The sequence below is a fragment of the Natrinema salifodinae genome (assembly GCF_900110455.1).
Lineage (GTDB): Archaea > Halobacteriota > Halobacteria > Halobacteriales > Natrialbaceae > Natrinema > Natrinema salifodinae.
Map to the genome: position 1 here is coordinate 342,626 of NZ_FOIS01000001.1, position 57,671 is coordinate 400,296.

Here is a 57,671-nt window from a genome sequence, read left to right on the forward strand (position 1 = left end):
ACCCGGTGTGGGGACAGTAGCAGAACAGAGCGTCACGAACAGAATTCGGCTCGCGAGACGTTGTGGCCCGTCTGGTCGACCGGTACTCGGTCTCGACTCCCGTCGAGACTTAGAACCTCGATTTACCCAATGGACTGTACTCACATTTACTACTAATATATTCCTATAGAGATGAAGTATGTGGAGTGTCGCCATGGTCGATTCGAGCGGGTGCCGGTCGATCGAGTGTGCTCCCGTCATCCTTCCCGATCAGGAGTTGGTCTTTCGAAACTTCACCGGAAATCCGGTGTGTGGCTCGGTAGTTCGACCGCTCCTTTTCCGCGATCTGTCCTCTTTCACCGGAAACCCGGTGTGGGTGTTCTCGAATCCCACACCGAACCGTAGTTCGACGGCCGATCACATCCCCGATCGGTACGCTACCGGCCGCCGGCTGGTCGGAATCGTCCGTGTCGTTCACCGGAAACACGGTGTGTCTGCACGTCGTCCCTCGCTGAGCCCGATCCGTGACGAATATCCCCTGTCGAGTTCTCCGATCGCCATTCGCGATACACTGGAAATTCGGTGTTTGCGGGCGGAATTCTTTCGGTGGTCTCGGTCGTCGCATCGTTCACCGGAAACGTGGTGTGTCCGCCGGCGGTTCCCGCACAACCGTTCTCCGACGCGCGATATCCGAGGAATCCCATCGATCGGATTTCACCGGAAACCCGGTGTGGCTCCGTCGCACCCGGTCGGTCCGTCGCTCGTCGGCCCGCCTGGCGACGAGAGTGGCGACCGTGACCGGAGTAGTGAGCAAGAATGGGCGATGGAGAACCGCTCTCGGGTGGCATCTGGGCGACCCTCGAGATCACGGTTGCTCCCAACTCAGTAGTAGTAGAGTTCGAGTTCGTGTCCGCAGTTCCGGCACTCGGTTTCCGTGCCAAGGAGACGGTTCGAATCGCTCTCGGCGTGGATTCCGGGGCCCGGCGGGACGGAGGCGTCGATCGTTGCGTCGCACTCGGGACAGCCGATGTCCATATCTGCCTGACCTGTACGAGACATACACCCTGCGTAGTTGATGATCCCCGATAGTTATCGGAGGCGTACGAGAACGGTTGCAGCCGGTTTCGATCGTTCGATCTGTACAGAACGGAATTTACACGCTCTCTAACCGGCTGTGTAGCGCCGTGTATCGGTCGCTCGCCGACGGCCGACCGGAAAGGTTCGATTTTTGAACTGGACGACCCCGGCGCGTGTCGGGTGTTCGACACGCCGTTCAGCTCGGTCGGTTGCTATCCCTCGCCTGGCGCGGGAGCCGATATGGAACGTATCCGGTGTGACAAGTCGCAGTGTGACGAATCAGACCGCGTACGTGACCTCGTCGAACTCGAAGAACGCCGTCTCGTAGCCGTCGTGCCGGGAGACCTGCGGCGGGGAATCGACGGTGACCGTCACGCGGTCGTCGTCCGCGAGGTCCTCAACGACGAGTCCGTAGTGGTGGCCGAACTCGCCGTCGAGCGTCTCCGCGAGCGTTTCCTCTCGGACGATCGAGCCGTCGCGCTCGACGGTGGCGGACAGGGACGTAAACGGGAGGATGATCTCGTTGTAGGGCGTTCTGGGACAGACCGCCAGGTACGACCCGTCGGTATCGGCGTCGGTAAACCGATTCGCGTCCGCGACGAACGTCGCGAATTTCGCGTCGCCGCTGCGGTCGGTGCCGAGGTGTTCGCCGGGGAGGTCCTCGATCGCGGGCTCTCGTCCCATCGGCCGCTGCCCGTGCTCGTCGCCATGTCCGTCACCGCCGTGTCCGGAGCCGTTGTCGTGACCGCCGTCGCCGCCGTCGCCGTGTTCCATCAGCGGGAGCGCATCGCGGCTGCCCCGCCGCTCCTTGTCGATCGTTTCGAACGAGAGGTCGTGGACGGCCGATCGCTCGTACTCGAAGTCGACCTCGAGCGTTCCCATCGACTCCAGGCGTCCCTCGAACGCGCCGGTCCGGTCGACCCGCGAGACGGGGCCGACCTGCACGCGGGCCGTGTACTCGCCCTCGCCGGGGAGGCGGACGTTGTCGCCGTAGTGAAAGCCCATCCGCTGGGAGAGCATCGGCCACGGCGAGGAGATACCGGTGTCGACCATCGATCCGTCCTGTAGAATATCGAGGCGCATGTCCACCGGAAGGACGGTGTGGGTCTCCCGGTCCCAGACGGTGAGCATGAGGTGGAGGCTGTCGTCGGCGTCGACCTCGACGAGTTCCTTGCCCTCGTCGACGGCTTCCACGATCCAGAACCGGTGAGGGAACGTGTACGAGAGCGCGACGCCGTAGTCGCCGTCGGTCGCCGTGCCGTAGGTCCCCATCTCCTCGCGGGAGGCCGGGAGGTAGACGGCGTCGGGGCGGTTCTCAACGAGCGGCGGGTTCGCCCAGGCCGATTCTTCTTCGAAGCCGAGTCGCTCGAGACAGCCGGCGGTGCCGACCGTTCCGGCGGCTCCGACTGCGGCCGTGCCACGGAGGAAACCCCGGCGATTCATCGGTCCGTCCTTGGAACCCGCCGACAAAACGCCTGTTGGTTCACCGATCGAAGGCCGGGCCGCTCTCCGGCGACTCTCCCGTCGAATCGGCCCGCTCCGTCGGTAATCGATCGACGGCTGAACGGCGTCTTCGGTGCTCGAACCAATGAACCTTTGATTGCGGGTTCCTACGAGTTAGACATGGACCGGCGGACCTATCTCGGCTCACTCGGGGCGACAGGACTCGCGAGCGTCGCCGGCTGTCTCGGCGATACCCTCGGCGGCTCTGGCGGGGACGACGGTGACGGAGACACCGATACCGACGATCGCGTCGACGACTCCGATACCGTCCTCGGATTTGCGGACGAGCGCCGCGGCGATCCGTCGTACCCGATCCACGGCGAGGAGTTCCCGTCGTTTTCGATTCAGAACCCGCTCGCGGGCGAATCGGTCTCGCTGGACGATTTCGTCGGCGAGCGCTCGTTCCTGATAACGTACTTCTTCACATCTTGCCCCGACGGCGTGTGTCCGATGTTGCTCCAACACTTCAACCGGGTACAGAAAGACGCCGCCGAGAGCGGGTACGAGGACGATATCGCCCTGCTCGCGGTGACGTTCGACCCCGAGCGTGACACGCCCGACGCTCTCGAAACGTACGGCGCCCAACAGGGGATCGACTACGAGGCCGACAACTGGCACTTCCTCCGGCCGGAGAACAACGACGACGCCCTGACGCTCGTCAACGACACCTTCGGCGTCCCGGTCAAGCAAGTCGAGGACGGCGAGCACGCTGACCACGACTCGTCGGACCACGACCACGGCGAGTACACGTTCACCCACTCGGCCCTCGTCGAACTCGTCAACGACCGCGGGATCGTCGAGCGCGCGTACCCGAGTGCGGCGACCCAGCGCGAGGCGGTTAACACCGAAGTGATCGTCGAGGACACGCGAACGGTCGTGGGGGTGGACGAGTAGCGATGCGCCGACGCGACGTCCTCGCCGGCCTGGGCAGCGCGGGCGTGCTCGCCGGCGCCGGCGCCGTCGCGGCCTTCGGTATTCCCTCCGGGAACGATACGAACCCCAAAGAGGGCGAGGCGGCGAACGAATCCGACGAGTCCGACGACGGCTCCGGCGGTCTCATCGGTCGCCGACACGAGCCCTACGAGATCGAGACGGTCGACGCGCCCGGAAGCGAGGCCGGCACGATACAAGTACCGCCCCCGAACGAGCCGCTGTTCATCGACTTCTTCGGGACCTGGTGCGATCCCTGTATTAAACAGATGGACGCGCTCGGCGCGGCCCACGAGCGAGTCGGCGACCAGATTACCTTCCTCTCCGTGACCCACGAACGGGTCGGCCAGTCGCTCACCGAGGACGAACTCGTCGCCTGGTGGGACGAACACGACGGGCACTGGACGCTCGGCCTCGATCCGACCGTAGAGCTTGGCGCCCGATACTGGGGGACGAGCTATCCGACCGCCGTGGCCATCGACGCGAGCGGCCGCGTCCGGTGGCACGAAACCGGACCGAAGACGGCGGACGAGCTCGTCGCTGGGATTGAACGGGCGCTCGACGGCGAGGACGAGGGCGAGGGAGACGAATCCAACGCGACCGAGGCCGAATAAGAATGGTCGACGCGGTGGAAACTACCTCGATCGTCTTCGCGCTGACCTCCGGCATCGCTACCTTCTTCTCCCCGTGTGCGTACCCGCTCCTGCCCGGCTACGTCGGCTTCTACGTGAGCCAGACCGACGGCGAGCGGGCGTCGCTGGGCGGCGCGCTGAGCCGCGGGCTGTTCGCCGGACTGGGCGTCCTGGTCACGTTCGCCGCCCTGCTCGGCGCCACCTTCATGCTCAGCTACTCGACGCTGTCGACCGTCAAGTGGTTCGAGGTGCTCGCCGGCCTGATCCTGATCGCGTTCGGCCTGGTGACCGCTGCCGGCCGCGCGCCGTCGCTCTCGATCACGCTCCCGAAGCGGCGCTCGAGCGTGCTCGGCTTCGCGATCTTCGGCGTCGGCTACGCGCTGGCCGCGGCCGGCTGCGTCGCGCCGGTGTTCTTCGGCATCGTCACCCGCGCACTGTCGCTGCCGACCGGCGAGGCGACGGTCCTCCTCGGGACGTACGTCGGGAGCATCGTCGCCCTCATGGTCTCGTTGACCGTCGCGACCGGCATGGGCCTGGTCGCCGGTGCCGGCCGGTTCGCGGCCTACTCCGACCCGCTGAAGCGGGTCGCAGGCGCGGTGATGATCGTCGCCGGGATCGGCCAGCTGTACCTCGCGATCGTCGTGCTCGACGCGATCTGACTCGGCGCTGACCCGGAACTGACCCGGCACTGACCCGGGCTCGTCTGCCCGGCAGGCAACGGCAGGTCAGGGATGTATCCCGCCGCCTGTCGAACTCATAGGCGAGCAATGTACCAGGACTTGGTGCTCGCGACGGACGGGAGCGACGCCGCCCGTCGAGCGACCGATCACGCGGTCGAGCTCGCGGCGCAACTCGACGCGACGCTGCACGTGGTGTCGGTCTCGGAGGACGGTCCGCAGGCCGAAGGGCAACAGGACCGCTTACGGAACGATCCGGAAGAGCAAGCGGCCGCGGCCGCCGAGGAGGCCGAAGAGATGGCGGCGGGAGCGGGCGTCGAGACGACGTCGTCGATCCGCCACGGCGTCCCGCAGGAACAGATCGTCGACTTCGCGGAGACGAACCCGGTCGACATGATCGTCGTCGGGACGGCCGGCCGATCCGGCCTCGATCACCTGATCTCGGGCAGCGTCGCCGAGGAGATCGTCCGGAACGCGCCGGTTCCCGTCGTTACGGTCCGGTCGGATACCTGAGCCCGACCCTGAACCCGGCGCGTCCCGCGGCTCGTACTCTCGCGCTACGTGCGGATACGAGTTCGAGACATGCTTCGAGAGCGCGGTGCAGGTGCTATCGTGACCACAACTCGCACTTGTGCCCGAGCGGACCGACGATCAGATCGGCCCGTGAGAGCGAACTGGTCCGTGTAACTGACTGATGAGCGACAGCACCGCAACCGTCGTCGGCGACGCGCTGTGCGTGCTTGTCGTCGGCGACTCGGAATCCGCCGACGACGCGACGGACGCGCTCGCCGCGGGACTCGGCGGCGCCGCAGTGCTCCGGGAGCGAACGGTCGCGGACGCCCTCGATCGACTCGCCGATCGTCGGGTCCACTGTCTCGTCTGTCCGTTCGCGGCCGATCGAACTGCCCCATCCGACGCGACGCTCGAGCGGCTCGCGGCCCGCACCGACGAGCGTCCGATCGTCGCCGTCACCGCCGGCGTCGACGCCGACCGGGCGCTCGAGATCGGCGCGACCGACGTCGTCGATCGCGACGCGTCCCCCGCGGTCGTGGCCGCCCGCGTCAGGAACGCCGCCGAGCGCGAGCACTACCGAACCGCCGCGTCGCGGGCGGACCGTAGCCACCGCTCGATCCTTGAGCACGCCGCGGCGGTCGTCTGGGTCCTCGACGCGGACGGCGAGATCGAGTACGCCAGCCCGGCGGTCGAAGCACAATTCGGGTACACGCCGGCCGAACTCGAGCGAACGTCGCTCCCCGGGCTCGTCCATCCGGACGATCGCGAGACGGCCCGCGACGTCCTCGCGTCCGTCGCCGCGGCCCCGCTCGGGACGAGCGAGCGGGCCACCCTGCGGCTCGGCCGCTCCGACGGCACCTGGCGCGTCGCGGCGCTGACCTGCACGAACCGGCTCGCTGACCCGACGGTCGAAGGGATCGTCGTCACCGTCACCGCCGAGTCGGACGCAGCGTCGACGGCACCAGGCGAATCGGACGGCGTCCGCGCGGCCGCGGATCGGCTCGGAAATCCCTTTTTTGCGCTCGGACAGCGCGACGAGATTCGATACGCCAATCCGGCGGCGATGCGGTTGTTCGCCGGCCCGGGACCCGACGACGATGGAGGATCGAGTACCGTCGACGCGCCCGACGGCCCGGCCGATTTGACCGGTACCGTCGTCTGGGCCCTCCTCCCCGACAGCGTCGCCGAGACGGTCTACGAGCGGGTCCGCGAGGCCCAGACGACCGGCTCCGTCGTCGAGTTCGAGGTGCCGGACCCCGCCGACGGGCGTGCGTCGCCCCTCGCCGTTTCCGTTCATCCTGCCCGCGACGGTGACGACGGTGTGTCCGTCTACGCGCGCGAGCAGCCCACCGACGCGACCTCGCCGGTCCGGGACCGCCTCGATCTCCTCGAATCGGTTGTCGACGCGCTCGACGACGGGGTCGCCGTTCTCGAGGACGACGGGGAGGGCGAAAGCGAGAACGGGGGCGAGACGATCCGCCTGGCCAACCCGGCGCTGCTGGAACTCGCCGACGCGGACGCGCTCGTCGGTCGCGGCCTCGACGCGGTCTTCGACGACGACCTGGCGGCGGCGATCCGCGAGCGCGCCCGATCGCCGGTCGTCCGGTGGATGGACCCTGTCACCGGCGACCTCGTGACCGACGGGGATGCGGGAACCGACGGCGCCGCGCGGATCCCGGTCGACGTCTTCGTGGCTCCGCTGTCCGATCCCGATCGAACGCTCTGCGTGGTCCGCGACAGGCGCGACTCCGCGGCCGCGGCGCTGTCGATCCTCAGCCGGGCCGTCACCGCCCTCCGCGGCGTTGAGACGCCGGCCGCCGTCCGCGAGACCGTCGTCGATGCCGTTCGCGACTACGTCGCTGCGGACGTCGCCGCCTGGTACGTCGCCGACGACCGGCTCCGGCCGGCGGCGGTCACGGTGGCGGACCGAATCGCGGACGGCGAGTCGGGGATCGACCTCCCGTCGATCGATCCCGAGGGCACGCCGCTGGTCGACCCGACGGAGCGCAGCGAGCGCGCAGAACGCGGCGAGCCGACCGTCTACGACGGGGCGGCGCTCGCCGGCGCGCTCGTTCGCGCCGGGCTCCGCGCCGAGCGGGTCCTGGCCGTCCCGATCGGCGAGCGCGGCGTCGTCCTCGCGACCAGCACGGAGCCGATGGCCTTCGAGGGGGTCGATCTCGAGCCGGTCGCGGCGCTGTCGGACGCCGCGACCGGCGCGCTCGACGGCCTCGAGCGCGCCGCCGACCTCCGATCGTGTCGCCGCGATCGATCCCGACTCGCGACCGTCGCCGACCGGACGACCCGACTGTGGGCCGCCGAGCGGTCGTTTTTCGACGCCGACACGCGCGACGCGGTCGAACGACGGCTCTGCGAAGCGGTGCTCTCGTTGTCGCCCCTCGAGTCGGACGCCGAACTCGAACTCGCCTGGTGCGGTCGCGTCGACGACGGCCGCGAGACGATCACCCCGGCCGCGTGGGCCGGCCGCGACGGCGAGTTCCTCGAGTCGCTGTCGGTCCCGCTCGGGGAGACCGACGCGCCGACGGGGATCGCCGCGGCGACCAGTGAGTCTGTCGATATCGCGGATCTCGATGATCTTGCATTCGACGAGCCGGGCCGGCCGGCCGAGGACGACCGAGCCTGGCGCCGGCGCGCGCTCGAGCGCGGGTTCCGCTCCGTCCTGTGCGTCCCGATCGCGTCCGGCGGCGTTCGCCACGGGACGCTCACCGTCTACGCCGACCGGCCGTCGGCGTTCGACGACCGCACCGAGCGCGCCTGCGAGCACCTCGCGGGGATCGCCGGCGCCGCGATCGGGACGATCGAGACGACCCGCGCGCTGCTCGCCGATGGAATCACCGAACTCGAGGTCGCCCTCCGGGACGAGACGGAGCCGCTGTCGGCGATCGCCCGCCGGCTCGGTCGGCGGATCGACGTGCGATCCGTGATCCCCCGGTCGTCCGGCGGCTCGACGGTATTCTGTACGGTCTCCGAGACCGATTCGGACGCGGTTCGCGACGCGATCGAGTCGCTGTCGGCGGTCGAATCGATCGCGAGCGTCAGTCCGACGAACGGCGAGACGGCCCTCGAACTCGTCCTGACCGACGACACCGTCGCGCGGGCGGTCGCGGACGCCGGCGGCGTCCTCCGCTCGCTCGCTCCCGTCGACGATCGGGCCAGGCTCACGATCGAACTCGGAACCCCCGTCGCCGTTCGGTCGTTCGTCCGCGCGCTCGAACGGACGTACCCCGGCACGGAACTGGTTGCGCGCCGGGAACGCGATCGGCCGCTGCGGTCGACCCGCCCGAAACCGTTCGACGACCTGGCGGCTCACCTCTCGGAGCGACAGCGGCGGACGCTCGAGGCGGCCTACTACGGCGGCTTCTTCGAGTGGCCCCGCGAGCGCACCGGCGAGGAAGTCGCTGAGTCGCTGGGTGTCTCCCAGCCGACGTTCAGTCGTCACCTCCGCCTGGCCCAGCGAAAGCTGTTCGCGCTGTTGTTCGATGAGACCCAGGACTGAGTTCGCCCCTCGATCGGTAGCAAGATATTACCGCGAATTACCGCGAGTTTAGCGGGTGATCCGCCGGGTAATTTCGTTTTTCCGCCAGGCGTTTGCGGAACGCAAATTGGACAGCGAATTGATGGATGAATAGGTATTGAGGTGCTTAGCTGAACCGTTTCCGTGTATAGCGCTCACGTCCATGTACTCGGGTCCTAATGTGGCATTCAATGAGTGCGTTCGAGGTAACAGCTACTTACAACGGTCATCGTTCCGGATGGCGGATGGATTCGTGAGCATCGAGATCACCGACACCGAGGAGTCGACGGACGCCGAAACGATCACCGACGTTTCCCGCGCTACCGACGCGGCCGGCGCGGTCGACACGGCCGATGCGGACGCGGACGGCCGCTCCGAACTCCGGTCGGAAGCCGAGGGTGGGATCGTCGCCCAGCTCCGGCTCGATCACCCGGATCTGGTTCTGCGCCCGACCCTCCGGCGCGTCCCGAACGTCACCGTCGAACCGGACTACTGGACCACCGTCGAACCGGGCCGGACGCTCCTGTTTCTCACCGTCTACGGGAGCGCGTTCGACGAGTTCGAGTCCGCCCTAGAGACGGACCCGACCGTCACCGAACCGGTGCTGGCGGATCGGTACCCCGATCGACGAGTCTACCGGGTCACCCTCACCGACCGCGCGGTGACCGTCACGTCCGCGACCGCCGCGGTCGGCGGCCGCCTGCTCGATCTCTCGAGTTCCCGCGACGGCTGGCTGCTCCAGCTTCGGTTCCCCGACCGAGACCGGCTCGTCGAGTTCAACGACTTCTGTCGCGAGCGGGACATCTCGGTTACGGTCGACCACCTCCGAGTGTCCGACGACGAGGGCGACGGCGTCGTCGCCCTGACCGACAAGCAACAGGAACTGCTCACCGTCGCCTACGAGGAGGGATACTTCGACGTGCCGCGGGGTATCTCTCAGGACGAACTCGCCGATCAGCTCGGCGTTTCGAAGTCGGCCGTCTCCCAGCGACTGCGGCGGGCGATCGGGGAACTCTGTTCGGCGACGCTCTCCTGACTCGCGGCGTACTATCGACTGTCTCGGTGAGGACGCGAGAAAACTGAGCAAATATCGAGCCGCTGGTCCGCCGTCCGCTGGCGTCCGGTGGGGGTCGACGGTCGGCCCCCGTTCCTGCTTCTGTTTTGACCGCCGAACCGATCCGAACGCGGTCGGGACTTAGTCCTCGGACTCCTCGTCTTTCATCGAGCCGAGCTGGGAGACCAGCTCGTCCGTCGAGAGGTCGGACTCGAAGGACAGCTTGCCCTCGTGGTCGTTTTCGTGGACGTTGACGGCCTCGACGTCCTCGTCGGAAGTCGTCTGCTCTTGCTGCTCGGATTCGTCGTAGCTACCAAAACCCATATTCCTACCACCCGGCCCACACCAAAAGGTGTGGCGATTCCCCTCGTTTCGTGTCCCGCTGCCGATGACCGTGCGCCGGCGATTCGATTCGATCGCGGCCGCCAGGCGAGCCGTCAGACGCGGTCCGTCGCTGTCAGCGCTGCGAGACTTCACCGCGGAGGCGGCTGTTTCCCGACCCTACCGGCCGTTGGGCGGTTGCTACTGGCGTTCGACGGAGCATACTCGAACGCCGGTCTGCTGTTCGTTCGGCGTACTTTTTCGGTCGGCGCTGCGGTTTCAAACGGATCGGTCCGTGAACCGCGGGAACCGACAGTTCGTCGTCGCCGTCGAACCACCGTTTTTCCGTTCGCCCGCGCGAGAGCAACCGTCCTGCGGTCGGCCGTCAGCGCTCCAGTACCGACAGGCTACGGCGCTCAGTAGTCCGTCTATAGTAATGGGTGCCGGAGGTTTGAATTCCGCTCATGGTTGCGTACCGTCCGCCGTCTCGAACAGTCCTCGCGGAACAGCAGTTCGCGCCGACGCGGCCCTCGTCTCTCGCCGCGAAGCGCCGCACCGACGCGTCGGCAGCGGGAACCGATATCGTGTCCGGGCCACACCGATCCGAACGGCCCGCCGGGCGGTGATCAGTCGATGTGTGGAATCATCGGCCGTGTCGGCGACGGCAACGCCCTGGAACCGTTGCTGACGGGATTGGAGAACCTCGAGTATCGCGGCTACGACTCGGCCGGCGTCGCCGTCCAGAACGGCTCCGGCATCAACGTCGAGAAACGCTCCGGGAAGGTCGAGGAGTTGAAGGACTCGATCGGCGAACCTCTCAGCGGTAAAGTCGGGATCGGCCACACCCGCTGGAGCACCCACGGCCCGCCGACCGACGAGAACGCCCATCCGCACACCGACGAGAGCGAGGACGTCGCGGTCGTCCACAACGGCATCATCGAGAACTACGTCGAACTCCGGGAACGCCTCGCTGAGAACGGCTACGAGTTCACCAGCGACACCGACACCGAGGTCATTCCGCACCTCATCCAGTACTACCTCGACGAGGGCCTCGATAGCGAACTGGCGTTTCGCCGGGCGATCGACGAACTCGAGGGTAGCTACGCCGTCACTGCGATGGTCTCGGGCGAACACGTCCTCTACGCGGCCCGCCAGGGCTCCCCGCTGGTGGTCGGCATGGAGGACGGCGAGTACTTCCTCGCGAGCGACGTCCCGGCCTTCCTCGAGTACACGGACAGCGTCATCTACCTCGAGGACGGGGACGTCGTCATCGTCGACGAGGACGGCGTCGAGTTCACCGACCTCGACGGGGACCCGATCGTGCGCGAGCCCGAGACGGTCGAATGGGACCCCGAACAGGCTGGCAAGGGCGAGTACGATCACTTCATGCTCAAGGAGATCAACGAGCAGCCCGTCTCCCTGGCCCAGGCGATCGAGGGACGGATCGACCCCATCAACGGCCGGATCGCGCTGTCGGACTTCGAGCCCGGCAGCTTCGCCGACGTCGATAGCGTCCAGTTCGTCGCCTGTGGTACCTCCTACCACGCCGCGCTCTACGGCTCGCTCACGCTGAACCAGGCGGGCGTGCAGTCGACCGCGCTGCTGGCCAACGAGTACAGCGTCTCGGCGCCGCCGATCGACGACGACACGCTGGTGGTCGCGGTCACCCAGAGCGGGGAGACGGCTGACACGCTCAACGCGCTCCGGCGGGCCAACGCCGAAGGGGCGCACACGTTAACGGTGACAAACGTTGTCGGTTCGACGGCCGCTCGCGAGGCCGACGACGCGCTGTTCATCCGCGCCGGGCCGGAGATCGGCGTCGCCGCGACGAAGACGTTCTCCTCGCAGGCCGTCATGCTCACGCTGCTGGCTCAGCGCATCACCGACGACCTGCGGGGCGAACCGCCAACGGACCTCGAATCGCTCCTGTCGGCGCTCGATGCAATGCCCGGTGCCATCGACAACCTGCTCGACGACTCGGACGCCGCAGAGATCGCCAGGCGATACCGGGACAGCGAGTCGTACTTCTTCATCGGGCGCGGCCTGGGCTATCCGGTCGCGCTCGAAGGAGCCCTGAAGTTCAAGGAGATCACCTACGAGCACGCCGAGGGCTTCGCTTCCGGCGAGCTCAAACACGGCCCGCTGGCGCTGGTCACCCCCGACACGCCGGTGTTCGCCATCTTCACCGGTCAGGAGGACGAGAAGACGCTGAAAAACGCCGAGGAGGCCCAGACTCGTGGTGCGCCCGTGATCGCGGTCTGCCCCGAGGATCATCCGGCCGTCGCGATCGCCGACGACCATCTCGAGATTCCCGAGACCGATCCCGACCTGGCGGGACTGCACGCGAACGTCCAGCTCCAGTTGGTCTCGTACTACGCCGCGGACCTCCTCGATCGGCCGATCGACAAGCCGCGGAACTTGGCCAAGAGCGTCACGGTCGAGTGATCGGCGTCGCGATGGGGCGCCGTGGTGTCGTCGGTGTCTCGGTTCGGTCGCCGCTGGTCGGCGGTCACGGACGCGCCGCTGGTCGGCGTCGTCGCGACGAACGAGGACCGCTGTCGGATTCGAGTACACTGCCGGCGTAACTGGTCGGGTGATTCGTCCCGAACGGGTCGACGAATCGTGACACGGACTCCGGCCGGCAGCGGACGCGGCCTCGAGGCCACGGGACGCGAAACCACCCCCGTAGTTCCCGTCCGCGCGGCGTCGATCCGCGACCCGTACTCGAACGACCTCGGAATCGTTCGCGGAGGGTACTGCGGCGATCGAGCGTCCGGCGACGGCGGCACCGATTGTCGCCGGTCCCGTCGGTATCGATCGATACCCTCCAGTTCGACTAGGTGTTCGACTAGGATATAAAGGACGTACCTGATAGCTACGGGTGGCTCGCCTGGCCGCCGACCTCGACCGACGGCGATCGGGCAGCGAGATCGAGAGTCGCAGTGGGTCGATCGACCTATCGGTCCCGGTCGACGGTTTCGCCGGGACGCGTGGTCGCACCGGTGTCGAGTTTCAGCCCGGGGGTTAGACTCGTGTTAATCCCGGTTTTGACCCCGTCGCCGGCGACGACGCCGAACTTCCGCCGGTCGGTCGAGACGCGCTCGCCCTTGACGGTAAAGCGAATATCGTCGTCGTCGTGCCGGAGGTTCGCCACGTTCGTCCCCGCCCCGAAGTTCACGTCCCGGCCGAGCACGCTGTCGCCGACGTACGAGAGGTGACTGACTGACGCGTCCCGCATGAGCACGCTGTTTTTCACCTCGACCCCGTTCCCGACGGAGACGTCCGCCCCGAGCAGCGTCGCCCCGCGGACGTAGGCGTTGGGTCCGACGGTCGCACCCTCGCGGATCAGCGCCGGACCCTCGATCACGGCGCCCGGTTTCACCGTCGCGCCCGCCTCGACGACCACGTCGCCCTCGACGTGGGCGGCGTCGCTGACGTCGCCGTCGATCCGGCGGTCGAGCTCGGCGAGCTTCCACTCGTTGGCCTCGAGCAGTTCCCAGGGTCGACCGACGTCTAGCCACCGGTCGAGGGTCACCGGCGTGACCGCGTACCGGTCGATGACGCGGGCGAGCACGTCCGTGATCTCGTGTTCGCCGCGCTCGCTGGCGGGGACTTCGAGCCACTCGCGGGCCTCGGCGGGGAAGGCGTAGGCACCGGCGTTGGCGAGGTTCGTCGGCGGATCCGCGGGCTTTTCGACGATGTCAGTAATCGTTCCGTCGGTCGTGCTCAGCACGCCGTAGTTCCGCGGGTGGGCGACCTCGGCGGCGCAGACCGCCGGACACTCCGTGAACAGGCGGTCGATTGCGGCCGGATCGTAGAGATTGTCGCCGTTCAGAACGGCAAACGGCCCCTCGATGTGTTCCCGAGCGGTGTTGACGGCGTGGGCCGTCCCGGCCTGTTCCTCCTGGACGGCGTAGGAGACGGGGACGCCCCGGTATTCCTCGCCGAAGTACCCCCGGACGGTCTCGGCTTCGTACCCGACGACGAGCACGATTTCGTCGGCGCCGGCGTCGACGGCGGCGTCGACGGTATGGGCCGCGAGCGGTCGATCGGCGACCGGCAGCATCGGTTTCGGTCGAGATGCGGAAAGCGGTCTGATCCGTGTGCCCTCACCTGCCGTGAGAACGATGGCTTTCATCACGCCGACGTACCTCGATCCGGGGGATAATTATAGGGTTTCTACACCGGTCGGGATCGGGATCTCTCGATTCGGCCGGCGGTTCGTCTGACCGCCGACTCGGTCCGGCCCCTCGAGACTTAGGATCGCCGCGGTACCGACCGTGCTCAACCAGGCCGCTCGCTCGGACCGTCGTTCGCGTTCCGGTGTGACGATCGCGATCTCGTCCGCCGAGCCACCGATCTCCCAACTGCAACACATGTAATATACCGTGAAAGACCGTATTACCCCAACGTAATATCTAATTTCTTACGAATGAGCCGCTAATACGTTCGTTATGCGGACTCTCTTCGGGACCGATTACTCGCCGAAGAAAGCAATGACTAACTGCGACGATATTGATTATGCGGTCTATATTAAATACCGTTCTGTGGCTACGGGCTGTTGATGTCGACGGATCCATCCGCGAAGTGGACGCCCATGTCGTCCCGTCAGCAAACGAGCGCACCCCGTTGTGTTAACTGTGGCAACCAGGTGACCCGCCAGTTCGCCCGCGTCTTCGGCGACAACCGCGACGTCGTCCACGCCTGCCCCGACTGCGCCACCTATCGCGAGATGAAGACGTCGGATTTCATCCCTGAAGAAGCCAGATAATCGGTTCGTCGAGCCCGGTTCATCTCGAGTCCGTGTGAGCGTCTGTCGTCGCGTGCCAGTTCTCCCGCCAGGCGACTGGTGCTCGCCGACCGAGACAAGGGCCGTCCCGTCCTCCGTTCGATCTCATCGGAATCAGCGTCCAACCGCACCCAGCGCCGCCCGGATCGGCGCGTTCAGGCGTTCGCCGGGAGCGCGTCGGTAACCAGCGTCTGTGCCGTCTCGAACAGCGCCTCGGCGTCGTCCGCCGACCGCGCCTCCGCGGTGACCCGAATCAGGGGCTGCGTTCCGCTCGCCCGCAGCAAGAACCACCCGTCCTCGGTCTCGACGCGCACCCCGTCGAGCGCGTCGACCTCGTCGTAGCGTTCGGTCACCAGACCCTCGACCTCGGTCATCACCGCCGCCTTGTCCTCGACCTCGATCGACGTGCGCCGGATCGGATACTGACTGATGCTGTCGACGAGCGCCGACATCGGTCCGCGTTCGGCGACCAACTCGACCAGTTTGCAGGCCGCAAGCGGGCCGTCCGGACAGCGCGTCTCTCCGGGCCAGATCCAGGCGCCGCTGGGTTCGCCGCCGAAGACGACGTCGTCCTCGGTTGTCCGCTCCGCGACGTAGACGTCCCCGACCTGCGTGCGGGTCAGCGACGCACCGACGCCCGCCAGAGCGTCGTCGACGGCCAGGCTGGTGTCGACGGGGGCGGCGACTCGATCGCCCTCGCCGGCGGCCTCGCGAGCGAACACGGCGAGCAGGGCGTCTTTCGGGACGAACGTGCCGGTCTCGTCGACCGCCAGCATCCGGTCGGCGTCGCCGTCGTGACCGATTCCGAGGGCGGCGTCCGTCTCCGCGACGAGCGTCGACAGCGTCTCGAGGGTCTCCGCGGTCGGCTCGCTCGGCCGGCCGGGGAACGAGCCGTCCGCCTGGCCGTTCAGCGTGCGGACCCGACATCCCAGATCGTCGAGCACCGCCGCCGTCACGCCGCCGGCGCCGTTCCCCACGTCGACGACGACGCTCGGCGGATCGTCGAGGTCGACCGCCTCTTTGAGCGCCGCGGCGTGGTGTTGCCGGACGCCGTCGCGGTGGCGGCGGTCGCCGACCCCGTCCCACGCGGCGAGGTCGTAGTCGTCCCTGCGGAGCCGTCGCTCGATCGCGTCGCGCTGATCGGGGCCGAAGGCCTTCCCGGACGGGTTCCAGAGCTTGATCCCGTTGTCCGTCGCCGGGTTGTGCGAGGCCGTCACGACGACCCCCGCGTCGGCGTCGAGGTGCTCGATCGCGCGGGCGACCGTCGGCGTCGCCTGGACGCCCACTTCGAGGACGTCCGCGCCGCACTCCCGCAGCCCCGCGCCGACCGCGTCGACGAGCATCGAACCGCTCTCGCGGACGTCGCGACCGACGACGACGCGTTCGTATCCCTCGGAGGCGACCGCACGGCCGACCGACAGCGCCAGGTCGGCCGTCACCTCGCTTCCGACCCGTCCGCGAATACCACTGGTTCCGAACATACCCGTTCCTGAATCGGGCCTCTGCCTTACTATGCATGGGCTAAACCGGCAAGCCATCCGCCGAAATTCGCCGCTCGGTCACGCGTGACGCGGGTTCGCGAACCCCGTCGATCGATACCGATCCGCGCCGTCCGCCCGGAATCCGAACGTCGCTATACAATTGTTAGTTCCTCCCTGTCGATTTGAACTGTCAGTACCGTATATGTGAGTCAGGCCGGTACGACCGCGTGAGAATGCTAGCGGCACTGCACGGATTCAGCCGATGCTCTTCGATCGCCGACGGACTTCGCTTCCTCCCGACCGGCACACGTTGCGGCGGTGAATCGCCGTCTCAGCCACCGCGAACGCTGCGGTTCGACCGCTCGTCCGCCGTCCGCGCGGGTCGATACGCATGAGCGCGACCGAGCCCGATACCGACACCGAAGCCGAGGAAAACGGCGAGGCAACCGACCCGACGACGTCCGACGAGCGCGACGCGCTCGCCGAGCTCCCGCCCAGCTCGAAACTGGTCTACAAGGTTCTCGAGTACGAGGGCCCGCTGACCCAGGAGGGAATCGCCGCCGAGTCCCGGCTCTGTCCCCGGACCGTCCGCTACGCGCTGGGGAAACTGGAGGATCAGGATCTCGTGAGCAGCCGCGTCTGTCTCGAGGACGCCAGGCAGTCGAAGTATCGGATCGGCGAGCCCGACGATCGGACGATCCGGACGTGATCGTGAGAATCGGGACGACGAGCCGACGCGAGGACTGATAACCGCGATATCAGGACGTTACGGGGCGTTACAGGACGTTACAGGACGTTACAGGACGTTACCGGTGTTTCTGATACTGGTCGACCAGGAGATCGATTCCGAACACCCCGGACGTGATCTCGTAGTGGGTCTCGAGCCGGGGGTTGAACTTCGCCTTGTAGCGGTTGATGCTCGGCACGCCGGCGCCGACCAGATCGTACTCGTCGATTCCATCGCGTAGCCCGTCGCGCATGACGTGCCAGTCGAGCAGGTCGTTGATCGCGATGTCGACGTCCGCGTCGGGTTTGACGCCGCCCTGCCACCGGTAGCGCGTCCGGTCGGACTCGAGGACTAAGATGCCGCCGAGGAACTCGCCGTCGACGCGGCAGACGTAGGGCCGAACCGCACCGTCGGGCAACTGTTCGTACAGCGACCGCGCAAACGCGGGACGCATGTGAAACGCCTGTCCCTGGTTCTCGTAGCGCTTCCGGACCTGGTCGACGATGCGTTCGACGTCGTCGGCGTCGCCCTCCTCGATCACGTAGCTGTCTGCGTCGGCGTTGCGGACGTTGCTTCGCGCGTCGCTGCTGAACCGCTTCAGCAGTTCTTCTTCGGTGCCGTCGAGGTCGACGATGTAGGTGTGGCCCGGTTCGACGTCGTACTCGTTCCAGGCGAACGGGCGGATATCGTCGAACTCGGCGCCGGCGACGAATTTGCAGTACAGCGGCGAGAGCTCGTCTTCGATCCACTCGTGACAGCCCTCGAGAAACCGCTTGATCCGGCGGTCGGCCTTGCGCTGTTTGAGCTTGTCGACGTTCAGCAGGGCGGGACCGAGATACGCCGTCCACGACTGCGGTGCCGGGGAGAACGCACCGGTGATCGGCCCCTTGCTGTACTCGAAGAGGGGGAAGATCCCGACCGGTTCCTGTCCCTTGAATCCGGCGAGCAAGTGGGGGGTCGTGTCGGTCTCCGCAGCCTGCAATCGGATCGATTCGACCCGGAAGAACGGGTTCGCTCCGTCGGCGCGGTCGGCGTAGCGGTTCCACTCGTCGGCGTCGTGCTGCGGATCCAGGGTGCGGATGTCGATGCTCATAGGTAGCCGAGGTCGGAGAGTCGATCTTCGACGGTGCTGTCGTCGGTCGCCGTGATCGGCGACGGCTCGTAGTCGGGGTACTCGCGTTCCGTTTCCGTTCCTCGGTCGACGACCGGGAGCGGCGTCCCGTCCATCGCGACGTCGATCGGCACGTCGAACAGCGAGCAGATCGTCGGCGCGACGTCGAAGATCGTCGCGTCCCCGATCGCGGCCGACTCGTCGAACGCCGAACCGGCGGCCGCGATGACGCCGGTTCGCTTGTGGTTCCACGGTTCCATCGGCTCGCCGAACCGCTCCCTCCCGAGGTCGGCGGCGATCGCGTTGTCGAACGCCGCCGGAACCGTCACGATGTCGGGCGCTCGATCGACGTGTGGCCCCTCGAAGAACGTTTCCCGCGGCTCGACGGCGTCGAACATCGGCTCGCCGTCGGGCGTGCGAACGGCCGACAGCTCCTCGATGAGCGCCTCGCGGACGGCCTCGTACTCCGATTCGGGCACCTGGCCGTTCGGTTCGCGACCCTCGAGGTTGATCCGAACGCCGAGTTCGCTCTTCGAGCGGACGTACGCTCGCGAATTCGGGAAGTCGACCTGTTCGCTCGCCGCCCGGATCATATCGTTTGGCACCCGTTTACCGATCGGTTCTTTCAGCCCCACGTAGTCGAGCGCGCTCGCGACGCGCTGGGTGGTGAGCCCGACTTTCGCGGCCAGGTTCATCGCCCGCTCGAGCGGACTCGGCTCGTGGTCGCCGGCCTCGGCCCCCTCGAGCAGGTCGTTCTCCCAGCTTTTCGACCAATCGGGCATCCCTTCGCCGCCGCTGCGGGCGCTCACGTCGCCTCGATCCCGGAGGAACTCGTTGACCCGGAACTCGTCGCCGCTTACCTTCCCCATTCCGTGGTCGCTGACGACCAGGACGTTCTCGGGATCGGTTCGCTCGATCGTTTCCGCGACCTGGCGATCGACCTCGCGGTAGACCGCCTCGATCGCGCGCTTGTCTCCCGGCCGTTCGTGGAACACCGAGTCGGTCTGCTGGAACTGGACGAAGCCGAACTCTGGCGAGAACCGCCGGCAGAGATACCGGAATGCCTGCCCTCGAAGCTCCACGGTCCGTTCGTACCCCTCGATCGAACGGTCCGGATGCGGACTGCTCTGGGGGTAGATCCAGTACTCGCCGCCGCAAGCCAGCTTCACGTCCTCGAGGATCCCCTCGGGGTGACAGCCCGGCTCCTCGGGCGCGGTCAGGCCCGGAATCAACGCGCCGTCGAACTCCCGCGCCGGATGGGTCACCGGCACGTTGACGACGACGCTCGAGTGGCCGTGATCGCTCAACAGTTCCCAGACCGGCCGTTCGCGGACGTGACTCGCGTTGACGACGTCCCAGTCGTAGCCGTCGAACGAGAGGAAATCGTAGACGCCGTGCTTTCCCGGGTTCTTCCCGGTGTACAGCGATGGCCAGGCGCTCGCGGTCCAGGGTGGTATTTGAGACTCGAGCGGCCCTGCGGTCCCGCCGTCGAACAGTCGTCGTAAAGTAGGGAGGTCGCCCGACTCGAACATCGGCTCGAGCACCGGCCGGCAGCCGGCGTCCAGCCCCACGACGAGCAGACGAAGGTCTCCGCCGTCGGTCGAACCTGCCATGGGCGCGTTGTCCCTTCCCCTATGCTTTGTTATTCAATGGGATTCTCGATCGTAGGGACGGTATAGCGCGGCCGGCGGTCCGATCCGCGGCGGCCGTAAGTACCGGTTGCGGATGATTGGCTGCCGGTAACGTCCGAATCACTAATATGACGGTCATCATCCTCTCGTGTCGTGTTCCGTTGCGCCGCAATCGCACCGGGTTCTCACGTATGATTAATGCCACTCCGTCTGTGTTCGATGCGTCGCTCTCCCGGTCGGGGTCGACCGGAATCGATTCGTTCGTCGATCGCTACGCTCCGGACGTCGAATACACCTACTACGGTGCCGGCAAGATCGCACTCCGGGACGGCCTGGCGGGGCTCGTCGAGCCCGGCGGAAACGTCCTTGTTCCGGCCTACCTCTCGCCGGCGGTGGTCGAACCGTTTCGCGACCTCGGGCTGGAGCCGCGGTTCTACGCCGTCGAGGAAACGCTCGCACCGGACTTCGCCGATCTCGAAGACCGTATCGACGACGACACCGTCGCCATCACGTCGGTCAACTACTTCGGCTTTCCCCAGCCCGGCCTCCGCCGGCTCGCGTCGCTAGCCGACGACCACGACTGCTATCACATCGACGACAACGCCCACGCGCCGCTCAGCGTCGCCGACGACAGGTTGCTCGGGACCCACGGCGACCTCGGAATTGCGACGCTCCGGAAGCTGCTCCCCGTCCCCGACGGGGCCGTCCTCTACCGCCGCGACGACGAGGTCCGCGAGGCGTTCGACCCGTCGTCGCTGGCCGGCACGGCCGACCGCGTCGCCGCCACCGACTACCGGTTCGTCGCCACGTCGGTTGCCGAGCGCGTCAGCCCGACGTTGTTGCGCTCGATCGAGTCCGTCCTCGACGACGGGCCCGACGACTCGTCGTCGGTCGATCCCGAGGCCAGATACGAGGCCGCGAAAATCCCCATGTCGAAGTTCTCCGCTCGAGTCGCCGCGGCCGCCAACCCGGAGGCGATCCGCGACGCCCGACGCGAGAACTTCCGCGCCTGGCGGGACGTCCTCGAGGCCCGCGACGACGTCCGACTCCTCTACGAGGAGCTCTCGGCGGGCCTTTCCCCCTACGAGTTCCCCGTCCGCGCGGACGATCAAGCGGCGCTGCTCGACGAACTCGCGGACGCGGGCGTTGCGGGCGCACACACTTGGCCGATCCTCCGCGAGTCCGTCCACGAGAACGCGGCCTACGAGACCGCGAACCGGCTCGCAAACGAGATCGTCGTCCTGCCCGTTCACCAGGGGATCGAGCCGGCGGCGATCGAGGCGGTCGGCGATCGCCTCCGGCGCTGAGCCACTCCCGGTTTCTATCGCTCACCGGACCTACGCAACGGAGTCGCCGCTCGCGCCCGCGTTCACTCCGCGGTCGCTGACGGAGACGCGGTCAGGTCCGTCCGAACGTCCTCGTGGAGCGCGTACGTCCGCTCGGCCGTCCGCTCGAGGATCGATTCCGTCCGCAGCTCCGAGAGGAGACTCTGGACCGCGACCGTCGACCGATCGACGCGCCTGGCCACGGCCGGCGTCTCGAGCGGTCCGTCTCGGGCGAACTCGGCCAGGACGTCGTGGGCCGTCTCGACCGAACACCGCGACCCGTCGCACGCGCGCTGGACTCGGTCGTCGAGCCACGAGATCTCGAGCAGATCCGCCAGCTCGCGCTCCTCGTTCGCGACGACGAAGCCGGGTTCGTCGGCCGCGTTCGATCGTCCGCTCGCGTCGTCGTTCGCACTGCCACCGTCGTCGGCCTCGACGGGCGTGTACCCGTACTCGACGTCGTCGCCGCCGGCCTGGACGATCGCCGATTCGCCGTCACCGTCGTCCGCCTCGGCCTCGTCGGCTTCGTCGGCCTGGTCGCCCCGATCGTCCCCGGCGATCGATTCCCGCTCGAGGTCGCGGACGACCCGCCGTAACTGCTCGTTTTCCCGCCGGAGTCGGTCCAGTTCGTCCTCGCGGGCCGCGAGGTCGTCTTCGAGGGCGTCGATCCGCTCGTCGCGCTCGCCGAGTTGCTCCCGGAGGTCGTCCCGTTCGGCCTCGAGTTCGGCGATCTCCTCGTGGAGCCGGCGCGCGTCCCCGCCGCCCCCTGGCAACTGTGACTGGACCGGCTCCGCGTTCTGGAGGGCGTCGGCCATCTGCCTGGCCGCGCTCGAGACGTCCCGCGCGGAGGAGAGCTCGTCCTCTAAGGTCTCGATCCGCGTTTCTTTCTTCTCGAGTTCGTTCTCGAGTTCGTTGATCCGGTCCTGCTCGCGGTCCTTGCGCTCGGAAATCTCCTGGAGGTCGCCGACCAGCGCGTCCGAGACCGACTTGAGTTCGGGGCGCTCGAAGTCGTCGAGCCCCGGCGTCGCGCCCGCGTCGAAGGTCCGCTTCCGGCGGAACTGGATCTTCCGGACGTCGACCTCGGTCCAGTCGGTCTGGACGAACGCCTGGCCGTCGTTGAGATCGGAGACGAGTTCCGAGTACTCGGTGTCGATGATCCGGCCGACGACCTTGGTGTCGTTGTCCCAGGTCAGTCGGTGCCAGACGAGCCAGTTGGCCTGCGTGATGAAATCCTTCTTGACGTCGGCCGGCCGCTGGCTGATCCCGAGGATACCGAGGCCGTGTTTGCGCCCGCGCTTGCTGATCTTGATCAGGAGGTTGCCGGTCTCGCCGACGCCGCCGCCCTCGGGGATGTACTCGTGGACCTCCTCGACGACCAGCAGGAACGGCTTCTTCAACTTCTTCTCCTTGACGAACAGCTGCCTGGCGACCTCCCGGAGGAGTTCGTCGGCCACGTCCTCGTCGAGGTAGCCGGAGACATCGAGGATGACGGGGACGTTCTCCTCGAGCGCGATGGTGGCCATCTGCTCGGCGTGTTCCGGCCCGATCTGGATGTCGCACTCCTCGTCGGCGCCGGCGTGGAGCATCTCGTACTCCTCCTTCAGGCCGTAGTACTCCCCGTCGGTGTCGACGATCAGGAGCGGGTAGCCGGCCTCGAGTAACTCCTCGGCGATGACCGATGCGGTGTTTGACTTCCCCGACCCGGACTTGCCGGTGACGAACCCGCGTCCGGTGAGCAGTTCGACCACGGGTAGCTTCAGGTTGGTTCCGTCGGCGGTCTCGCCGACGTGAATTTGTCGCTGCTTGGACTCCTCGTCGCTCACTGACCGATCACCTCACTCTCGATTGCGATCGCGATCGCGCGCGGTTCGTTCATGTTATCCGTACAGTCCGAACACGCGACCTTGAATATTGGCCTCGTCCCGGCGATCCCAGCAGCGGTCTTTGCGACCGCCCGCTGCACTCGAACCGAGTACTCCAGTGAGAGTTGTGAACACACCGCGGAAAGAGTTATGTCACTGCTACTGTACGATACAGTTATCCGCCGACCGATGATTCCGACCACATCACCGATCCGCTTTGCCGGCCAGTATCTCGCCGGAGAGCGGCTCGTCGCGTCCGACGCCGCACCCGCCGACGGGAGCGGGGCCGGGCTCGGCGTTCGCGGCCTTCGTGGACGGAATCCCCGCCGTTCCTCCTATCCGTCGTGGCCAGGCGCGGTCGGCATCGGCTCCGTCCGCGCCGCGTAGGTCGCCGCCGGCCGGACGGCCGCTCGGACTGGTTTTCGGGACCGAATTCCGCCGTCTCCGTACCGGGCGACGCTGTCGATCGGCCAGCACGACCGCTGCGACGCGTCGGTGTCCGTCCTCGTACCCCCGTGGTGTACCGGCCAACACGCGGGCTCCGGCCCGAGCGTCGAGTTCGAGTCTCGACGGGGGCGTATGAATCGCCAGTGCGAACCAGTCGCGGCAACGCTCACCGTGCGCGTTCCTCTCGGTGCGACCGGGAGCCTCGCGGACGGCGCAGTGCGGATCGTCGAACGAACCGATGCCGTCGGAACGATCGCGACCGCCGACGTGCGCCGAGTGTCGCCCGGCCTCAACGACACGACCGTCGAACTCCGCGTTCGCGTCGCCCTCGAACTGCCCCGCGGCGGCGAGGACGTCGACGCGCTCGCCAGGCGCGCACTCGCGGTCGGGGTCGGCGTCGAATCGGTCGCCGACGTCGAGCGCGTGGAGTCGGTCGAACCGGAGGCGCCGCCGCCAGCGGAGGTCGGGTAGTTCTAGTCTTCGCGCTCGACCGCCCGTTCGCGGACGGTCATTCCCTTGCGACCCAGGTGCTGGAGCTGTTTGCGGGCGAAGTCCTCCTCGCGGGTGCCCCGCGTCGCGAGGACGTAGACGAGCGCGCCGCCGGCGGGGCGCATCGTCCGGCCGGCGCGCTGGGTGCCCTGACGGCGGGAGCCGCCGAGCCCGGAGGCGACGATTGCCAGGTCGGCCGTCGGCAGGTCGATCCCCTCGTCGCCGACCCGCGAGATGAGAAGCAGGTCGCGCTCGTTCCGGCGGAACTCGCCTAACAGCCGCCGGCGCTCGTGGTGTGGCGTCTCGCCGCTGAGGAAGGGAACGTCCAGCGCCTCGGCGAGCTCCCGGCCCTGCTCGAGGTAGTCGACGAAGACGATAGCCTTCGAGTCAGGGTGGGCCGACAGCAGGTACCGGACCTCGTCGATCTTCCCCCGATTGCGGGCGGCGATGCGGTACTTCTCCCGGCCGTCGGCCGAGCCGTAGGCGTTGCGCTGCTCCTCGTCACCCCACGGCACGTAGCGAATCTCGAGTTCGGGTTCGGCGACGAAGCCGGCCTCGAACAGCGCCTCCCAGTCGGTGCCGATCGGCGGGCCGACCAGGGTGAAGATCTCCTTCTGGCGGTCGTCCTCCCGGATGGGACTGGCCGACAGCCCTAGCCGGTGTTTGGACTGCAGGTGCGTGCTCCGCCGGTAGACGTCCGAGGGGACGTGCTGACACTCGTCGAAGACCACCAGGCCCCACTCGCGGTCGTCGAACAGCGAGCGGTGGCGATCCATCCCCGCGATCTGGTAGGTGGCGATCGTTACCGGCCGAACCTCCTTTCGGCCGCCGTGGTACTGGCCGATCTGGTGGGGTTCCAGCGAGGTGTACTCGACGATCGCGTCGGCCCACTGCTGGGCCAGGTCGCGGCTCGGCACCAACACCAGGGTCTCGCCCTCGACGTGGGCCATCGCGCCCATCGCGGCGACCGTCTTCCCGCTGCCAGGCGGGCCGACGAAGACCCCCTCGCCGGCCTCGGCGAAGCGGTCGACCCAGGTCCGCTGGTAGTCGCGCAGCCGCACCCCCAGCTCGATCGGCAACTCCTCGCCGGCCGTCAGCTCGCGGTGGTCCTGGACCGGATAGCCGGCCTCGTAGAGGATTCGCTTGATCGCGGCCTCCGCCCCCTCGCGGACCCAGTCCTCGGTGTCCGAAATCGGCGCGTGGACGTGCTCCTCGTCTAACTTCTGGCGCGCGACGTTGCCCATGATCTCCGGCGTCTGGCCCTCGAGTACGGTGTAGCCGTCCTCGTGGGTCACCAGGCGGAACTGGTGGGCGCGGTCCCACTGGCTCTCGACCCAGTCCTCGAGCCGTTCGGAGCGCTGGCCGAGCGCCTGGCGCATCGTCCGCGCGAGGTCCTCGAAGGAGTCGTGGGGGGTGCTCCAGACGTCCTCGGGCCGGACGACGTAGCGGTAGCCCTGCTCGCCGTTTCCGTCCGCAAGGTGGGCGAACTGTGAGAGTTGCGCGCGCGTGAATTGGTCGGGCCGGTCGACGATGATCTCCCGTCGTTTCGGGAAGACGACCACGCGCTCCCGATCGGTCAGGTCCTCGAGTTCGCTGGGGTACCAGACGACGGGGTCGGTCGAGACCGAGAGCCGTTCGAGGTCGCCCGTCTCGGCAAGGGTTTCGAGGCGGTCGCTGGCCGCCTCGTGGGGGAGTTCGAGCGCGCGGGCGACCGAGGCCGCCGTGAGGACGGGCCGGCCCTCGTGCTGGCTGGCGTCGTGGAAGTCGGCGATGGTGAACGCCGCGTCGCCGGTCTCGTCGCGGTCGCCGCCCGCGTCGGTCGGTTCGTTCTCGTCGGTCGGTTCGTCGTCGCTATCGGTCCCTCGATCGCCGTCGATCGGTGCTGCCGCTTCGGTCGAGTTCGGATCGCTCGGCTCGTCCGAATCGTTCTCGGGATCACCGGACTCGCTCCGCTGCTCGTCGGAGGGCGTCGGAGAACGTTCGTCGGTCACTGCCCGGGCGTAACGGCGGTGCGGGTAAACAGATTTCGCTCGCCGACGCCGCGTTCGGGGGTGTGCAAGGGGCAACGAGCCCGGAGTAATCGCTCGTTCAAGGCCCCACAGTATATGCGGGATGACGGCGTACGGAATCGTATGTTCCGCGCGATCCTTCCCGAAGGTCAGATCGCTTGCGAGCGCTACGAACACACCGACAACGGCGTCGAACTCTACGACGACGAGGACGAGTTCATCGCGTTCGTTCCCTACGCGAACCTTCAGGCTATGGCCAGCGAGGATCTCTACACGGAGGACGAGCGATCGATCATGTAGTCCCGTCGGCGGCCGTCACGCCGTGGGCTGCTGGTCGATCGCGTCGAGTTGCTCGCGATAGCGGTTGCGGACGGTGACGACGGTCGTCTGTGCGGTGTCGGCGACCGCTCGCTGGGGGATCGTCTCGTCACAGAGCAGGCCGGCCGCGTAGATGGCCGCGGCGGCAAAGCCCGTCGGCGACTTGCCGGAGTGGAGTCCCTGTTTGGTCGTTCGATCGATGATCTCGATGGCTTTGGTCTCGACGTCCTTGCCGACGTCCAGTTCGGAACAGAACCGCGGGACGAACTGTCGGGGGTTCGTCGGCTCCAAGTTAATGTCCAATTCGTCCGCGATGTATCGATAGGTCCGTCCGATCTCTCGCTGATCGACTCGTGAAACGGAGGTTACTTCCTCGAGACTGCGCGGAATATCCTCCTTACGGCACGCGGTGTAGAGGGCGCTGGTCGCGACGCCTTCGATCGAACGGCCGCGGATAAGGTCCTGTTCGAGCGCTCGACGGTAGATGACGCTCGCCGTTTCCTTGACCGGCTTCGGGACGCCCAGCGCGCTGACCATCCGATCGATCTCCGAGAGGGCGTACTTGAGGTTTCGTTCGCCGGCGTTTTTCGTTCGAATTCGTTCCTGCCAGACGCGGAGTCGGTGGAGCTGGCCGTGTTTGTCGGCCGACATCGAGTGCCCGTTCGCGTCCTTGTTCCGCCAGTCGATGGTCGTCGTCAGCCCCCGGTCGTGCATCGATTGCGTCAGGGGCGCGCCGACCCGGGAGAGTTCGTCGTGTTCCTGTGCGTTGAACGCTCGCCATTCCGGTCCGTAATCGATAGGATCCTCCGTAAGGACCAGCCCACACTCCTCGCAGACCCGTTCGCCGCGGTCCGGATCGTGGACGATCGTATCGGTCTCGCAGTCGGGACACAGACCAGCCTCGACCTCCTCCGACTGCGATTCGGTGCTGGCGTGATCGATGATAGACCGCGTCATCAGTACCCGACCGAAACCGTGCAGGCACTGTAAGGGGTTCACATGGTTTCGCGGGAAACACCGACTTACCGACGGCGCCGGATCGTCGGAAGAGAGAACAGAAGAGAGCCGCCGTAACGGCCGCCTGTCTCGGCCGGGACAGGGCACCGATTACGGCGAAACCGTGTCCCATCGGTCGTGTCCGGGCGAAACGACCGCCGAACGGTCGCTTCGACCCATCATGCCCAATGGTCACACGGGACATGAACGTGCCGATCGTTGCAGCGCGGCGGCGGCGTCAATCCCTCGTTCATCGCGTAAACCCATCTTTCGCGTTCGAACCGTCGCGCGCATTTATATTGGCACGGCCGAACTTTCGGTACCAGTGTCGTGTCGCCGATCGGGCCCACTCCGCGCCAGCGACCCGTCCCGCCGCGGACGGAGCCTCCGTACGCCGTCGATATACGCGGACAATCGATCGATACCGATCGGTCTCGAGCGCGCCGACGAGCGCTCGCCTGGCCTCGCCCGCGCACTGACGACGATGTCGGCGCGAAGTCGCTCCGTACCTGCTTTGCAGACGGTGCGAAACGTGGTCGTGTTTAAGAGTATCAGTGTTGGCGTACAACCTGGTGTGTCAAACGTGATTGGGACTCGCCGTTCGAACGTACAGCGGTCGCCGTCGAGCCGCAGCTCCGGAATACCGGGGACCCGAATGCAGGGGACAGCGGGCTCGAAAGCGGTCTATACGACCGGAGGCATTCGATAATGTCTTCGATCGATACGTCACTGCCCGACGAAATTGCATCGGTCGCCGACGGTGACGAAGACGATCGACTGTCGAAGGACGTCATTTTCGAACTGTTAAAGAATCGCCGTCGGAGAGAAGTCCTCGCGTACTTACTGGAAGCCGACGAAACGGTCACCCTCGGTGAACTCGCCGAACAGATCGCCGCCTGGGAGAACGATACCGACGTCAATGCGCTCAGTTCTGATCAGCGCAAGCGGGTTTACGTCGCGCTGTATCAGACCCATCTGCCGAAGATGGACGACGCCGGGATCATCGAGTACGACCAGGACCGCGGGTTGATCTCGCTTTCGGACAACGCCGACCTGTTAATGATGTACCTCGATACGGACTCCCATCGACAGGACCGGTGGGACCGGTGGTACGCCGGCCTGAGCGCGGCCGGTACCGCCGTTCTCGGCGCCGCCATCCTCGGCGTCCCGGGCCTCGCGGCCGTTCCGGTGACCGCGCTCGCGGCCGTCGTCGTCGCCGCGTTCTGTTGTCTCTCGGTTGCTCACGTCGTCCGCAACCACCGCCGCGAACGCACCGTCGACGGGAAACTCTCCCGTATCGAGTAACCGGTTTTCCCTTCGATACCGCTGCACCGTCGCGTTCGTCCTGTTCTCGCCCGTTGTAACACCGACGGCCGACGCGACCTCGACGATCCGACCAGGCCGCGCCGTCTGGACGGTCCGAACGCGACCCGAACCGCGTGCGTAAGCCGCCCGCTGTGACGGTTGTAGTAGCCGCAATTGCCATCGATCGACGGATGTCAGGACCGCGAAGATTTTTAGGCCACAACTGCATAGGACCACCTGGCTCCCGACGACCGTCATCCGGTACCGGAACAGTCGCGTGCCAGCATCTGTTCCAGGCGCGGGAGCCGTTTCCCGTACGCTGTGCACGTTTCTCTCGGTCCGAATCCGTAATTCCATCCCATACCCCAGTCGCGACGTCGTCGCGCCGACGGCCGCGAGTTCGCCCCGCGGTGAACGGTTCCCTGACAGTGAGACGCCGTCGCGGCGCCCGCCCGCGGTAGCCCCCTGCTGACGGTCATAAACGCGGACATTACAAAGCGGTATACTGACTCGCGTTCTGATATGGTTGGGCTCACGGGACGAACCCCCGCCGTCGACGACCGATCGTTCGCCGGCTCGCTCGAGCCGCTCGTGCACACGGACCGTTACGAGGCCGACGTCGTCTTCGATTCGCCGGCCTGGTCGGTCGGGACGACGGCCTATCCGGAGTATCCGATCCGCATTATCGAGGACGAAGACCGCTGGGTCTGTCTCGAGGGGCGCATCTACGATCGCGACGACGAGGGCCTCGAAGCGGAACTGCTCGAGGTCGCGGAGCACGTCCTCGCGACCGACGCCGACGACGAGTTCCTGACGGAGTGGCTCCTCGAGACCGACGGCGAGTTCCTGCTGGTCGCCGCCGACAAGGACACCGGCCGGCTCGGCCTGCTCAACGATCCGCTCGGCCGGCTGCCGACCTACTACTTCCACGACGGAGAGACGTTCGTATTCTCGCGGGAGCTGCGCTATCTCATCAACGAGGCAGCGGTCGAGGACTTCGACCCGATGGGCGTTGCCCAGTGTCTCCTCTTCGGGTACTCGCTCGGCGCGCGGACGCTCGTTCAGGGGGCAAACCGACTCCGTCCCGGCACGAAGCTCACTGTCGATCCGGATCACGGCGTGATCACGGAGACCGCGCTCCACCGATTCGACTTCGGGGATCCGGCCCACGCCGATCGGAGCCAGTCGCGAAACGCCGCCGAACTCGTCGACCGGTTCGAGCAGGCGTGTCAGCAGCGCTCAGGCTGTGGCAGCCGCGACGTGATCTCGCTGAGCGGCGGCCTCGACTCTCGGTCGGTGCTGGCCGGCTACCACGCCGAGGGAATCCCGGTGACCGCGGCGACGATGGCCTCCGAGGACTTCGTTCCGCCGTCGGACGTCGATATCGCCCAGCGCCTGGCGTCGGCGCTCGACGTCGAGTGGCGCCGATACGAGGTCGGGCCGCCGAACGGTTCCGATCTGGACCGCATCATCAAGACGAAAAACGGTCAGATCGGCCTTCTGACGTCGTTCATTCTCGATTTCTTCCGACAACTGCGCGAGACGTACGACCCCGCGCTCACCTACGTCACCGGCGACGGCGGAGACAAGGTCCTTCCCGATCTGACGCCCGCGCGGTCGATCGACGACGAGGAGGGCCTGGTCGACTACGTCATCGCGGAGAACAGCTTCCTCTCGCTCGACCAGGTCGCCCAGATCACGGGGCTGTCGGCGGACGCGATTCGTCGGAGCGTGCGCGACCGGCTTCGGCTCTACCCCGAGAGCGATCCCGCGGCGAAGTACGTCCACTTCCTGCTCTACGAGCGCGGCGTCAACTTCCTGTTCGAGGGCGAGGATCGCAACCGGTTCTTCTTCTGGAGCACGACCCCGTTCTACTCGATGGACTTCTTCCGCTATGCGATGAACTGTCCGCCCGAGCAGAAGGCCAGGTACAACCTCTATCGGTCGTTCCTCGCGGACCTCGAGCCCGCCGCCGCGGAGCTGCCGCATCCGGATTACGGGGTACCCGTCGACTCCGCGCGCCACGAAGCCGCGGCGTTCGTCGACGACGTGCTTTCGCGGTACCCGCGACTGTTCGACCTGGCGCGACCGATCGTCAAGTCGATCAACGGGCTCGATACGGGCTCGCAGCTCCAGCCGGACACGGTCGACTGCATTCGCGCCCAGATCGAGCAGTGCGAGGCTGTCGACGACGTGCTCTCGTCCGACGAACTTCGCGCGTTCCTCGACTCGCACCCGGATCACGACCGGACGTCGGTCTATCGGCTCTTTACGATCACGAGCGTAATCGACGACATTCACTCCACCCAGAGCGTCCTCGAATCGCGGCGCGACGCCGTATTCGGCTGACCGATCCGATCGGGTCCGGATCCAGCCGCGGCCGGTCCGAACGGATCCGATGACTGTCCGTGACGGATGTCAAACACCAGAATCGTTAGGTCACTTTTCTGCTAACCGCGATTACCAATGGTTTGGTGACAGTTTTGGATACGATAGTATCGTTTATCTCGCACCGAATCCGGGCGGAGAGATGAATCTCCCTGGCGCCGCCCCTCGATTATGAATATAAAGAACTGTTGTTTTTCCGAATAAATAGATAACAGTTTAATAACGATACAATTATTCTCACGAAATCTTACTGATAATTGGGAAGGAAAGTTTATGGTTTGGTAGTGTTCTCTCTCAAATCGCATGGCACGCGACGAACCGGTACGGGACGCCGATAGTCCCGGCAAGACGACTAGTAACGACGAACGCGGTCTACTCGACCGACGGTCGTACCTGAAATTAGCCGGCGCGGCGGCGATCACCGCAGGCGCCGGCGCGGGCGCCGCGAACGCGGCCGGGGGCGACTACGAGGTCATCGAGGCCCGCGGCCAGACGATCCGGATCAGTTCGGGCGAGACCTGGGAGAACAAACTCATCGAACTCGGGAACGGCAACACGATCACGATCATCGCCAAGGGTACCGACTGGACGATCCGGAATATCGGGTTCCGCGGGACCCTCGGCGCAACCGGCACGGCGCCGAACAGCGGCACCGTCTTCGGCATCGCCGACACCGGCGACGGCACCTCCACGCTGGAGAACATCTTCTGGGAGCGCGGTAATCCGAGTCGACCGTCGAACGAGCGCCCCCTGTTGATGTGGGTCGACCCCGATCACAGCGGCCACCTCGACGTCCGCAACGTCAACTTCGGCCACGCCGGCTGTAACGGGATCTACGGCTCCGCCCCCGCGTACAACGGCAACGGCGGCACTGTCCACATCGACGGTTGTTACACCTACGACAACCACCACACGGGCCTTCGGATCGGCGATAACGGCTCCAAGATCACCAATTCCGTCGTCTACAAGAGCGGGTCCAGATCCGCGAGCCGCGGTATCTGGGTCTGGGCGGGCAACTACGGCAGCGGGGCCACGATCGAGAACACCCACGTCATCACCAACGGCGCCGGCAGCGGGATCGCCAGGCGGAACGGCCCGTCGATCGACATGGACGGCGTCTACACCGACGACGGTTCCGGGACCGACGGTAGCCCCGAGCACTTCGTGCCCGACGGATGCCCCGAGAGCGCCGAGGAGGCGGCGAGCGGCGGATCATCGAGTCCGGAGGGGGGTGATGAACGCGAGGAAAATTTTCCAGCTAACACGCTGACGATCACCGGGACCGGTGATCCGACGGAGTACTACGTCGAGACCACCGACGAACTCGTCGCCGATCCCGACGCCGGTGAGCTCGAGACCCACGACGAGATCGACGGGACGAGCGCGACCGGCTGGGTGACGACGTCCTCGAACGTCGACCAGTTCCTGTTCGACGGCGACCTCCACGAGGTCGCGTTCGCCCAGGGATCGGCCCGCGTCGAGGTCAACGGCGAGGAAATCGACCCCGACGAGTACAACGGCGACGACCCCGACCTCGAGAACACGCTGCTGGTCGACGGCGTCGGGACGTCCGGCAGCACGCGCTACGAGTTCACGGCCTCCGGGGCGGTCGAAAAGGCGACAGTCGAGGGCGCGTCGATCGACGACGAGGACGCCGTCGACGGCGGTCACGTCACGGGCGCCGTCGCCAGCTGGCGCGACGGCTTCCGGTTCGGCGGTGACCTCGAAGAACTCACCGTCGACGGCGGCGCGACCATCTTCGTCAACGGTGAGCGGGTCGATCCCGCCGACTACGGCGAGGAACGGCCCCACGTGCTGACGCTGGTCGGCAACGGGACGACGGCGAACTACGAGATCACCGTCGACGGCGCGATCGAGACGGTCGACGGCGACGAGTCCGCGGACGCCGCCACGATCGTCGACGAGCACACGGTCGAAGGATCGATCGAGCGCGGCGCCCAGCGGTTCCGCTTCTCCGGGGCCCTCACCGACGTCACCTTCCTCGACGGCTCGGCCCACGTCTACCTCGACGACCGGCGGATCGACCCCGACGAGTACGGCGATCAGGAACTGCTCCCCAACGCGATCGTGATCGACGGCACCGACACCGACGGCGAGACGAGCTACGAGTTCGCCGTCGACGGCGAAGTCATCACGTCGAGCTACCGCGACGCCTCGGTCGACGGCGACGACGAGATCGACGGTCGCTCGGTCAGCGGCAGCGTCGACGACGAACTGGACGCCTACTGGTTCGACGGCGACATCACCGACTTCCGGCTACACGGCGCCGCGAGCGTCGACGTCGAGTACAACGCCCGGAGCAACTGAACCGAGCCGACGGTTTTCCAATTCGATCGACCGGTCGCCTGGTGGCGTTGTGATCTCGGCTTTGCACGGATCGTTCAGCGGGTATGGCCCGTGAAACGGAGGGTACGCGGTCGATTACAATGACTGTCTTCGGTCTGAGACAGTTAGTGACAATGCCTTCGTCGCCGCGTCCTCGTCGATCGAATCGCCCGTCGACCGAACGGAGTGGGGAGTGCCGATCCACCTGCTTGCCCTCCCGACGGCTCCCGTCGAACGCTGCGGACGGTGCCTCGCGCTCGAAACCGTCGCTGTCGGCCCCCGGTCGGTGAGCATGTCGGTTACCGACCGGATCGTCAAGGGGTTCAAAGCGACGTTCGGCGCGCGGATCACGAGCAACGTCGCCAACGGGCTGTTGATGCTCGTGCTCGCGCGCCTGCTGCTAACCCCCGACGAGTACGGGCTGTTGTTCCTGGTCATCTCGATCGTCGCCGTCGCGCAACTCGGCGCCGACCTCGGCATCGCCCGCTCGGCCGCGCGGTACGTCTCCGAACGGAAGGAGTCCGAGCCGTCGACGATTCCCTTCATCCTGCGGACGTCGCTGCGCTACCGCCTGGTCCTCATCGGCATCGTCGGCGTCGGACTCGCGCTGGGCCGGGACCGCATCGCGGACGTGCTCGGCGAGCCGGCGCTCTCGCCGCTGTTGCTCGTCGGGGCGCTCTACCTCGCGGTCCAGTCGATCTACGCCTACTACCTGGCGCTCTTCCAGGGCTTCAATCGCGTCGACCTGAGCGCGACCATCGAAGTCGTCAACAACGTCGTCCGCCTGGCGTTCGTCGTCGGCCTGGCGGCGCTCGGCCTGGGGGTCGCCGGTGCGCTGTTCGGCTACGTCGTCGGCGCCGCCCTCGGGGTGGCCGTCGGCTCGGTCCTGTTCTACCGCCGCTACAAGAGCTACGAGGACGGCGGCGGCGATCGGTCGCTGCGCAACCGCATTCTGAAGTACAGCGTCCCGCTGACGGCGACCCACGGCGCGAGCGTCATCGACCAGCGCGTCGACACCGTTCTGGTCGCGTACTTCGTCAACCCGGTGGCGGTCAGCTACTACGTCCTCGGGAAGCAACTCTCCGAGTTCATCATGGTGCCGGCGAGTTCGCTCGGGTTCTCCGTCTCGCCGACCTACGGCGAACAGAAGGCCAACGAGGCGCTCGATCGGGCGGCCCGAATCTACGAGACGACCCTGCAGTACGTCTTCCTCCTGTACATCCCGGCCGCGGTCGGCATCCTCCTCGTCGCGGAGCCGGCGATCGAACTCATCTTCGGTTCCGCGTATGCCGGCGCGGGCCCCGTCCTGCAGGTGTTCGGCATCTACGTCGTCTTTCAGGCCGTGACGAAGGTGACGACCAACGGGCTCGACTACCTGGGTCGCGCGAACGCGCGTGCGGTCGCCAAGGGGACGACCTCGGTCGCCAACGCCGGCCTCAACGTCCTCCTGATCCCGCTGTACGGCGCGACCGGCGCGGCCGCCGCGACGGTCATCACCTTCGGCACCTACACGCTGGCCAACTGCTACGTCATGCACCGCGAACTCTCGCTCGACCTCGTCCGGATCGCTCGCTCGCTTTGCCTGGCGAGCGCCATCGCGGGCGGGATGGGTCTCGCGGTGGTGGTCCTGGTTCCGTACGCGTCGACCATTCCGTCGCTGGCCGGCGTGATCGCCGTCGGCGTGGCCGTCTGGGGCGCGTTGGCGACGCTGAGCGGGCTGGTGGATCCGCGAGAGACGATCGCGACGCTGACGTGAGTCGGCGTCGCGCGGAGCGTCCGCGGAGGGACTTCCGGACCGTGTTCAGATGATCCAGACGCCGGTTTCGGGCCCTGAATCGGGTAAAACGAAGTCGAGACGGATCGGGCGGATCGAAACGCCGAGTACTCGTTACTGATTGCGCGCGTTGTACTGGACGTCGACCGCTGCGGTCCCGCGCAGCCGGAAGTCGGTGATGTCGCCGTCGAACCAGTAGGCGTCGAGCCAGTTTCCGACGGTCCCGCGAACGGCGCGGTCTTCGACGACGTCCTCGTCGTCGATCGAGGCGTCACGGTAGTCCGACTGGACGACCGTCCCGTCGACCTCGAAGGAGTACGCGGTCGGGCCGTCGGCCTCGGTGCCGTCGATCACGATCGCGTGGGGGAGCAGTTCGTGGTCGCCGTACTCGCTGGGATCGATCTCCTCGCCGTCGAGCGTGACGTCCGCGTCGCCGTCGGTGAACGTCACGTCCGTCAGCGCGCCGGAGAACCGGAACGTCTGGGTCCCGTCGGTGATCGAACTCTGGACGGTCGTTCCGGAGACGGTCGTCGCCTCCGTCGCGGCCGCTTCGTCCGACGCGAGTTCGATCGTGCCGTCGACCGTGATCTCGTAGCTCGTCGGCGTGCCCCGTCCTGCGATTTCGAGGACGTTGGGCAACTCTGCGCCGTAGTCGGCGGGGTCGACTTCCTCGCCGTTGACGAGCACCGAGCCGGGCCCGTCGACGGTGAGTTCTTCGAGGTCGCCGCTGAACCGGAAGGCGTCCATCCAGTCCGCAACGCTTCCGGCGACGGTGCCGCCGTCGATGGCGTCCTCGTCGTCGATCGACGCGCCCTCGTCGTTCGAGTGTTCGACCTCGCCGTCGACGGCGAACTCGTAGCGGGTCGCGTCCGACGTGCTGCCGTCGACGAGGAGAAGGTTCGGGAGGTGTTCGCTCTCGTCCTCATCTTCTTCGTCCGCCTGGCTCCCGCCGTTGTCGCTCTTACCGCCCGCGGCGGCCTCTTCGGCGGAGGTCGGCACGCCCTCGGGGATCGAGAGATCGGGATCGTTCGAGACGTCGTCGGCCAGGCTGACCGTCGATCCGCTCGCGCGCTGGATCTGACCGCTGATCCCGCCGCTCTGGAAGTCGACGCTGCCAGGCGAACCGTTCGCGCCGGCCACAAGCGCATACGAGTACGGCCCGTCGGCGAACTGCGAGTCGCGGATCGTCACGGTGCCGCCGTTCCAGACCCAGACTGGGCGACCGCTGGTCTCGCCGTAGCCGCCGTAGCCGGAGCCGTAGTTGGTGTTGTCGTTGTAGGCGACGCAGTTGACGATCTCGTCGGCCGCGCTGCCACACCGGAAGGTGGAGACGCCGTTGTTCTTGCCGAAGCAGTTTTCGAAGCGGACGCTGCCGCCGTAGGGCGTATTGGAACAGTAGAAGCCGTTGTTCGGGTATCCCTGTACGTTGCAGTTCCGGAAGGTGATGTCGGCTTCGCTGCCGCGGTGCATGAAAACGCCACCAGGGCCGTGGACGAAGCTCGAGCCTTCCTTCGTCGCGCCGTCGCCGAGGTAGACGTTCTCGACGAGAATATCGCCTTGGCCGGCCTTGATCGAAATCATGAACTGGTCGCCGCGGTACAGTCCTTTAAAACCGATGTTGCGGATGACCGAATTCGCGCCCTCGACGTAGATCAGGAAATTTCCGCCGGTCGTCAGGTCGATCAGTTTGTTCTCGTACGTCTCGCCGCGGCCGACTCTGACCGTTTGACCGCGGGCCTTGACGACCTCGTAGTCGTCGCCGGCGGCGCTCGCGGCTCCCGTCAGCGTCGCCGCCGCCGTCGTCGCGCCGGCGAGTTTCATGTACGATCGCCGGTTGAGTAAATCAGTATTACCGTCGTTGCTACCGTCGTCAACCGCCTCCTCGTTGTCAGCGGCGGTCGACTCGTCATCCAGTATCGAAGGGTCGCGTGCCATGCAATACGGGTAATCTGCTACTACCGGCATAAACTTTCTCCATTTCCATACCTAAAATTTACAGACAGTAGATATTATCTGTACGATTTACACATGAATGTCTGAATATGACCGCATGAATTATACGGCCGAAATACACCGGACCTTCCGTTTGTAAGTGTCTATTACTCGCTAATTGGCGGCGAACGCTGGTCTCGATCCGTCGGAAATTAGCTCGTTTCGCCGGTAATAGAGTATTACCTGTAGCTGAACGTCATCTCGCCGTCGCCTCGATTCGGTGGCCCAACAGCTGCACGTCTCGGATCGAAATCGTCCAGTTGCCCGTGGTGGGCCGTTGTTCTCCGAGAGCACACCGGCTCCCGACGCAAATCGCGCGTGCACGAGACGGGAGATCAGAGCGGGAACGGACTGAAAACAGACTGAAAACGGACTGAAAATGGATCGAAAACGGACCGACAATAGAGGCGTCGGGGCGGAGGGCCGCGTCAACGGGGAGGGGCGAAATCGGTTCGCGGCGGAACCGACGTCAGCGGGGTGTCGCGTGGTGAGTGGAGGTGGGTCAGTGCGTCAGGGGGACCGCGGCAGGTCGCGTCGCGCCAGGCGGGGGAGACGAGCGGACGGGGAGGGGACGTCAGTGCGGCTCAGTTCCCGGCGCCCGAGGCGGCTTCTTCGGCGGAGGTCGGCGTGCCCTCGGGGATGAAGGCTTCGGGGTTGGTGCCGACGTCGTCGCCGAGCTGGACTGACGAGCCCGCGTGTTCGGCGATGTCGGCCTGGTCGTCGTAGTCGGAGTCCTTGACGACGACCTCGGTCGGGTTACCGTTCGCGCCGGCGTCGATGGCGGTGTTCTGGCCGTTCATCTGAATCTGGCAGCCCTCGATCTCGATCGTGCCGGGGGCCCAGGCCCAGATACCGCGGCCGGCGTAGCCCTCGCTGCCGTCGACGTAGACGCTGGAGTTGGTCACCTTGCTGCCCTCGGTAGCCAGTCGGAAGTGAGAGACGTAACAGTTCGCGGCGAAGCAGCTGTCGATGTGGATCGTACCGCCGCCCTTGTTCCCGGGCGCGGAGCCGTAGATCGCGTTGTCCGCGAAGTTCTGGATGTTGACGTTCTTGAAGTCGATGTGACCGCTGTGGTCCGGGGCGACCCAGAAGGCGGTCTGGCCGTGCCCGTTGGGGTTGCCGTTACCCGTGCTCGAGCCGTCACCGAGGTAGACGTTTTCGACGGTGCTCGTTTCGCCGCCAGTGTCGGAGATGCCGAAGGTGGCCGTGCCGGTGCCGGAGGTGTTCTCGCCTTTGAATCCGACGTTCCGGATCGTCCAGCCGCTCCCGTGAGCGGTGATGATGATGTCCTGGCCGGTCGTCATGTCGATGAGCTTGTTCTCCCAGGTCTCACCGGAGTCGACGGTGATCGTCTGCCCTTCGGCTTCGATAACCTCGTAGTCGTCCTGGGCCGCAGCGGCACCGGCCCCGCCGAGTGCGGTCGTCGCGGTCGCCACCGCGGCGAGCGAGCGCACGTAGTTTCGGCGAGTTAATCCGGTGTTACGGCCTGTAGTCGGAGTAGATTCCGTCTCGGACGTACGGGGATTCTGCGCCATACATGTCCGTAACTCCGCCTTACGCCCATAAACTTTTTCTTGTCATCATGGCTTAAATTTACAGACTATATTTCTAACACTAGGAAGAGAGCCACAATCTACCGGGAATAAGCCACGAATATACGAATGACTGGAACAATGATACCGGCGCTCGTAACCGCTTCTTAGACGAGGAAATACGATACTGTCGGCTCGAAATCGTGGTTTCCGAGCGGAATCGGACGGTCGACGGCGAGCGACGGCCCCGCGGAAGACCGTACCGTTTCGCCGGCCCATGATCGTATTTCTCGGCCCGTAATAGCCTATTACCGGCCGTTTTGCGGCTCGACAGCGGTTCTTCGGTTACTGACGAGCAGCGAGGACGGGTTCGACCGACGAAGCGGTGATCCGCCGATCCGACCCGACGATCGTGATCGAGGTGCAGCGAGGTGTCCGCTCGGTGCGGACGCTCGCGGGTTCGGCTCGCGATCACCGGTCTGCTCGCGCGCCGTTACGCGCGCGATGATCCATTATGTCGTCCGGTCGGTGTACCAGGCGAACCTGCAGGGCGATCAGAACGGCGAGCGCATCGAGTTCCGTCCCCGCGTCCGGCCCGGCTCCCGGCGGCCCGAGACGATCGGCGACCGGCGGGTCGCTACGATTCGCTGCTGATCGCGTACATCTCGAACTCGTCGTTCGAGACGACCTTGTTCGTCCCCGGATCGGCGTCGAGGCCCCGCAGTGCGGCGTTGCTGTAGCGGAGTTCCTCGTAGACGCCGACCTCCTTCGTCCTGTCCCACTCCGTCATGACGAAGTAGTACTCGTCGGTCGGATAGGCCCCGCTGTAGTTGCCGTCGTTGAATTCGTCGCGGTCGACAGTCCCGGTCGACGCCGAGGCGCCGCTGATCCCGTTGCCCGGCAGTCCGTTGAGCCCGTGATCGTACCGGTAGGGATCGTATCCCATCCCGGCGTAGGGCACGCCGTCGGCCTGGTGCTCGAAGCCGTCCTCGTAGCCGCTCATCATCTGCGGGGTGACGTGCTGGCCCGGATTGTAGATCAGCGGCGACGTGAACACCGTCATCAGCCCGAGGATGAGACAGATCCCGACCACCAGCGCCGTGACCGCGTTCGCGCCGGACGGCGAAATCGCGCTCGAGAGCCCGCCCGCGAACTGCGCGAGGGCGATCCCGGCCAGGATCGTCAACAGTACGTAGATGAACCCGACCTGGCGAAACGCCATGGTCGGCGTCCCGACGAAGTAGACCGCGAACATCCCGCCCAGCGGGACCAACGCGAGCGCGAAGTAGTTGACGAAGGACGTGGTCTCGCGGTCGAGGCTCGACCGGCCGAGCCAGACGAGCAGGACGAAGACGGCGACGACCAAGCCGATGATCGCCGCGTCGAGGAAGAGTTTGACGAACAGTTCGGCCAGACTTCCGCCGATCTCGGTCAGCGACCCCCCGCGCTGGTCGACCTCGGTCCCGGCGCCGACGTCCTGAGCGACCAGGCCGGTGAGGAGGCCGCTGAAGGCGTCCCGGAACCGTTCGTTGCCGAGCGCCCAGAGCCCGAACAGGCCCCCGAGCGAGAGCGTGTGCGCGTACGTCGTCGGATGCTCGAGCATGGGGTGGTCGTCGAAGCGCCGGCGGGCGAGGTACTGGATCCCGCTGATCGCGCCGACGAGAACGACGATGTTGAACATCTGCTGGGGGTGGACGAACAGGAGCGCCAGACCGGTCAGGAAGAGCAGGGCACTGAACGGCGAGAGGCCAAACGGGAGCCGTTCGATCGTCGCCCGCCGGTGGAGGTAGGCGACGATCGCGAAGAGCACGGGCGGGACGAGAAACAGCGCGTTCGAGTTGGTGTGGACGCCCATGTGCGTCGCGATGTTGTTGACCGGCAGCACCATCCAGGAGACGATCGCGGCCAGGCCGACCGCCGGGCCGCTCCCGGCCATGTCGCGGACGACCAGCGGGACGAAAATCACGAACGGAGCGAAGAGGACGACCATGCCGATCAACAGCCCGCGCTCGATCGGCACGCCGCCGACGAAGTACAGGACCGTCGCGATGGTGTGGAGACCGGGGTAGAACAGCTCGTGGGGCGCGGTCACGCCGGTGACGATATCCCGCGTCCAGCCCAGGTGGGTGAGCGCGTCGCCCATCCCGGCGAAGTGGTAGTTTCGGACGACGGGCAGGCTCACGGTGGCCGTGACCGTCAGCCCGCCGAGGGCGATGCCGAGCCCCTGAAGGCGACCGCGGCAGGTGAGGCTGGTGCCGACCGCGATCGCCAGCGCGAGCGCGAACCCGGCCCAGGTGACTAGCGGCGTCCCCGCGAAGACCGAGGACTCGTAGGTCGTCGCCGGATTCGCTCTCGCCACGAGGATCCCGGCCGCAACCGCGAGGAACCCGACCGCCATCGTCGCGTCGAGCGTGGATCGTCTCATGCGTTCTCACCGGGCTCGCCCGGGCCAGTCTCCGTACGCATACGTTGCTCGTCTCGTCGGTCCTGTCGGGGTTTGTTATACGGCTCTTACCCGCGAACTCGATGCGCAGCGGTAGCACGGCCGTCTCAGTCCCGTAGCGCGCAGCCGTTTCGCTCGCCGTCACCGACCGTCGAACGGCCGACGGTATGCGGTCCCTGCGGTCCGTTGATCGGCCGTTGCCGCTCGGCTACGGATCGCTTTCTCGATTTCCGAACGATCAACGGTTCTGATGGTTTTTGTAGGCGGTCGTGATGCGATCGGCCGACGACCGTCCACGTTACTATGTCATCGATCATCATCGACGAACTCTCCGCCGCCGACGGGACCCTCGAGTGCTCGGTCCGGACGTCCGCCGACCTCGAGCGGTTCTTCACCGACGAACCGTTCCGAACCAGCTACGACGTGTCGATCGCGGACGTCCCCGACGGGGTGCTCGCGATCCCCGTCCTGGCGCAGATCTGCCCGGTCGCCTGGGCTAACGGGGCCGACATCTACGTCGACGAGGTCGACGCCACCTTCGCCCGCGCGCTCGAGGACGTTCGGGAGTCGCTGTGCGAGATGCACGACTTCCTCGAGGGCGGGACGCTCTACGCGAAGCGGACGATCGAGCCCGACCCCGAGACGACCGACGAGAGCGGGCTGCTGTTTACCGGCGGCGTCGACTCGACGTGTTCGTACGTCCGCCACCGCGAGGAGGACCCGACGCTGATCAGCATCCGCGGGTGGACGGTCACCCCCGACCCGTCCGACGACGAGAAGTGGGACGTCCTCCGCGATCGCATCTCGGGGTTCGCCGACGACCGCGGGCTCGAGACCGCCTTCGTCGAGTCGAACATGCTCTCGTTTCTCGACCACCCCATGCTGCTGGCCCACTACAAGCGCTACGTCGACGGCGGCTGGTACAGCTCCGTCGGCCACGGCCTGGGCCTGCTCGGTCTCTGCGCGCCGATGGCCTACGCCCGCGGGATGGACGACCTCTACGTCGCCGCGACCCACTGGGACGGCATCGACCTCGAGTGGGGCTCCCGTCCCGACGTCGACGAGCGCGTCCGCTGGGCCGGTACGCGGTGTCACCACGACGCCTACGAGCTCACCCGCCAGGAGCGGATCGACGCCATCGCCGACTACGTCCGCGACGAGGAGTCCGCCCTCCAACTCCAGACCTGCAACGACCGGATGGACGGCAACTGCGGCGAGTGCGAGAAGTGCTACCGGACCGCCGTCGGCCTCCGCCTGGAGGGCCTCGACCCGTCGGACCACGGCTACCCGTTTACGGACGCCGACTACCACGAGCTCCGCGCCGCGCTCGAACGCGGCGACTGGGTCCTCGGCGAGGACGAGTACCACATGTGGGCGGACATCCGCGAGCGCGTCCGCGAGACGGAGCCGGCGACCCCGGCCGAGCGGGCCTTCTTCGAGTGGCTCGACGACGCGGATCTGGATGGCCTGGTCTCGGCGTCAGAGCCACCGCTAACCCACCGGCTCTTCTGGGTCGGTGCGAGAAACGCGCCGAACACCGTCTACAACGCGGTCTATCCGGCCTGGACGGCGGCGAAGGCCGGACTTCGACTCGTCCGATCCGATCGATAGCGAGTTCGAGACACGGTTCTGCGCTCTGCTTCCACTTCTCCCGTCCGTCGACGCCACAGTCGCTCACTCGGCCGTAGCCGATCGCGCGGCGATCGGATCGATGGCTGGTCAGACGCGGGCGACGCTCCCGAGCGGGTAACGAGCAACGGAGAATCGAACTCACGGTCACAGTCACGGTTACCGGTCACCCGGATACACCCCCTCCACGGACGCTCCGCGCCCTGTGAGCACTCAATACCGTCGGTCCGCCAGGAATCGTCCGCCGTTCACTCCATGTAGCCGAGGCCCTTCAGCCGGTCCTCTACGTCGTCGAAGTCCTCGTCGACCTCTTCGTCGCTCCGGGTCTTGGTCACCGTCGTGCGGTCGACCTTCGTCATCGCGGGCGTGGCCTCCTCGGCGAAGGCGTCGAACAGTACCCGCCCGTCGGCGTTCTCCGGAACCGGCTCGCCGATACCGTGCAGCAGCGTCGGCGCGACGTCGACCACGCGGGCGCCGCGAAGCGTCGCGCCGGCGTCGATCGACGGGCCGCGACAGAGGACGATCCCCTCGCTGCGGTGGCTCGCGTCGTAGGGCTCGGTGTCGCCGAGGACCTCCTCCGCGACCGTACTGCGCGCCTCGTAGGTCCCCTGTCCGGTGACGACCAGGTCCGGCGACTCCTCGTCGGTAGGGAACAGTTCGTCGCCGTCGTGGACCTCGAGCAGCGGCTCGCCGTCGGCGTCGGTCGCCGACTCCAGAGCGGCGGTGATGTCGGCTTTCAGCTCCGGAATCTCGGCCGGCGAGACGACGCCGTCGTCGAAGCGATCGGTGTCGTTGATGTAACAGTTGCCCGTGTCGTGGATGAACGCGACGGTGCGGTCGAAGTCGACGTCGTAGAGGGCGTGGTCGCCGGGAATCTGTTCGGCGACGGAGTCGACCAGGCGCCGAGGGAGCGACCGGACGAGCGTCTCCTCGGTGATCCCGACGCGATTGAGCGCGCCGGTGATGGAGTCCTTGGAGATGCCGAGGCTCGCGAGCGCGCCGCGGGTGCCGTCGTCCTCGCGCCGGAAGAGGTAGCCCTCGTTCTCGAGGATGCGGTTGACGTAGACCAGCTCCTCGATCGGGCCGAAGCCGTGGTCGGAGACGACGTAGAGGTCCGCGTCGTGGTCGTCCGTGTACTCGATGACCTCGCCGAGGATCGCGTCGAGTTTCTTGTAGTGGGCGAGCAGCCGGTCCTCGTCCCAGATGAGGTGCTGGAAGCGGTCCGGTGCGGTGAAGACGAAGAAGAACAGCTGCCAGTCGTCGCCGGCCCGGTCCATCTGGACTTGCAACAGTTCGCGGCGCTTCGCGAGCATCTCGTCGACGGCTACCTCGAAGTCGTCCAACCGGTCCGCATACTCGGGATAGTCGAGGCTAATCTCGTAGTCGGGAATCCGCGAATCGATCTCGTCCTGGAGATCGGGCGGATGGGCGAACTCTCGGTCGGTCGAGGGCGTCATCATGCCCGTGACCATCGAGCCGTCAACCTCGGTGGCGGGATAAGTCATCGGGACATTCCCGACGTGGGCCGGGCCGAGTTGCTCCCAGAGGGCCGGCTGCTGGAGATCCCGGCTCGTGTACATCTCGTGACTGTATTCCGAAGAGAGGTTCTGGAAGCCGTAGATTCCGTGCTTATCCGGCCACACCCCGGTGGCGATCGACGGCCAGGCGAGTGGCGTCGTCGGCGGGCGAGTGCTCTCGAGTGTTCCGGACGCGCCCTCCTCGCGCATCCGGGCGAAGTTAGGGAGTTCGCCCTCGTCGCTCCATTGCTCGATGAGTCTCCACGGCACGCCGTCGAGTCCGAGCACGAACGCTCGCTCGGAGGGGGTTGTAGATCCGCTCATGATTACGTAGGTGAGACGTCGAAGACGCCTACTGTCCTGCAGGTCGCCCGACGGAGGCTTTGTTATAGAGATGTTTCACGCGGTTCCCGGGCCGGGTCGCACCTGTTCGGTCGGGTTAACCCGTCGGTCGGTCCCGCCGGGACCGCAAGCGGGCGGTAGCCGGCCGTGAACCCGTCGCTTCTCGCCGTCGAGTCTCTCAGGTGATCCATAACAAAGTCATCCCAGAAGGACCGTCCCGATATGAAACGCATTCAACCGTGGTGGGATCTGTGGGCAGCGTCGTAATCTCCCTCGACGCCGAGCTCGGTTGGGGCTTTCACGACCTGGCCGACCCGCCCGCCGAACGGGTCGAAGCGGGCCGTCGCGGCTGGTCGGTCATGGTCGAACTGCTCGAGGAGTTCGACGTCCCGGCAACGTGGGCGATCGTCGGCCACCTCATGCTCGACGATTGCGACGGGACCCACGCCGAGCATCCGGCGCCGGACGGCTGGTTCGAACGCGAGCGAACCGAGTGGGCGGATCGCGACGATCTCCGGTTCGGACCCGACCTGGTGTCGGACGTCCTCGAATCGGACGTCGACCACGAGTTCGCCAGCCACTCGTTCTCGCACGTGCTGTTCGGCCGGCCGGAGACGGACCACGAACTCGCCGTCGCCGAACTCGATCGCTGTCACGAGATCGCGGACGCCTGGGACCAGTCGATCAGCTCCTTCATCTATCCGCGCAACGACGTCGGGCACCGCGACGTCCTCGCCGAGCAAGGGATCGCGGCCTATCGCGGGAAGTCGCCGACTCGTGACGGCGTTCGCGGCGTGTTCGATTCGACGATCCGGGACCAGTCGATGCTGGTCGAACCGTCCGTCGACGAGTACGGCCTGGTCAACGTGCCGGCCTCGATGTTCCTGTTCGGATTCGAGGGTCCGGCGCGGACGGTCGCCGAGTCGATCTGGGAGGATCCGATGGTCGTGCTGGCCCGTCGCGGGATCGAGGAGGCGGCGCGGACGGACGGGATCTTTCACATGTGGCTCCACCCGAATAACCTGACCCACGAGCGAGACGACCGGCGGATGCGAGCGATCCTGTCGCATCTAGAGCGCCAGCGGACGGCGACGGACCTCACCGTCGAGACGCTGGCCGACGTCGCAGAGCGAGTCGCGGGAGCATCGTGTCTCGACGAGCGGGCGACGGTCAGCTGGAGCTAACGGCCGATCGAAATCACCGGAATCAGCCGAAGGGATCCGCTACTCGCCCGAACGAGACGGTACGGCGACGATAACAAAGCACGCAGCCGACCCGTTCTCGGGCAGATGGCACCAGCGTTTCTGAATCGATTGACCGACTCGAGCGCGCTCTCGCTCGGCGTGCTCGGCGTCGGAAACATCGGCATGGTACACCTGAAGTCGGCGGTCGCGATGCCCGACGTCGAGGTCGTCGCCGCCGCCGACGCCGTCCCCGAGAACCGCCAGCGAACCGAACGGGCCGGCGTCCCCCGAACGTACGACGACTACGCGGCGCTGCTCGACGCCGAGGACCTGGACGCGGCGGTCGTCGCCCTCCCGCCGTTTCTCCACGCCGAGGCCGTCGAACGGGCCGCCGAGGCCGGCGTCGACGTCTTCGTCGAGAAACCGCTCGCCAGGTCGACCGAGGAGGCCGACGAACTGCTCGAGACCGCCCGCCAGGCCGACATCTCGGTCGGCGTCGATCACACGCTGCGCTACCAGCCCGATATGGTCGGCGTCAAGGAGGCCTACGACGGGGGCAGCGTCGGTCACGTCCCCTTCGCCTCGATCACCAGGCTCAATGACCATCCGCTCGGCCGGCCGCCCGCCGACGAGGCGCCGCCCGGCTGGCCGCTGGACCCCGACGCCGCGGGCGGCGGGTCGCTGGTCGAACTCGGCGTGCACTGCTTCGACGTCCTCGAGTGGCTGTTCGGCGACCTCGAGATCCGGGACGCCGCGACGGGCAAGACGATCGAGACCGACGTCGAGGACGCCGCGACCGTGCTCATGGAGGCCCCCGAGACGGGAACGACGATCACGCTCCACTGCGGCACCTATCAGTGGGAACAACTCCCCGAGGTCAACACCAGGCTGCGCCTCGAGGGCGTCACGGGAACGATCAGCAACGAGGATCACATGCCCGAGAACTTCTACGCGGGCGCGGCCAAATCCGCCCTCTCGAACGTCGCGAGCCGACTGACGAGCGACGAGCCGGCCGTCTTCGGCCCGACCTTCTACCTCCAGGCCCACTACGACGCCCTGGCCGACTTCTGCGAGGCGGTCCGCGAGGACGAGCGGCCCCCGGTCGACGGGGCGGTCGGCCGGCGCACGCTCGAACTCACCGAGCGGGCGTACGAACTGGCCGCGGCTGACGCCGACGCCGATGGGGTTGCGGACGACGAGGACGCCGACCCCGGGACGCCGGAGGTGACGCTATGAGCGCGGACGCCGACCGGATCCGCGCCGCCGGCGTCGACGCCGCCGACCGCCGCGGCGGCTGGAACCCCGACGTGGACGCTCGGATGGACGCCCTCGAATCGCCGGTCCGTGACGTGTTCGAGGCCGCCGTCGAGTCGGTCGCGGGCGCCGAGCGGATCACGGTCGTCCCCGACGCCCATTACCCGTTCCACCCCTCGTCGGGCATGGTGACCGACCCAGCCGTGGTCGGCTCGATCGTCGCCAGGCTCGAGCGACGAACCGACGCCGACGTCGCCGTCGCCGGCGCCAGCGACGAGCGGATCTCGTTCGACCGAACGGCGGCCTACCTCGGCTACGCGGACCTCCTCGAGCGGTTCGACGCGACGCTCGTCGACCTGGCGGACGACGATCGAGTCGACGAGATCTGCAACGTCGACGGCAGCCCGGTCTCGGTCTCGGTTCCGACTCGCCTGGTCGACGACGCCGTGATCCCCGTTCCCTCGCTGCGGCCGACTGAGAGCGGCCCGGTCGCGGGCGCGATGCGCACGCTCGCGTCGCTCGTCGACTGCGCCGACGAGCCCGAGCGGGTCCCGGTGGCGGCGACGCGCGCCGTCGAGCCCGCCGTCGCCGTCCTCGACGCGACGACCGCCTACGGGGGCGACCCCGTCGCCGCGGACGCGCTGTTCGCGGGCGGGGCTCCCGCCGTCGACGCCGTCGCGACCTCGCTGCTCGGCCGCTCGCTCGACGGCGATCCGGCGCTCGAGCTGGCCCGCGGGCCCGACGCGGAGCCGGTCGCCGTCGAGGGGACCGGGATCGACTTCGACCGGCTCCGGGAGCGCTTGCCCGACGGCGACGTACCGCCCGCGGACGATCCCCATCCGGCCGTCACGACCGCCTACCGCGTCTACGCGGCGGTGGCCGGCGACGCCGTCCCGCCGCAGCTCGAGGGGGGCCGATGACGGTGACGGCGACCGACTCCGAGACGCCCACGGCGGCGGTCACCGGCGCGACCGGGTTCCTCGGCACGAACCTCTGTGAACGCCTGGTCGCCGAGGGCTGGGACGTCCGCGGACTCAGCCGGCCGACCTCCGACCGAGGCGATCTCGCGGGGCTCGATATCGACTGGTACGTCGGCGACCTCTCCGACGGCGAGACGCTGCGGTCGCTCGTCGACGGGGCCGACGTCGTCTTCCACCTCGCGGGGATCGGCCTCTGGAGCGCCGGCCCCGAGACGGTCCGGGAGGTCAACCGCGACGGCACCGCGCGGGTCCTCGACGCCTGCCGCGACGTCGACGCGGGCCGGGTCGTGTTCACCAGCACGGCCGGTACGCGCCGCCCGCAGGGCGATGCCGACGTGGCGGACGAGACGGACCTCGCCGAACCCATCGGCGCCTACCAGGCGTCGAAGGCCGACGCCGAGCGCCTGGTCGACGAGTTCGCCGCCGAGGCCGAGGGCGACGCCGTCACGGTCCACCCGACCTCGATCTTCGGTCCCGGCGACGAGGAGTTCACGGCCCAGTTACTCGCGATGGGCGTCGAGCGAACGATGCCCGCCCACCTGCCAGGTGGCGCGAGCATCGTCGGCGTCGAGGACGTGGTCGACGGCATCGTGGCGGCCGCCGAGCGCGGCGCGAGCGGCGAACACTACGTCCTCGGCGGCGAGAACCTCACCTACAACTGCGCGGTTTCTCGGATCGCCGAGGCCGTCGACGGCTCGCCGGCGCGGATCCGCGTGCCCGCGACGGCCATCCGGGCCGCCGGGCCGGTCGCCGAGGCCGTCGACGCCGTCGCCGGCCGGCGGGTGTTCCCCTTCAACCGGAAGATGGCTAAGCTCGCGACCGAGCGGCTGTTCTACACCTCGCGGAAGGCGCGGGACGAACTGGGCTACGAGTACCGGCCGCTCGAGGAGCACTTGCCGGCCGCGATGGAGTGGTATCAGCAGGAAGTGCGGTAGCGGAGAACCGACGACTCGTTTCGTGGTCGGCGGTACTCTGTCGGTCCGACGCGACTCGCAGTCGTTATCGGCTTACGGGCGCGGCGGGCGGTTCTTCGGTCTCGACGGTGCGATCCGCGACTCGCTCGTAGACCGCGAGCATCCGCTCGGCCGTCCGCTCGATGCTCACCTCGCGGGCCGCCCGGCGACCGTTCGATCGCTCACCGCGTCGGAGGACGTCGATCAGTCCCCTGACCAGGCCCTCGTCGTCCGTCGCGACGCGGGACGGATCGACGCCGGCCAGGCGCTCCCGGACGTCGCCGACGTCGACGGCGACCACGGGAAGGTTACAGGCCAGGGCTTCCTTGACGGAGTTGGGCGACCCCTCGCTATCGGAGGTCAACAGGAGCGCGTCGGCGGCGTTCATGTAGTCCGGCACGGTATCGTGGGCGACGCCGTAGACGGTCCGCAAGCGGACCGGTTCGTCGAGGAGGTTGTCGACCACGGCTACAACGCGCTCGGCCCGCGGGTAGTTCTTCACCTCGCGCGCGGGCGAGTAGGGAAAGAGCACGTCGTAGCCCTCGTCCGCCTCCCAGCCGACGGTCTTTCGGGCACGGGCCTGGGGCTCCGGTCGGAACTTCGCTAAATCGACCCCGTCGGGGATCACCGTGCAGTCGCGGCCGAGCTCCGTCCGCATCTCCTCGGACATGACGACGACTTCGTCGCAGAACGGCGTGCACGCCTTACTGACCGGCGCGATGGGGCCGTGCACGTCCGATCCCCACAGCGAGAGGACGACCGGCTTGCGAAACTGGGCGAGCGCCATCGGTCCCGTCAGCCCGTAGTGAGCGTGGATCAGGTCGTAGCCGTTCCCCGCTTCCCTGACGACCTCCGGGATCGTCCGGAGGTAGTCGGCCGGGCTCCGATCGGTGTCGGCGTCGACCTCGCCGGCCACCGACACCGTCGAAAAGGAGACGCCGCGGTCCTCGAGCGCGTCCATCTGCTGGGTCATGAAGGGGGCATCGGCGTTCGTCGTAAGCGTGAGAACGTGCATCTCGCGTACGAGGGCCGACGTATCGGGGCCGTTTTGTTATCCACAGCGCAGCCCCGCCGACGCGGCGTTCAGGCTTCGTATACAGCCGTTCCCCGTCGACCAACCGACGCGCCGGCGCGGTTTTTCTTCACGTACTCGTACACGTCGATTCCATAGACGCCGGTTTCAGCCCGCGTTCCTCCGTAGTAATGCTATTACAAAGGTTCGACGACGGGTAGCCGGCATCGATGCGGATACTCGTCTTGGCGAACACGCCCGCACACGTCCACCTGTATCGACACGCCGTCGACCGCCTGGCGGCGGCGGGACACGACGTGCTCGTCCTCACCCGAGAATACGCCTGTACGACCGACCTACTCGACTTCTTCGACATGCCCTACCGGGTGTACGGCAGCCACGGAACGGACGAGTTCTCGAAAGTCCAGTTCGCCCGCGAACTGGGCGGCCAGTTCTGCACGATCGGCACCGAAGCGGTCCGGTTCGACCCCGACGTGATCTTCGGTCGAGGGCCGTACGCGGCCTACGCCGGCACGCTCACGCGGACGCCGGTCGTGCTCGTGCTCGACGACGAGCCGGGCGATTTCAATCACACCGTCTCGAAACCCTTCGCCGACTGCATCCTCTCGCCGGCGGTGACTCGCCGGAATCTCGGCGACGACCACTACACCTTCGACGGCTTCAAGGAGTGTGCCTATCTCCACCCCGAGGTGTTCGAGCCGCGCGGCGACGTCCGCGAGTACCTCGACGTCGATCCGGACGAGCCGTACGTTCTGGTTAGGTTCAACGCCCTGGACGCGCTCCACGACGCGGGTCTCGAGGGATTCCGTCCCGAGCAGCGCCGGGACCTGATCGAGCGACTGAGCGAGGCGGCGACCGTCTTCGTCTCCGACGAGGGTGGCGAGCTGAACTTGCGCGAACTCCCCGCGCGCCCCTACGACCTCCACCCCGCCCTGATCCACGACGCGATGGCCGAGGCCTCGCTGCTGGTCGCCGACACCGGCACGATGGCCACGGAGGCCGCCCTGCTCGGCACGCCCGCCTTCCGCTACCGGGGCACCGACGACCACGAGTACGGCGAGTTCCGCGAACTCGAACGCGCCGGCCTGGCGGAGCAGTTCGACGACTACGAGCCGGTCCGGGATCGGTCGCTCGAGGTTCTGGGCGACGAGGACGCGAGCGACCGGTGGCAACAGCGCCGCCGGGAGTACGTCGGTGATCTCGTGAATCTCACCGATCTGCTCGTCGACGTGGCCCGGTCCCGCGGCACGATCGACCGACTCGACGGGTCGACGAAGCGAGTGCTCCAACCGCGGTCGCAGTCGCTGTAGTCCGCGCGGTCGATTCTCGGCGCCCCGTTCCTCAGTGGCCCGTTCGTCCGCTCTCTCCGTCCTCGAGCCGTCGTTCGGAACGACACTTCAATATAATGATCAATAACGAATTACGAAACGCTTTTACCTATATTTGGAAAAGAGCCGATCGACCCCGTTCTATGAGTCTCTCCACGTTCCTCAGTGAACTTTTCTCCGACGCTGATTCCACGACGGAGTCGCCCGAAACGGCGACGGCCGAGGCGTCGGAGCACGGCGACGAGGTTCCCTCAGTCACGGTCGTCCACGAGTGTCGAGACTGCGGGACGAACGTCTCGGTCGGCACGTCCCAGTGTCCGACCTGCGAGAGCGAAGATATCGTGAGCTACTCGATAGACTGAGTCGGTGCTCGTTCGTCGCGGTCGCGATCGTGATCGCGGACCCGCTCCACCGTCGCCTCGCGTTCGTCACACGGACTCTCGAGGCTCTCGTTTTCCTCGGCGTCGAGTCGGATCGCCGTTCCCAGCGAAACGACGCCGAGCAAGGCGGCGACGAACGAGGCGATGCCGCCCGTAAAGCCCTCCTCGCCGCGCGCCGCTCGCGCGGCCGATCCGACCAGGCCGGCCAGGCCGCCGGCCAGGCCGACCGAGCCGGCGGCGTAGTAGACGACGGCGGGGTTGAACGAGCGGGCCACGTACGTGGTCTTCAGCCGCCACAGGAAGCTCCGGAGCAACAGCATGGAGACGTACCGGACGAACGGCACGTACCGAATGCTGCTCTCCTCGTCGCCGTAGACGGCCGTCATCGGGACGTCCGCCACCCGGAAGCCGGCGACGTTGAGGTGGGTCAGGATGTGGTTGAGGAAGCCGTACTGGTCGGTGATCTCGTCGAGGTCGAGCGCCTCGATCGTCTCGACCGAGATGGCGGTGTAGCCGTTCTGTGGGTCGCCGATCGACCAGTAGCCCGAGGCGAACTTCGAGAGCCCGGTGAGCAGGGCGTTGCCGACGAACCGGAACGTCGACATCTCCGCGCGATCCGTGGGGCTAACCAAGCGATTCCCCTTGGCGTAGTCGGCTTCGCCGGTGACGATCGGGTCGATAATCCGATCCAGAATGTCGGGATCCATCTGGCCGTCGCCGTTCATCACCGCGACGACGTCGAGTCCGTCCTCGGCGGCCCGCCGGTAGCCGGTCTTGACCGCGGCGCCGTAGCCGCGGTTCTCGTCGTGGCGGATCGGGACGACGCGCCGCTCGTCGCCGCCGTCGGTGACCGCCAACTCCACTTCGGCGTCCTCGGCGGCCGCCGCCTCGTTGATCCGGTCGGCGACCCGCCGGATCACGTCCCAGCTCTCGTCCGGCGAGGCGTCGTCGACGGCGTAGATCCGGTCGACGTAGTCGGGAACCGTTTCGATGACGCGGCCGACGAACGCCGCCTCGTCGTAGGCCGTGACGACGACGCCGATCTGTTTGCCCTTATACATCCTCGCCTCCGTCGGTGGTCACGTCCATCGGTCCCGAGTCCGGGTCCGGGTCCGACTTCGATCCCGATTCCGAGCCGGGGCCTCCGGTATCGGCTCCGACGGCTCCCTCGCGCGCCCCTCGTGGCGGCTGCCCGTCGCTCGCTCCCGCGAGATCGTACTCGCGGTGGTCGGTCTCCGCGAGGTCGACCGCGTCGCGGCCGTCGACGACGACCATCGACTCGAGGCTCGCCCAGTCGATCCGGTCGAACTCCTCGTGGGGCGTGACGACCACCGCGGCGTCGAACGACTCGTCCGCCAGGCCGTCGATCGCGACGGGGCGCGCGCCGTAGTCGGCCGGATCGACCAGCGGATCGACGCCCGCGACGTCCGCGCCGCGCTCGTCCAAGGCGTCGATGATCCCCAGCGCCGGCGAGGCGCGGGTCTCCTCGACGCCGGGCCGGTACGTGATCCCGAGGACGACGACCGACGCGTCCGCCAGATCGGTCCCCGTCCGATCGAGTTCTCCCTCGAGCCGGTCGACGACGACCGACGGCATCTCGTCGTTGACCCGGCGAGCGGTCCGCGTCACGGCCATCGGCTCCTCGGTCCGGCCGAGCAGGAAGTGCGGGTAGTAGGGGATGCAGTGGCCGCCGACGCCCGGACCGGGGTCGTGGAGCTGGCACATCGGCAGGTCGTTGGCCGTGTCGATCGCCTCGCGCACGGAGATGCCGAGCTCGTCGGCGAGCCGGCCGAGTTCGTTCGCCAGGCCGATGTTGACGTCGCGGTAGATCCCCTCGAACACCTTGACCGCCTCCGCGGTCGTCGCGTCAGAGACGGGGTGGACCTCGTTGTCCGAGAGCTCGTCGTAGACGATCGATGCGACGCGGGTACTTTCGTCGTCGACGCCGCCGACCACTTTCGGATACGCGCCGCGGATGTCCTGCAGGGCGCGGCCGCTCGACGTCCGCTCGGGGCAGAACGCGAGCCCGAACTCGTCGGTCGCCAGGCCGCTCTCGCTCGCGAGATGGGGCTCGAGCACGTCCCGGCAGGTCCCCGGCGGGAGCGTCGACTCGGCGATCACCAGGTCGCCCGGGGAGAGCCCGGCCGCGATGTCGTCGGCGACCGACTCGACCGTCGCCAGGTTCGGAGTATCGTTCTCGTCGAGCAGCGTCGGGACGATGACGACGTGGACCCTGGCCTCGGCGGCCGCGTCCGGTCCCTCGGTCGTCGCCTCGAGCCGGCCGGCGGCGACCTGCTCGGCCACCAGGTCGTCGAGCCCGGGTTCGCCGACGACGTGGCTCTCGCCGCCGTTGATCGTCTCGACGACGGCGGGATCGACGTCGACGCCAATGACGTTCCCCGTCGTCTCGGCGTAGACCGCCGCGAGCGGGAGCCCCATCTTGCCGAGCCCGTAGACGGCGACCGGAATCTCGCCGTCGGCCAGGCGCTCGCGCTGGCGATCCGCGGGGAGGGCGGCGTCGTAGAGACCGCCGTCGGTGTCGGCGTCGGCGTCGGCGGCTGCCGCGGATCCGTCGGTCGGAGTCGGAGCGTCAGCCGTCACGCTTCCACCTCCTGTTCCCGCTCTCGGTCCCGCTCGGGAGAGCGTTCGTCATCGGGCGTCTCGTCCGTCGGCCCCGACGCGAGCCGGTCGATCAGCTGGACCGTCTCGAGGGCCGCGATGCCGTCCTCGGCGGTGACCTCCGGCTCGGACGCAGTCCGAGCCGCCTCGACGAACGACTCGAGTTCGTACCGCAACGGCTCGCCGGTGTCGACGTGGGGCCGCTCGACGACGCTCTCGTGGCGGTAGCGGGGTTGGCCGTCGTCCGAGAGGTACTCGGGGTAGGAATCGCGGTGGATCAACACGGACTGGTCGAGGTAGTCGACCTCGACGAAACACTCGCGGGCGGTCACCGCGAGCCGGCGCACCTTCTTCTGGGTGACCCGGCTCGCCGTCAGCGTCGCGACCGCGTCGTCGTACTCGACCGTCGCGGTGGCGTACTGCCCGTCGTCGGTTCCCATCGCGGCGACCGAGTGCGGCCGATCGTCGAGGATCGATCCGACGACGTCTACGTCGTGGACCATCAGGTCGTGGACGACGTTGCCCGGTGCCATCCGATCGATCGGCGGGCCGAGCCGCTCGGCCTCGATGCTGATCACGTCCAGGTCGTCGATCAACTCCTCGATCGTCTGAACCGCGGGGTTGAACCGCTCGATGTGGCCGACCTGAAGGACCAGGCCCGCCTCGCGCGCCTGGTCGGCCAGGCGCCGGCCCTGTTCGACGGTCTCGGCGATGGGCTTCTCGACGAGAACGTGGACGCCGGCGTCGAGACAGGTCGAGACCGTCTCGTAGTGGGCGTGGGTGGGGACGGCCACCGTCACGACGTCACAGCGGTCGAGCAGCGTCTCGAGGTCGAGTGATTCGGTCCCGTACTCGCCGGCGACCCGATCGGCGACCGACTCGTCGTGATCGGTGACGCCGGCGAGCTCGACCCGGGGCAGTCCGGCGTAGACGCGCGCATGGTTCTCGCCCATGGAGCCGACGCCGATGACGCCGGCTCGGAGCTGTGCTTCGGTCGCTGATTCGGTCGTCGCGTCCGCTTTCGGATCCGTGCTCATTGAGTGGTGAAGTGGTCTCGCACTGCTTCGACGACAGTTCGGCTGTCGCGCTCGGAGAGGTTCGGGTGAACGGGGAGGGAGAGGACCTCGTCGGCCGCCCGCTCCGCCGCCGGAAGCCGCGCCGCCGCCGTGCTGATCGTCTCGTAGGCCGGCTGGTGGTGGATCGGCGTATCGTAGTAGACGCCGGTTCCGACGTCGCGCTCCGCGAGGGTCGCCTCGAGGGCGTCCCGGTCCTCGGTCCGGACCGTGTACTGGTGGTAAACGTGGCGGTAGCCGGTCGGTTCCGTCGGCGTCTCGAGCGGGAGGTCGGCCAGGCGATCGTCGTAGAAGTCGGCGGTCTGGCGGCGCGCGCGGTTGAACGCCGAGAGCTGCTCGAGTTGTACGCGACCGATCGCCGCCGCGATGGAGGTCATCCGGAAGTTGTGCCCGAGATCGACGTGGTCGTAGCCGCCGGTCCCGCTCACGTCGCGGCCGTGGTTGACGTAGCTCGCGGCGCGCTCGGCGACGTCGTCGCGGTCCGTGACGATCATCCCGCCCTCGCCCGTGGTCATGTTCTTCGTCGGGTAGAACGAGAAGCAGGCCGCGTCGCCGAATCCGCCGACGCGCGTGCCGTCGACGGTCGCCCCGTGGGCTTGGCAGGCGTCCTCGACGACGAACAGGTCGTGCTCGTCGGCGATTTCACAGAGGGCCGGCATGTCCGCGGCCAGGCCGTAGAGGTGGACGGGAACGATGCCGACGATGTCCTCGCGCTCGGCGAGCACCCGTTCGACGTCGGCCGGGTCCAGCGTGTACGTCTCCGGATCGACGTCGGCGAAGACGGGTTTGCCGCCGGCCAGGCGGATGGCGTTCGCGCTCGCGACGAAGGAGAACGGCGAGGTGATCACCGCGTCGCCTTCCTCGAGCCCGATGGCCTCGAGGGCGGCGTGGAGCGCGGTCGTCCCGTTCGACGTTGCGACCGCGTCGTCCGTCCCGCAGTAAGCCGCGAATTCCTCCTCGAAGGCCCTGACTTCCGGCCCGTCCGCGAGCCGGCCGTCCTCGAGGACCGCCTGCACCCGCCGGACGGCGTCGTCGCTGAGTTCGGGATCGGCGATCGAGACCGACGTCACCTGTTCGACGTCGGCCGCTTCGTCCACGCCGGCGTCGGCGTCGACACCGCCGTCGGTCTCGGGGTTCGGCTCGGTGTCGGTCATGCGAGCTGGTTCGCTCCGTCGAGCGGTTCCGGGAGCGACTGCACGGTCGCCGGCGTCCCGACGGCCAGGCTGTTCGGTGGCACGTCCTCGGTAACGACGGCGCCGGCCGCGACGAACGCGTTTTCGCCGACGGTGACGCCGGGCAGCAGCGTCGCGTTCGCGCCGATCGACGCGCCGTCCTCGATCGTCGGCCCCTCGAGTTCGGTGTCGGCCCGAATCGGGTACTCGTCGTTGGTCAGGACGGCGCCGGGGCCGACGAAGACGTTGCTCCCGATCGTCGTCTGGGTCGGCACGTAGACGTTCGTCTGGATGCTGACGTGCGAGCCGATCGTCGTCTGGCCGTCGATGACCGTCTTGGTTCCGACGAGCACGTCGTCGCCGATGGTCGTTCCCTCGCGGACCAGGACGTCGTGGCCCGTCGAGAACTCGTCGCCGATCGTCACGTCGCCGTAGACGATCGACCCGGTTCGAATCGTCGCGTCGTCGCCGATCCGAGTCGGCGCGTCGAACTCGCCGTAGCCGACCGTCGCCCCGTCGTCGATGGTACAGCCGTCGCCGCGGACGACGTCGCGCACCGTTTCGCTCATCGATGGTCACCTCGGTCGCCGCGGCCGTGGTCGCCCCAGCTCCCGCTCGAGCGACCGCGATTCGCTATCGTCGCACGTGTTCGAACCGCTAATCGGCGTCGTGGTCGGTCGCGTATTCGTTTCATAGCTAATCGATACCCGCGTGGGCAATCATGCTGATACAGCCGGTAACGACGCTTTGTTATCCCCGCCCTGAGCGTCCTGTAGCCACGAACTACAGCGCCATCGAGACGCCGATCCCGCGACCGTCGCGCGACACCCGGTCGCGCTCCCCATCGATCGATCGGGGTGGGTTCGATTCCCGAAATATTGGCGTAGACGTCTGTCACGGACGCTAACAGGTACAATTCCCTTTCGCGCGGGTAGCCGAGTGATAGTAAAGGGTCACAGTCTGGGAGTCGGTGCTGTGAGCTATCCGACCACGCCCGACCCCGCTCCAGACCGCGGGGAACGGA

At 67.1% G+C, this 57,671-nt stretch carries 44 protein-coding genes and 1 tRNA gene; 25 read left to right on the forward strand and 20 right to left on the reverse strand.

Annotated elements, in window-relative coordinates:
• Positions 1–861: 861 nt before the first annotated feature.
• Both BMY29_RS20825 and BMY29_RS01570 read right to left on the reverse strand, forming a co-directional pair.
• Positions 862–1,038, reverse strand: coding sequence for a hypothetical protein (locus tag BMY29_RS20825; RefSeq protein ID WP_160290102.1), 177 nt, complete (start codon positions 1,036–1,038; stop codon positions 862–864).
• Between the two features lie 297 nt (positions 1,039–1,335).
• Positions 1,336–2,499: a DUF7350 domain-containing protein gene (locus BMY29_RS01570; protein WP_049990371.1), complete on the reverse strand. Its 1,164-nt coding sequence runs from the start codon at positions 2,497–2,499 to the stop codon at positions 1,336–1,338.
• 180 nt (positions 2,500–2,679) lie between these two features.
• On the opposite strand from BMY29_RS01570, the gene BMY29_RS01575 reads away from it, so the two are divergent.
• The 6 genes from BMY29_RS01575 (at position 2,680) to BMY29_RS01600 (ending at position 9,879) form a co-directional block, all read left to right on the forward strand.
• Entirely contained in the window at positions 2,680–3,453 is a 774-nt protein-coding gene (locus tag BMY29_RS01575; protein ID WP_049990372.1) for an SCO family protein, read from the forward strand.
• A 2-nt stretch (positions 3,454–3,455) separates the two neighbouring features.
• Positions 3,456–4,103, forward strand: a complete 648-nt coding sequence (locus BMY29_RS01580; protein ID WP_049990373.1) for a TlpA family protein disulfide reductase — start codon at positions 3,456–3,458, stop codon at positions 4,101–4,103.
• Between the two features lie 2 nt (positions 4,104–4,105).
• The gene (locus tag BMY29_RS01585; protein WP_049990374.1) at positions 4,106–4,780 is read left to right on the forward strand and encodes a cytochrome c biogenesis CcdA family protein; all 675 of its coding nucleotides are present in this window, start codon (positions 4,106–4,108) and stop codon (positions 4,778–4,780) included.
• 108 nt (positions 4,781–4,888) lie between these two features.
• Positions 4,889–5,311: a universal stress protein gene (locus BMY29_RS01590; RefSeq protein WP_049990375.1), complete on the forward strand. Its 423-nt coding sequence runs from the start codon at positions 4,889–4,891 to the stop codon at positions 5,309–5,311.
• A 181-nt stretch (positions 5,312–5,492) separates the two neighbouring features.
• Entirely contained in the window at positions 5,493–8,825 is a 3,333-nt protein-coding gene (locus BMY29_RS01595) for a bacterio-opsin activator domain-containing protein (RefSeq protein ID WP_049990376.1), read from the forward strand.
• Positions 8,826–9,096: 271 nt separating this feature from the next.
• A complete protein-coding gene (locus BMY29_RS01600) occupies positions 9,097–9,879 on the forward strand; it encodes a helix-turn-helix domain-containing protein (RefSeq protein WP_241471288.1) in 783 nt (260 codons plus the stop codon).
• Between the two features lie 159 nt (positions 9,880–10,038).
• Here the strand turns inward: BMY29_RS01600 and BMY29_RS01605 are convergent, their stop codons facing one another.
• Positions 10,039–10,221: a DUF5786 family protein gene (locus BMY29_RS01605; protein ID WP_049990377.1), complete on the reverse strand. Its 183-nt coding sequence runs from the start codon at positions 10,219–10,221 to the stop codon at positions 10,039–10,041.
• A 630-nt stretch (positions 10,222–10,851) separates the two neighbouring features.
• Here BMY29_RS01605 and glmS point away from each other — a divergent pair.
• Positions 10,852–12,663, forward strand: a complete 1,812-nt coding sequence (gene glmS / locus BMY29_RS01610) for a glutamine--fructose-6-phosphate transaminase (isomerizing) (protein WP_049990378.1) — start codon at positions 10,852–10,854, stop codon at positions 12,661–12,663.
• Positions 12,664–13,174: 511 nt separating this feature from the next.
• Here the strand turns inward: glmS and glmU are convergent.
• Positions 13,175–14,356 carry a bifunctional sugar-1-phosphate nucleotidylyltransferase/acetyltransferase gene (gene glmU / locus BMY29_RS01615; protein ID WP_049990379.1) on the reverse strand — a complete coding sequence of 394 codons (1,182 nt, stop codon included), beginning with the start codon at positions 14,354–14,356 and terminating at the stop codon, positions 13,175–13,177.
• A 426-nt stretch (positions 14,357–14,782) separates the two neighbouring features.
• Between glmU and BMY29_RS01625 the strand changes: the two genes are divergently transcribed.
• Complete coding sequence (locus BMY29_RS01625) at positions 14,783–14,989, forward strand: DUF7563 family protein (RefSeq protein WP_049990381.1); 207 nt, start codon at positions 14,783–14,785, stop codon at positions 14,987–14,989.
• 173 nt (positions 14,990–15,162) lie between these two features.
• Here the strand turns inward: BMY29_RS01625 and glmM are convergent, their stop codons facing one another.
• On the reverse strand, positions 15,163–16,488 hold the full coding sequence (glmM, locus tag BMY29_RS01630; RefSeq protein WP_049990382.1) for a phosphoglucosamine mutase: 1,326 nt from the start codon (positions 16,486–16,488) through the stop codon (positions 15,163–15,165).
• 391 nt (positions 16,489–16,879) lie between these two features.
• On the opposite strand from glmM, the gene BMY29_RS01635 reads away from it, so the two are divergent.
• Positions 16,880–17,197, forward strand: a complete 318-nt coding sequence (locus BMY29_RS01635) for an ATP-binding protein (protein ID WP_143067640.1) — start codon at positions 16,880–16,882, stop codon at positions 17,195–17,197.
• Positions 17,198–17,294: 97 nt separating this feature from the next.
• Here BMY29_RS01635 and BMY29_RS01640 read toward each other — a convergent pair whose 3' ends face one another.
• Complete coding sequence (locus BMY29_RS01640; protein ID WP_049990384.1) at positions 17,295–18,308, reverse strand: lipid II:glycine glycyltransferase FemX; 1,014 nt, start codon at positions 18,306–18,308, stop codon at positions 17,295–17,297.
• The gene (locus BMY29_RS01645) at positions 18,305–19,939 is read right to left on the reverse strand and encodes an alkaline phosphatase family protein (RefSeq protein ID WP_074854605.1); all 1,635 of its coding nucleotides are present in this window, start codon (positions 19,937–19,939) and stop codon (positions 18,305–18,307) included. Before BMY29_RS01645 ends, BMY29_RS01640 begins: the two co-directional genes overlap by 4 nt.
• A gap of 209 nt (positions 19,940–20,148) precedes the next feature.
• Between BMY29_RS01645 and BMY29_RS01650 the strand changes: the two genes are divergently transcribed.
• The gene (locus tag BMY29_RS01650; protein ID WP_049991622.1) at positions 20,149–21,264 is read left to right on the forward strand and encodes a DegT/DnrJ/EryC1/StrS family aminotransferase; all 1,116 of its coding nucleotides are present in this window, start codon (positions 20,149–20,151) and stop codon (positions 21,262–21,264) included.
• Between the two features lie 62 nt (positions 21,265–21,326).
• Here the strand turns inward: BMY29_RS01650 and BMY29_RS01655 are convergent, their stop codons facing one another.
• Positions 21,327–23,105 carry an ATP-binding protein gene (locus BMY29_RS01655; protein WP_049991623.1) on the reverse strand — a complete coding sequence of 593 codons (1,779 nt, stop codon included), beginning with the start codon at positions 23,103–23,105 and terminating at the stop codon, positions 21,327–21,329.
• Between the two features lie 228 nt (positions 23,106–23,333).
• Here BMY29_RS01655 and BMY29_RS01660 point away from each other — a divergent pair, with 228 nt between their 5' ends.
• The 3 genes from BMY29_RS01660 to BMY29_RS01670 all read left to right on the forward strand — a co-directional run bounded on the left by BMY29_RS01660 (position 23,334) and on the right by BMY29_RS01670 (position 24,062).
• Positions 23,334–23,531 (forward strand): hypothetical protein, encoded by a 198-nt coding sequence (locus BMY29_RS01660; protein ID WP_074854606.1) that lies wholly within the window; start codon positions 23,334–23,336, stop codon positions 23,529–23,531.
• A gap of 122 nt (positions 23,532–23,653) precedes the next feature.
• Positions 23,654–23,722 (forward strand) — tRNA-Arg (locus BMY29_RS01665).
• A 1-nt stretch (position 23,723) separates the two neighbouring features.
• Positions 23,724–24,062 carry a hypothetical protein gene (locus BMY29_RS01670; protein WP_049991624.1) on the forward strand — a complete coding sequence of 113 codons (339 nt, stop codon included), beginning with the start codon at positions 23,724–23,726 and terminating at the stop codon, positions 24,060–24,062.
• Positions 24,063–24,064: 2 nt separating this feature from the next.
• Here the strand turns inward: BMY29_RS01670 and BMY29_RS01675 are convergent, their stop codons facing one another.
• Positions 24,065–26,071 carry a DEAD/DEAH box helicase gene (locus BMY29_RS01675; RefSeq protein WP_074854607.1) on the reverse strand — a complete coding sequence of 669 codons (2,007 nt, stop codon included), beginning with the start codon at positions 26,069–26,071 and terminating at the stop codon, positions 24,065–24,067.
• 141 nt (positions 26,072–26,212) lie between these two features.
• On the opposite strand from BMY29_RS01675, the gene BMY29_RS20830 reads away from it, so the two are divergent.
• Complete coding sequence (locus tag BMY29_RS20830) at positions 26,213–26,389, forward strand: hypothetical protein (RefSeq protein WP_173424943.1); 177 nt, start codon at positions 26,213–26,215, stop codon at positions 26,387–26,389.
• Positions 26,390–26,404: 15 nt separating this feature from the next.
• On the opposite strand, the gene BMY29_RS01680 is transcribed toward BMY29_RS20830, so the two are convergent.
• The gene (locus tag BMY29_RS01680; protein ID WP_049991625.1) at positions 26,405–27,364 is read right to left on the reverse strand and encodes a transcription initiation factor IIB; all 960 of its coding nucleotides are present in this window, start codon (positions 27,362–27,364) and stop codon (positions 26,405–26,407) included.
• A gap of 747 nt (positions 27,365–28,111) precedes the next feature.
• Here BMY29_RS01680 and BMY29_RS01685 point away from each other — a divergent pair.
• The 4 genes from BMY29_RS01685 (at position 28,112) to BMY29_RS01700 (ending at position 35,198) form a co-directional block, all read left to right on the forward strand.
• On the forward strand, positions 28,112–28,708 hold the full coding sequence (locus BMY29_RS01685; RefSeq protein ID WP_049991626.1) for a DUF7344 domain-containing protein: 597 nt from the start codon (positions 28,112–28,114) through the stop codon (positions 28,706–28,708).
• Positions 28,709–29,230: 522 nt separating this feature from the next.
• Entirely contained in the window at positions 29,231–31,057 is a 1,827-nt protein-coding gene (locus BMY29_RS01690; RefSeq protein ID WP_049991627.1) for an asparagine synthetase B family protein, read from the forward strand.
• A gap of 342 nt (positions 31,058–31,399) precedes the next feature.
• The gene (locus BMY29_RS01695; protein WP_049991628.1) at positions 31,400–33,424 is read left to right on the forward strand and encodes a right-handed parallel beta-helix repeat-containing protein; all 2,025 of its coding nucleotides are present in this window, start codon (positions 31,400–31,402) and stop codon (positions 33,422–33,424) included.
• Between the two features lie 310 nt (positions 33,425–33,734).
• Positions 33,735–35,198, forward strand: coding sequence for a flippase (locus tag BMY29_RS01700; RefSeq protein WP_049991653.1), 1,464 nt, complete (start codon positions 33,735–33,737; stop codon positions 35,196–35,198).
• A gap of 132 nt (positions 35,199–35,330) precedes the next feature.
• On the opposite strand, the gene BMY29_RS01705 is transcribed toward BMY29_RS01700, so the two are convergent.
• From BMY29_RS01705 to BMY29_RS01715, 3 genes are all read right to left on the reverse strand, one after another.
• On the reverse strand, positions 35,331–37,151 hold the full coding sequence (locus BMY29_RS01705) for a hypothetical protein (RefSeq protein ID WP_049991629.1): 1,821 nt from the start codon (positions 37,149–37,151) through the stop codon (positions 35,331–35,333).
• A gap of 641 nt (positions 37,152–37,792) precedes the next feature.
• Positions 37,793–38,743 (reverse strand): hypothetical protein, encoded by a 951-nt coding sequence (locus BMY29_RS01710; protein ID WP_049991630.1) that lies wholly within the window; start codon positions 38,741–38,743, stop codon positions 37,793–37,795.
• A gap of 634 nt (positions 38,744–39,377) precedes the next feature.
• On the reverse strand, positions 39,378–41,165 hold the full coding sequence (locus BMY29_RS01715) for a hypothetical protein (protein WP_049991631.1): 1,788 nt from the start codon (positions 41,163–41,165) through the stop codon (positions 39,378–39,380).
• A gap of 321 nt (positions 41,166–41,486) precedes the next feature.
• On the opposite strand from BMY29_RS01715, the gene BMY29_RS01720 reads away from it, so the two are divergent.
• Entirely contained in the window at positions 41,487–42,794 is a 1,308-nt protein-coding gene (locus BMY29_RS01720) for a hypothetical protein (protein WP_049991632.1), read from the forward strand.
• Positions 42,795–43,060: 266 nt separating this feature from the next.
• On the opposite strand, the gene BMY29_RS01725 is transcribed toward BMY29_RS01720, so the two are convergent.
• The gene (locus BMY29_RS01725; RefSeq protein ID WP_049991633.1) at positions 43,061–44,653 is read right to left on the reverse strand and encodes an alkaline phosphatase family protein; all 1,593 of its coding nucleotides are present in this window, start codon (positions 44,651–44,653) and stop codon (positions 43,061–43,063) included.
• Between the two features lie 269 nt (positions 44,654–44,922).
• On the opposite strand from BMY29_RS01725, the gene BMY29_RS01730 reads away from it, so the two are divergent.
• From BMY29_RS01730 to BMY29_RS01745, 4 genes are all read left to right on the forward strand, one after another.
• The gene (locus BMY29_RS01730) at positions 44,923–45,855 is read left to right on the forward strand and encodes a polysaccharide deacetylase family protein (protein ID WP_049991634.1); all 933 of its coding nucleotides are present in this window, start codon (positions 44,923–44,925) and stop codon (positions 45,853–45,855) included.
• A 105-nt stretch (positions 45,856–45,960) separates the two neighbouring features.
• Entirely contained in the window at positions 45,961–47,091 is a 1,131-nt protein-coding gene (locus tag BMY29_RS01735; RefSeq protein ID WP_049991635.1) for a Gfo/Idh/MocA family protein, read from the forward strand.
• Positions 47,088–48,029, forward strand: a complete 942-nt coding sequence (locus tag BMY29_RS01740; protein WP_049991636.1) for a DUF362 domain-containing protein — start codon at positions 47,088–47,090, stop codon at positions 48,027–48,029. The genes BMY29_RS01735 and BMY29_RS01740 overlap by 4 nt, the downstream gene beginning before the upstream one ends.
• Positions 48,026–49,024, forward strand: a complete 999-nt coding sequence (locus BMY29_RS01745) for an NAD-dependent epimerase/dehydratase family protein (RefSeq protein ID WP_049991637.1) — start codon at positions 48,026–48,028, stop codon at positions 49,022–49,024. Before BMY29_RS01740 ends, BMY29_RS01745 begins: the two co-directional genes overlap by 4 nt.
• Before the next feature lie 64 nt (positions 49,025–49,088).
• Here the strand turns inward: BMY29_RS01745 and BMY29_RS01750 are convergent, their stop codons facing one another.
• Positions 49,089–50,057, reverse strand: coding sequence for a glycosyltransferase (locus tag BMY29_RS01750; RefSeq protein WP_049991638.1), 969 nt, complete (start codon positions 50,055–50,057; stop codon positions 49,089–49,091).
• Positions 50,058–50,284: 227 nt separating this feature from the next.
• Between BMY29_RS01750 and BMY29_RS01755 the strand changes: the two genes are divergently transcribed.
• Complete coding sequence (locus tag BMY29_RS01755; RefSeq protein ID WP_049991639.1) at positions 50,285–51,385, forward strand: DUF354 domain-containing protein; 1,101 nt, start codon at positions 50,285–50,287, stop codon at positions 51,383–51,385.
• 161 nt (positions 51,386–51,546) lie between these two features.
• Positions 51,547–51,765, forward strand: a complete 219-nt coding sequence (locus BMY29_RS01760) for a hypothetical protein (protein ID WP_049991640.1) — start codon at positions 51,547–51,549, stop codon at positions 51,763–51,765.
• On the opposite strand, the gene BMY29_RS01765 is transcribed toward BMY29_RS01760, so the two are convergent.
• From BMY29_RS01765 to BMY29_RS01785, 5 genes are read right to left on the reverse strand one after another with little or no spacing between them, the layout of a single operon-like run.
• Positions 51,750–52,844 (reverse strand): glycosyltransferase family 2 protein, encoded by a 1,095-nt coding sequence (locus BMY29_RS01765; protein WP_049991641.1) that lies wholly within the window; start codon positions 52,842–52,844, stop codon positions 51,750–51,752. The genes BMY29_RS01760 and BMY29_RS01765 overlap by 16 nt on opposite strands.
• Positions 52,837–54,384 carry a nucleotide sugar dehydrogenase gene (locus tag BMY29_RS01770; protein ID WP_049991642.1) on the reverse strand — a complete coding sequence of 516 codons (1,548 nt, stop codon included), beginning with the start codon at positions 54,382–54,384 and terminating at the stop codon, positions 52,837–52,839. The genes BMY29_RS01765 and BMY29_RS01770 overlap by 8 nt, the downstream gene beginning before the upstream one ends.
• Complete coding sequence (locus BMY29_RS01775; RefSeq protein ID WP_049991643.1) at positions 54,381–55,439, reverse strand: Gfo/Idh/MocA family protein; 1,059 nt, start codon at positions 55,437–55,439, stop codon at positions 54,381–54,383. The genes BMY29_RS01770 and BMY29_RS01775 overlap by 4 nt, the downstream gene beginning before the upstream one ends.
• The gene (locus tag BMY29_RS01780; RefSeq protein WP_049991644.1) at positions 55,436–56,629 is read right to left on the reverse strand and encodes a DegT/DnrJ/EryC1/StrS family aminotransferase; all 1,194 of its coding nucleotides are present in this window, start codon (positions 56,627–56,629) and stop codon (positions 55,436–55,438) included. The genes BMY29_RS01775 and BMY29_RS01780 overlap by 4 nt, the downstream gene beginning before the upstream one ends.
• Positions 56,626–57,216 carry an acyltransferase gene (locus BMY29_RS01785; protein ID WP_049991645.1) on the reverse strand — a complete coding sequence of 197 codons (591 nt, stop codon included), beginning with the start codon at positions 57,214–57,216 and terminating at the stop codon, positions 56,626–56,628. Before BMY29_RS01785 ends, BMY29_RS01780 begins: the two co-directional genes overlap by 4 nt.
• Positions 57,217–57,671 lie beyond the last annotated feature (455 nt).

What these genes read in the sequence shown, in the direction of transcription:
- BMY29_RS20825 (WP_160290102.1), bottom strand. Translation starts at nt 1,038, where the DNA reads ATGTCTCGTACAGGTCAGGCAGATATGGACATCGGCTGTCCCGAGTGC.
- BMY29_RS01570 (WP_049990371.1), bottom strand. Translation starts at nt 2,499, where the DNA reads ATGAATCGCCGGGGTTTCCTCCGTGGCACGGCCGCAGTCGGAGCCGCC.
- BMY29_RS01575 (WP_049990372.1), top strand. Translation starts at nt 2,680, where the DNA reads ATGGACCGGCGGACCTATCTCGGCTCACTCGGGGCGACAGGACTCGCG.
- BMY29_RS01580 (WP_049990373.1), top strand. Translation starts at nt 3,456, where the DNA reads ATGCGCCGACGCGACGTCCTCGCCGGCCTGGGCAGCGCGGGCGTGCTC.
- BMY29_RS01585 (WP_049990374.1), top strand. Translation starts at nt 4,106, where the DNA reads ATGGTCGACGCGGTGGAAACTACCTCGATCGTCTTCGCGCTGACCTCC.
- BMY29_RS01590 (WP_049990375.1), top strand. Translation starts at nt 4,889, where the DNA reads ATGTACCAGGACTTGGTGCTCGCGACGGACGGGAGCGACGCCGCCCGT.
- BMY29_RS01595 (WP_049990376.1), top strand. Translation starts at nt 5,493, where the DNA reads ATGAGCGACAGCACCGCAACCGTCGTCGGCGACGCGCTGTGCGTGCTT.
- BMY29_RS01605 (WP_049990377.1), bottom strand. Translation starts at nt 10,221, where the DNA reads ATGGGTTTTGGTAGCTACGACGAATCCGAGCAGCAAGAGCAGACGACT.
- glmS (WP_049990378.1), top strand. Translation starts at nt 10,852, where the DNA reads ATGTGTGGAATCATCGGCCGTGTCGGCGACGGCAACGCCCTGGAACCG.
- glmU (WP_049990379.1), bottom strand. Translation starts at nt 14,356, where the DNA reads ATGAAAGCCATCGTTCTCACGGCAGGTGAGGGCACACGGATCAGACCG.
- BMY29_RS01625 (WP_049990381.1), top strand. Translation starts at nt 14,783, where the DNA reads ATGTCGACGGATCCATCCGCGAAGTGGACGCCCATGTCGTCCCGTCAG.
- glmM (WP_049990382.1), bottom strand. Translation starts at nt 16,488, where the DNA reads ATGTTCGGAACCAGTGGTATTCGCGGACGGGTCGGAAGCGAGGTGACG.
- BMY29_RS01635 (WP_143067640.1), top strand. Translation starts at nt 16,880, where the DNA reads ATGAGCGCGACCGAGCCCGATACCGACACCGAAGCCGAGGAAAACGGC.
- BMY29_RS01640 (WP_049990384.1), bottom strand. Translation starts at nt 18,308, where the DNA reads ATGAGCATCGACATCCGCACCCTGGATCCGCAGCACGACGCCGACGAG.
- BMY29_RS01645 (WP_074854605.1), bottom strand. Translation starts at nt 19,939, where the DNA reads ATGGCAGGTTCGACCGACGGCGGAGACCTTCGTCTGCTCGTCGTGGGG.
- BMY29_RS01650 (WP_049991622.1), top strand. Translation starts at nt 20,149, where the DNA reads ATGATTAATGCCACTCCGTCTGTGTTCGATGCGTCGCTCTCCCGGTCG.
- BMY29_RS01660 (WP_074854606.1), top strand. Translation starts at nt 23,334, where the DNA reads ATGATTCCGACCACATCACCGATCCGCTTTGCCGGCCAGTATCTCGCC.
- BMY29_RS01670 (WP_049991624.1), top strand. Translation starts at nt 23,724, where the DNA reads ATGAATCGCCAGTGCGAACCAGTCGCGGCAACGCTCACCGTGCGCGTT.
- BMY29_RS20830 (WP_173424943.1), top strand. Translation starts at nt 26,213, where the DNA reads ATGTTCCGCGCGATCCTTCCCGAAGGTCAGATCGCTTGCGAGCGCTAC.
- BMY29_RS01680 (WP_049991625.1), bottom strand. Translation starts at nt 27,364, where the DNA reads ATGACGCGGTCTATCATCGATCACGCCAGCACCGAATCGCAGTCGGAG.
- BMY29_RS01685 (WP_049991626.1), top strand. Translation starts at nt 28,112, where the DNA reads ATGTCTTCGATCGATACGTCACTGCCCGACGAAATTGCATCGGTCGCC.
- BMY29_RS01690 (WP_049991627.1), top strand. Translation starts at nt 29,231, where the DNA reads ATGGTTGGGCTCACGGGACGAACCCCCGCCGTCGACGACCGATCGTTC.
- BMY29_RS01695 (WP_049991628.1), top strand. Translation starts at nt 31,400, where the DNA reads ATGGCACGCGACGAACCGGTACGGGACGCCGATAGTCCCGGCAAGACG.
- BMY29_RS01700 (WP_049991653.1), top strand. Translation starts at nt 33,735, where the DNA reads ATGTCGGTTACCGACCGGATCGTCAAGGGGTTCAAAGCGACGTTCGGC.
- BMY29_RS01705 (WP_049991629.1), bottom strand. Translation starts at nt 37,151, where the DNA reads ATGGCACGCGACCCTTCGATACTGGATGACGAGTCGACCGCCGCTGAC.
- BMY29_RS01710 (WP_049991630.1), bottom strand. Translation starts at nt 38,743, where the DNA reads ATGGCGCAGAATCCCCGTACGTCCGAGACGGAATCTACTCCGACTACA.
- BMY29_RS01715 (WP_049991631.1), bottom strand. Translation starts at nt 41,165, where the DNA reads ATGAGACGATCCACGCTCGACGCGACGATGGCGGTCGGGTTCCTCGCG.
- BMY29_RS01720 (WP_049991632.1), top strand. Translation starts at nt 41,487, where the DNA reads ATGTCATCGATCATCATCGACGAACTCTCCGCCGCCGACGGGACCCTC.
- BMY29_RS01725 (WP_049991633.1), bottom strand. Translation starts at nt 44,653, where the DNA reads ATGAGCGGATCTACAACCCCCTCCGAGCGAGCGTTCGTGCTCGGACTC.
- BMY29_RS01735 (WP_049991635.1), top strand. Translation starts at nt 45,961, where the DNA reads ATGGCACCAGCGTTTCTGAATCGATTGACCGACTCGAGCGCGCTCTCG.
- BMY29_RS01740 (WP_049991636.1), top strand. Translation starts at nt 47,088, where the DNA reads ATGAGCGCGGACGCCGACCGGATCCGCGCCGCCGGCGTCGACGCCGCC.
- BMY29_RS01745 (WP_049991637.1), top strand. Translation starts at nt 48,026, where the DNA reads ATGACGGTGACGGCGACCGACTCCGAGACGCCCACGGCGGCGGTCACC.
- BMY29_RS01750 (WP_049991638.1), bottom strand. Translation starts at nt 50,057, where the DNA reads ATGCACGTTCTCACGCTTACGACGAACGCCGATGCCCCCTTCATGACC.
- BMY29_RS01755 (WP_049991639.1), top strand. Translation starts at nt 50,285, where the DNA reads ATGCGGATACTCGTCTTGGCGAACACGCCCGCACACGTCCACCTGTAT.
- BMY29_RS01760 (WP_049991640.1), top strand. Translation starts at nt 51,547, where the DNA reads ATGAGTCTCTCCACGTTCCTCAGTGAACTTTTCTCCGACGCTGATTCC.
- BMY29_RS01765 (WP_049991641.1), bottom strand. Translation starts at nt 52,844, where the DNA reads ATGTATAAGGGCAAACAGATCGGCGTCGTCGTCACGGCCTACGACGAG.
- BMY29_RS01775 (WP_049991643.1), bottom strand. Translation starts at nt 55,439, where the DNA reads ATGAGCACGGATCCGAAAGCGGACGCGACGACCGAATCAGCGACCGAA.
- BMY29_RS01780 (WP_049991644.1), bottom strand. Translation starts at nt 56,629, where the DNA reads ATGACCGACACCGAGCCGAACCCCGAGACCGACGGCGGTGTCGACGCC.
- BMY29_RS01785 (WP_049991645.1), bottom strand. Translation starts at nt 57,216, where the DNA reads ATGAGCGAAACGGTGCGCGACGTCGTCCGCGGCGACGGCTGTACCATC.